Origin of the sequence: Ehrlichia muris AS145, from assembly GCF_000508225.1 — a bacterium.
GTDB classification, from domain to species: domain Bacteria; phylum Pseudomonadota; class Alphaproteobacteria; order Rickettsiales; family Anaplasmataceae; genus Ehrlichia; species Ehrlichia muris.
Map to the genome: position 1 here is coordinate 173,015 of NC_023063.1, position 57,671 is coordinate 230,685.

The following is a 57,671-nucleotide window of genomic DNA, read 5'->3' on the forward strand; positions in this document are numbered from 1 at the left end:
ATGTTTTGCCTATAACTCGAAACAAGCCTACTACTTACCACTAGCCAAGAATTTTAACATAATAGAAGCAATGTTAATACCAAACAGACATTGATTACTCATCAGATTGCAAAAGATGGACAAAAAGTAAGAAATATGCAATACAGATAAAAAGTATATTAATTAGCTTTTTGTTTTATTATTCATAGCTTCTAACATTGTTCTTCCTATGACTGCTGGAGTTTCAGCAATAATAATACCTGCATTTTTCATAGCTGCTATTTTACCCTCAGCACTGCCTGAAGTACCTGAGGAAATTGCTCCAGCATGACCCATGCGTTTCCCTGTAGGTGCAGTTTTTCCAGCAATGAATCCAACTATAGGTTTATTAGTTCCTGATAACTTTATAAATTCTGCAACCTCTTCCTCTTCTGACCCTCCAATCTCTCCAATCATGATAATACCATGTGTGTCTGGATCGTTTATGAATAGTTTCATGCAATCTGTGAAAGACATCCCATGGATAGGATCTCCACCTATGCCAATACATGTTGATTGTCCTAATCCAACTTCTGTGGTTTGTGCTACTGCTTCATATGTAAGTGTGCCAGAACGTGAAATGACACCTATATGACCGCGTTTATGTATGTATCCAGGCATAATACCAATTTTACATTCTTCTGGAGTGATGATACCAGGGCAGTTAGGGCCTATTAATATACTCGCGGAGTTAACTAAAGCACGTTTTACTTGTACCATATCTAAAATAGGTATGCCCTCTGTAATACAAACAATAATCTCTATTTCAGCTTCAATTGCTTCTAATATTGCATCAGCTGCGTAAGGGGCCGGAACGTAAATAACAGTAGCATTAGCTCCTACCTCTAGCTTGGCTTGCTTTACAGTATTGAAAACTGGTAAGTTCAAATGATATGTCCCACCTTTTCCAGGAGTTACTCCACCTACCATGTTTGTTCCATAAGCAATAGCTTGTTCTGAATGGAATGTACCATGAGCACCAGTAAAACCCTGGCATATAACTTTTGTATTACTATCTACTAAAATGGACATATTGTGCCTCTATTTCTTTACTATATTAACTATATTGTATGCTGCTTCGCTTAAATCATTTGCTGTAATAATATTTAGCTTTGAATCATCTAATAGTTTTCTTCCTAATTCAAAATTTGTTCCGGATAATCTTACAACTAATGGAACCTTTATTCCAATTTCTTGTATAGCAGCAATAATACCACTAGCAATTATATCACAGCGCATTATACCACCAAATATATTAACCAATATCCCCTCAACCTTACTATCTGATAGAATGATCTTGAATGCTTCAGTAACAGTTTGTTGATTTGCTCCTCCACCTACATCTAAGAAATTTGCCGGTTCAGCACCATAGTATTTTATAATATCCATAGTTGCCATAGCAAGCCCTGCACCATTTACCATGCATCCAATATTACCATCCATCTTTACATAGTTTAAGCCATACTTTGAAGCTTCTATCTCTTCTTTGATTTCTTCGTCATAGTCACGTAGCTCCTGTATATCAGGATGACGATATAATGCATTATCATCAAAATTCATTTTTGCATCGAGAGCAATAAAATCTCCTGATGATGTTTCTACCAAAGGATTAATTTCTATTTGGTTTGCATCAGTGCTTAACATGGCTTTGTATATTTTTCCAGCTATATCAGAAATTTTTCTTGTTTGATCTAAACTTAGATTACTGTCAAAGCATAAATTACGTCCGTGAAAGCTCTGGAATTCAAATATCGGGTCGATATCACATACAATAACTTTTTCTGGAGAAGTTGAAGCTACTTCTTCTATGTCAACACCACCTTCAGTTGAAAATATTATGCTTACTTGACCTTGCTTACGATTTACAATAGCACTTATGTAGTACTCTTTTTTAATATCACAGCCTGCCTCTAAGTAAACTTTTCTTACTTTTTGTCCATCTTTTGAAGTCTGATGAGTAACCAAAGTTGATCCTAACATATTTTTTACAGACATCTTAGTTTCATCTAATGTACGAGATACTACAACCCCACCGGCTTTACCTCTACCACCAGCATGAATCTGAGCTTTTACAACAACTACCTTTGAATTTAGCTGACTGACAGCATCATCAACTTCACTTAATGAATGTACTACAACCCCTTTTGGAATGTTAACACCAAACTTACTTAGTATATGCTTTGCCTGATACTCATGAATATTCATATTAATATACCTTACTTGTACTATGACTATAATTTATATATAGAGAGTATAAGAGCTATAATTAGAACTCTATACTCATTTATTAGTGCTGTCATCAGCTTGAGAAGGCCTCTTTACTTGAAAATGTCTTGCACTAACTTGAAACTTAGTAAACTGTGGCTCATAAGGTATCTTGTGCAATTTCTTTCTTCTCCTTTCACAATCATCCTTTTTCCTTGCACGTTTTTCTGATGGTTTTTCATGATGAGTAATTTTCATCTGTCTAGGCTTTCCCTCACGTTGTAATTTCTTTTTGAGGGTGCGTATACCTTGTTCTATATCTCCATGGTAAACTATAACTTCAACCAAAGAAAGTCCTCCTATATAGATAAATCGAGCAGTAATGATACCAATAACAGATTAATTATGTCAAATTGTTTTTAAGAAGTTATGATTGTAAAAACATTATATATATACTTAGATAGCAAATGAACCATGTATTTATGGAATGTGCTATTGTTTTTCCAATGTGCTGATAATGCGATTTTTATTATCTTCTAAATCTTTGTCTGATAAAGGTATAAAACCTAATCCAATCAGGTATCCATTCTTGCCAATAGAATCTTCTCTTAAGATTATCTTAATAAATTCTTTTAAGCCAGGAGAAAGGTTAATGTGCTCTTGTTTTATATATAGATATATAGGTCGTGATAGAACATATTCCCCTGAGGAAATTGTCTCATAATTAGGTTCTATTCCGGCTATTTTGTTTGCGTGAATTTTATCTTGATTTTTAACTAAAAAACTAAAACTTAATATGCCAAAGGCATCAGGGTTTTTTGCTATTTTTTGTATGATAATATTTTCATTTGCAGCAACTTCAATGTACTTACCATCATTACGCATGACACCACATATGCGTTGTCTTTTTGTGAACTCAGGGTACACATCGATAAAATTTTGGTTAGTTATGCAAGCATCTTGCATTATTTCTTCTATTAGTATGTTGTAAGTTCCAGTGTTTTTGTATGGGCCATAAACTTCAATATCAATATTAGGGAACCTATTGTTGACTTCAGACCAATATCTGAAATTGTTTAATGCTATTGTTTCAGTATATTCATTTGATGTAGAATATTTACTTAAAGCTTTAAATAGATCTTTTTTAGTGAAATCAAGCTTGTCCCTGTCCTTAGAACTTGCGATTACTATGCCATCATACCCTATAATGAGTTCTGTAATATTGTTGATATTATTACTTTCACATAATTTAAGTTCTGCATCCTTGATTTTTCTGGATGACATTACTATATCTGGTGTATTTTTTCCTGCACCTTGACAAAACATACTGAATCCCATGCCACTACCGACTGACTCTATTATAGGGGTTTCATAATCTGAAAACCTTCCAAATTCTTCCGCTATGGCAGAGATAAATGGAAATGCTGTGGATGATCCAACAACACGTATTTGTTGTGCATTAGAATTAAATGCTAATATTATTAGCAATAAAAACAGCAAAAGAAATCTACCCATAATGTATATCCATAAATTCATATTAGAGTGTGTACTATTCTCTTTAATTAATTATTAAATTAGAGGTATTGTTTAATTATAGATAATAACTCATCTGCTTGACTTTTTTCTGCTTGTAAGTCGGGATAAAAGTATGTAAGATATTTCCCTTTTGTGTCGAGAATGTACATTATAGTAGAGTGAGAAATTTGATTATCTTTATCCCGTTGCCCAACATATATGTTATAATTTTGTATTATTTGCTTAATATCTTCAGTATTGCCTGTTAGCATTTGAATTCTTGAATCAAAATGGTCATGAAATTTTTTTAACTTTTCTACAGTATCATTTATTGGATCAATTGTGATAAAAATGACTTGTAATTTATTTGCATCATTACCAAGTTGTGACAGAACTTCAGATGCTAAGCCTAATTCTGCAGGGCATATACTTTCACATGAAGAAAATCCAAATAAAACTAACATGTATTTTCCTTGAAAGTCGTGGCTATTTACCGTATGCCCATCTTGATTTGTTAAAGTAAAACTAGTGTCAGTATAAGATTCACCTGGTATGATGTTAGTAGAATCATGGTGCCTTACTTGAAAGATACCTTGTTTTGTTATATAAGAGTATCCTAAGAAAATTGCTGCAACTAATAAACAGACATTAAGTATAAATTTTATAACTTTCATTATATGCTCCAATACATAATAAGTTTTATTATAGAGTATTGAATTATATGCTATACCAAGGTGATATTATGTCAAGTTACTAAAAATCTTTTATAGTGTATTACTAACTTTACTTTGCTAATATTCTAGCTTCAATGGAGTACATAGATTGTTGTATTTCACGATGTAATTTGTAAATAATCTTTTTCTATTCCTTTATATAAAAGATAAAAAAATAAAGATTTGTTGATATATAACATAAATAAGATTTGCAAAAAGCCTTTTATATTAGGCTTAAGTTTACGTATTTCTTAATTTATTAGGATTAATATAATATAGCAGTACTGCTATATCATATAAGCTAATGGGTATATATGATGGGTAGATTTTCTTGCTGTTTTTGTTGCTAATAATATTAGCATTTAATTTTAATGCGCAACAAATACGTGTTGTGTTGGATCATCCATAGCATTTCCATTCATCTTCGCCATAGAGAAGAATTTGGAGGATTTTCAGATTATGAGACCTCTATAATAGAGTCAGTCGGTAGTGACATGGAGTTCAGGATGTTTTTTGTCAAGGTGCAGGAAAAAGTACACCAGATATAGTAATGTCATCCAGAAAGATCAAAGATGCAGAACTTAACTTATAGTTGTTCAATAGGTAGTTAATTTTTGTACTGAGGTTATATAGTTACACGCTTGTAATATAAGCCCTTGAATTACTTGTTCAGTGGTTTGTATTTCACGTACCATTCCTACACTTTGTCCAGCCATAAGAGACCCATTGGTAATATCCCCATCTATTACTGCTTTTCGTAACGCTCCTGCCCAGAATTTTTCTATGGTAAGTTGTCCATCTTCTTTTGAAATTTTTCCTTGATTATATAAATTAATGACATCTTTTTGTAATTCTAAAAATTTTATGCTAGCATCATTTGCTATAGCTCGTACTGGTATAACTGAAAAATCTTTACTTAATTGTGAAGATGATATTGCATCCCTAGAAGAAGATTTAATAAATACTTCCTTGAAGTTTTTATGTACACGTGATTCATGTGTGCACACAAAAAGTGTTCCAATCTGGCATCCACTTGCTCCCATTATTAAATAATGGGCTATCATTTCGCCTCTTCCAATCCCTCCGGCAATAAAAATAGGTACTTTTTTAAGGTGTTCTTCTTGTCTAAAATAGGGTAATATTTCTTGTGTAAGTACAGAAGTACTGACAGGACCTATGTGTCCACCTGCTTCCATCCCCTCTACTATTAATGCGTCTACTCCTGCTCTTACTAACCTTTTTGCAATTGATAAAGATGATGCAAAACACATTATTTTGATATTTGCATCTTTAATACGATTTATAATTTTACTATTGGGTATACCACCTGCTAATACTATATGTGTGATGTTTTTTTCAATACATACTTCAATTAATTCATTTAAAGTGGGATGCATTATAATTAAATTTACACCAAAAGTATTATTTGTTAACTGTTGAGTGAGTTCTATTTCTTTCCTTAGTTCTTCAGAATTAATAGAACCACATGCTAAAACACCGAATCCTCCAGCATTTGATATTGCAGATACTAGGTAAGGATCTGAGACCCAACTCATTGCTCCACCCATAATAGCAAATTTACTTCCTAGAAACTCTATACCTACTTTCCATAATTCTGATAGCATGACAACTCTTATATTATACGATTAAAAATATTATCCTTATCTATAAACTTATGCTTTAGTGCTGCTAGTATATGTACAATTATTAAAGTAGACAACATATATGCGCATATGTTATGGCTCTGTTGTGCAGCATTAGCTATGTCTGTGTTGGAGTCAATTAATAATGGCACGTTAAATAAAAAAAAATCTATTGCTTTTCCTGAAGCTGAGGACATAACATAACCAGATATAGCCATTCCTATGACAGTAATATATAAACTTGTATGTGTAATTTTAGAGATTAAAGCCAAAAAATGTGAAAAGTTTTTAGGATATGGAGGGATATTTGAATTAAGCCTACATATTAGGCGTAATATTAATAGAAATAACAGTATTATCCCTGTTGATTTGTGTAGGGAATAAAATTTTCCTATAGGAAAATTGTCGGGGAATACTTCCATTTTTAAGCAAAACCCCATAATCAGCATTAATATGATTGGTATACCAGTTAACCAATGCATTATCCTGAGAGAAATATGATATTGAGATTTTTCTGCCATTTTTTTTATAAAAACGTTTAACGTCCCTATATATCACATACAGAGAAATTTTATCAATAAAATATTTTATAAGGTTTTAAGTGACTGATAGAGGTTGTTTATGTATAATAAATACATAACTGAGTAATATAATTAACCTCAAAATAGTGTCGTTTACGAATCTTTTAAAAAACGTTTTTTTGTGTGTATTAGTTGGGATGTTTATAGCCCCAATAGTTTCATTGATTTCTATTATATTTACTGAAGATAAAACAATAGATTTATTAACGTCTGTTTTACCTGAATATGCTTTTAATACTATTATTTTGATGGTGGGAGTGGGAATAATAGCGCTTGTTATTGGTATATCGGCAGCTTGGTTTGTAACTTATTACTCATTCTTTGGACGTAGATTTTTTGAAATAGCTCTTTTTTTACCACTTTCGATACCAGGGTATATAGTTGCGTATGTTTATGTAAATATTTTTGAATTTTCGGGTCCTGTACAAATCTTTTTGCGAGAAACTTTTCATTGGAGCAAAGGAGATTATTATTTCCCTAATGTCAAATCCTTGGAATGGGGGATTATTATTATAGGATTTAATCTATATCCCTATGTATATATGTTAGTTAGAACAAGTTTAATAGCTATTCGTAGTACTGTTGCAGTTGCTACCACGCTATGTCCTTTTAGGAGTAAAATTTTAACTTCCATTGCTTTGCCCGTAGTTCGCCCAGCTATTGCTGCTGGTGTGTCATTTGTATTGATGGAAGTAATATCTGATTTTGGCACACCACAATTTCTTGCAATAGATACTTTTACTAGAGGAATATATAGGAGTTGGTTTTTATTACATGATAAATATTCTGCTTGTTTATTTGCTTTTGGTGCATTGTTTTTTATATTTTTGCTTATCATATTAGAAAAGTTATTTCGTGGTAAAGGAATATCTTATTCAACAATAAAGATGAATACAGAATATTATCATACTTGGAAAGTTGAAAAAAAATTGGAACTTGTATTAATATATTCTGTTTGTTTAGTGCCAGTGTTAATAGGTTTTGTAATACCTATTGTGCCTTTATTATATTGGACTATTGAAAAAATTGGAACATTAGTGGCTAATGGTCGATTTTATATATCTATCTTCAATAGTGTTAGTATAGCATTTGTAACAGCTATTATTACTGTTGTGATATCAGTTATTATGTCATACATAATCAGAAAAAGGGAATCGTTATCTTATATAATAAAATTTATTGTGATGGGTTATGCTGTACCTAATACTATTGTTGCTGTAAGTGTTATGGTATTACTAGGAAGTCTATCACATTTTGTTACTTCATATTTTTCATTTGTTCTGATTGGAACAACATTCGGGTTAATGTATTCCTATGTATTTAGGTTTCTTGCTATATCTTTAGGTCCTATAGAATCTGGGTTAAATAAGATTCCAAAAGAAATAGATTGGTCATCTTTGTTAATGGGACATAGTGTAATTTCTACGTGCTTTAATATTCATATTCCAATGATTAGGAAGAGTATATTAGTTGGGTTTTTATTAGTGTTTGTTGATGTTATAAAGGAACTAGCAGCAACACTAATTATTAGGCCTTTTAACTTTGACACTATGGCTACTAGAATGTATGAACTTATCAGTGATGAGAGATACACTGATGCGGCTCCATATGCTCTAGTTATAGTACTTATTGGACTGATATCAGTAGTTATATTATGTAAAATGTTTCAATATGATAGATCTAAATATAATAGAGTTATGTAATCAATAATATTTGTACAAGTATGTGACATATATAGGTTCTGTTTTTCTATTGTGTTGTAAAATCTAGAAGATTTATCTATTACAATAGAAATATTAAGTTATTTTTAGATAACTGCTGCATGCTTATAAGTTTGCATTTTGTACTATAAAATTTTATATTGCAAATGAATGTAGCTTAATATTTTCTATTATTTTTCAATACTTATCTTTTTTCTTTAATTACACTTAAGTATGTTCTATAGGTTGATATAATAATATTCTATATAGATATGTTTGTATAATCAAACTATAAGGGCCTTAGGTTTATAACATTGTTACCTTTCATTAAAAGCTTTTTCAAAAGTGCTAGTTATTGGAGTGAATAAGTAGTTCAACAAAGTACGGGATTGGGTAATTATAAAAACTTCTGCTGGCATTCCAGGATACAACTTTAAATTTTTTAGCTTTGTAGATTGTTCTTTTGGTATTATTACTTGTATCTTATAGTAACGCATTCCATTGGCTTCACTTAAGGCATCAGCTGATACTTGTACTACTATTCCATTAGCTAATCCAATTTTACGTATGTTATAAGCACTAAGGCGTACTTTTGCTTTTAGTCCACGATAATGTTCATATGATATCATATTTTTATCTTTCATCTGTGCTGATAAAATCTGTTCAATATGTTTTGTTTGTATTTTTGCATCTATAACTAGATCATCATTTAATGGAACAACGTTTGTAATGGGTGCCCCAGGAGGTATGACACCACCTTCTGTGTGATATTTTAATCCTGTTATCATGCCTGTTTGAGGAGATCTTATTATAGTTCTGTCTAATATATCTTGTGCAGTTTTCATCTTTTCTTTTAAGTCTGTGACGGCGGATGTTACATCTTTGAGTTCAAGATTAATTTTATTTTGTACGTTGTTAGTGATGTTGATTATTTCTAATTTATTTTCTCCGATTTTTTGATTTACTGATGCAATAGTAGATTTAATTTGACCAATTTTTCCTTTAGATTCGGCATATTGACGTTCAAGTGCAATAATATATGGTTTACTAATGTACCCATCCTCTAAAAGATTTTTTTTTGTTTCTAGTTCTTCTTTGATCAATTTATGTTGAGTTATTGCTGCAGTTAATTGAGCAGATAATCCTGATAATTCTTGATGTAACTGTTTTATGCGTTGTTGTAGAATATCTATTTGTCCGGATACGTTTTTTTTATGTGATTCAAATAATTGTTGCTGATTTTCTATTATTTGCATTCTTGTTTTTTCATCTGATAGATCCTTTATAGTATCTGGAAAGGTTAGAGATTGATTATTATATTTTATGGCGATTAACCTAGCTTCTGTTGCCAGTAAATCAAGCATCCGCTCTTTTATGATATCTAGATTAGCCTTAGCTGTAGTGTTGTGTAAATATATTATAGGCTGATTTTTTTGAACTAGTTCCCCTTCTTTTACTAGGATTTTATTAATGATACCACCTTCTAAGTGCTGTACAATCTGTTTTTCTGATGAAGGGACTACTTCTCCTTGTGCAATTACTGAGCCATCGAGTGGTGCGACTGCAGACCATATTCCAAATATACCAAAGAATAGTAAGATAATGATAAAGCCAGTTAATAGCGGCCCCCACGATATTTTTAGTACTTCATTTATTGAATCTTTCTTACTGTACTTGAAAAAAAAGCTTACTATGTTGTCTATGATAAGTAGTGATTTGGTTAATATATTTGATGTTTGTTCTTTTGTGTTGTTCTCTAGATGTAGTCTGTGATGACCTAAAAGCTGTGGTAATGATAACCCCGCTTTTATGAAATTTCTGAATTTTTGATACATAATATATAATACGATAAGTGTAACATTTAGTTTATAACATATTTGGTGAATATTATAATGCACTATTTATCAGATAAATATCTTAAAATATCTTTACTCTTGTTCCAATATTTTACGTTGCGTGTATGAGGTTATTTATAATATTATCTGTTGTACAGTATTTCTAAGTTAATATATTTTCTTTTAATATTTTCCTCTATTACAGTCTGTTAGTATTAATTATTGATAAGTTTAATATAAAATATTATTGGTTCTGTCAAAATATAATGTAATACTGTGATATAGTAAAAAACTGATGGCAGTTTTTTGGTAATGAGTACTCTAGAAACACATTTTATCAATTAATAATAAGTATGTTTTTTGAGATTTTTGTTGTAAGTAAAGTTTTTATGCTTTGCAGATTGTATAATGTGGCTATTCCTTCAATAATATTAACATTATTTGTTGAAAAGATGTGATACGATAGCTAATATGATTCGTTATCAAATTTGATTTTAAATATATTAAATTTTTCAGTCTTATTGGATACATAGGATTTTAATTTATGTATCTGTATTACATTATTAATTCGTCTTTCTAAGAAAAGAATGGTATCAGCGTGATTATTAGAGGAATCATTGATGAAATACATAATAGTGCTTGTGTATACAACAGCCAATGTGATTCTTTTAGTGTAATAGTTAAAGTTGGTTGATTTATCACCAATTAAATACCAAATGTGGTCTACTAGTTTATATAAAGATTTAGAAAAAAAACACATGTTATATGATGCTTCAGATAATATGTGTTTTAATAACTCTCTATAATTTGGTAATGAAGTATAATATATTAAGCACAGATGAACTGTATATTGTATTTTTTCACGTATTTTCAAATTATTAACGTTTTTTGTTTCATGGAATTTTCTGCTGATAAAGTTTATCAAATTCTCATTTATGCTATTTAATACGTCATATATTCCATTATTGAATTTACAAAATTCTTCGCTTAAATTAAGATCAATACAAGCTTTTAATAATGTATCATCGGATATCCCATGAAATGGTATTAACGCTATTGTTGTTTTTATTATTGATGATTGATTATCCATTATATTTTATTGAAGAAAACCCACATCATACATATACAATGTTAAAATTGTTGTGACAAGCTTAGAGTTTATATTGTTGTAATATTAGAAAAAACTTATTAAAGTAAGTACTTATTATTGGTAGTGTTATTACTGATAAGTAGTAAATTGTCCAATGTATGTTTTATAATTAGAAATGGTTTGGGGTTATAGGAACTTAATTATTAGTGAAATAGATAAGCTTTAATGTATGTGTTTTTCTGTTTTGATTATGGTATTGAAGTTATTTCTAACAAAGACTTGATAGTTATGGAATATATAAGACATAGCTTATATACTCTAGTTGTACTTTATTATATTTAGAGCATTGAATTCTATATTATCTATGCATTATTGAATTACAGTGGGATTGTATAAATTGTTGCTAAGTAAATGTTTATGCTAGTATCAGGGTACTAGTTTATATGTTCTAGTTGTACTTCAATGAATGGTTTGTTTTTAATATCGTGTTTTAAAGCATTAGAAACTATATTTTCTACATGTTGTCGTATATTGTTTATTTTTTTAGAATAAAGTTCACTGCTTATTTTGGATGAGATTCTTTTGATAATTGCTCCACTATCAAAATGGTCTAACACTCCTGGAGCGAAAATTCTTGGCTCTTTTAATAGTTCTTTTTTATTATTTAAAACTAGTGTTACTACAATTATTCCTGAATCTTTCATCCTTTTCCGCATGTATATGACATTACTTTGAGGGTGGTGTAAGAAATTTCCATCAACCCCAAAATAACCAGCTTTTACAGAATTAATTTTTGTTTTTTTGTGATGCTTACTACATCTCCCGGGTGAACTATTATTACTTTATCTACGTTACACTGCTTTGCAACGTTAGCATGTTCGTACATATGTATATATTCCCCGTGTACAGGAATAGATAGTTTGGGTCTTACTAATGAATACATAGTAGCCACTTCATTTCTGGAAGGATGTCCTGATACATGTACATGTTCCATAAATTCTGTAATAACATTAATTCCCATATTGACGAATTTATTGAATACATTATATATACGCTTTTCATTTCCTGGAATTATTTTGGAAGAAAAAATGATTGTATCTCCATCCTCTAATGTGGTTAATGTGTGAGAATTGTTAGCAAGTTTGGTAGTTGCTGCTAATGCTTCACCTTGACAACCAGTACAAAGGAATAAAACTTGATCCCTTGGAAGTTTATTTGCTTGGTTGATGTTAATGAACTCTGGTATGTCTTGTAGATACCCGCTGTCTTGTGCAGCCTGTATAATCCTTATAAGAGATTTTCCTAGTATTGTTACTTTCCTACCTAATCTTTCTGCAATGTGTGTTATAGTATGAATTCGTGCAATGTTGGAAGCAAATAAAGATACGGCAACTTTTTGATTGCAGTTTTTTATTATATTAAACAAACTTTCTTCTAAGTCACCTTCGGATCCTGATTTGTTTTTAGTAAATATGTTAGTTGAATCACATACAAGTGCTAAAACTCCTTCATCTCCTAATTCTTTTAACCTTTGTGTGTTCGATACAGGACCAATTATTGGGTTATCATCTAACTTCCAATCTCCTGTGTGTACTACTACTCCTTTGTCAGTATGTAATGCAATTGCATTCATTTCTGGTATCGAGTGTGTCAAATTTATAAATTCAAGATTAAAAGGACCAAGATTTAATCTTTTTGTAATATCAATTTCTGTTATGTTGATTCCAAATGAATATTCTTTCAATTTTGCTTGTAGTAAAGCAGCAGTAAATTTCGTTGCATATATTGGACATTGTAAATCATTCCAGAGATACTGTATACCTCCTATATGGTCTTCATGAGCATGTGTTAATACTATACCAAGTAGATTCTTCCTATTTTTTTTTATAAAGCTGATATCAGCAACAATCATGTCTATTCCTGGCATATTGTCATCAGCAAAACCTGCTCCGAAATCAATGATTATCCATTTACCATTCAAATGATATAAATTGACATTCATGCCTATCTGTCCGACTCCACCTAAGGGTACGAACAACAAATCATCAGTATTCATTTATCAAGTACGTTGTAAAAATTCAACTAACAGCATATCTTATTTATTGGTTAAAGGAAAGCATTAGAATAATTAATATTATTAAATGATAAATTATTGTATATTTTATGTCATTAATCACATCTAGAAAGGGATATTTAAGTTAATAAAATAATAAAAGTAAATTTTAGGAAATGTCTTTGCAAATTAAAAATAAGAAACTTACTAATACATTAGAGCAGATACGTATGGTTTGCTTGTTAATATATATTATAGGAGCAGTATTGTTTTTATTAAAACATTATAATGTGATAGATAGCAATTTAAATAAAATATCTAATTGGTTAGTTGGTTTATCAGTAATCATGTTTTTGGTATTATCTTGCATTAAATTTATTAATTGTGTTAAAAAACCCGAAAGTAATGAAGTGCAATTATTAAAAAATGATCATAACTCTTGTTTTGTACAAGATACAAAAAATTGTAAGAGAATTAATGGTATAACAATATTTAGGTACATGAGTAATGTAATATTTGCTGGTGTTTGTGTTGTTACTTGTAGTTTTTTACTGCTATCTAGTCTGTATGTTCAAGAAACATTGTTTTTAACTGTATACAGTGTAGTGTTAATGACTGGTTCATCTTTGGCAGGGTTATATTTTATTGCTAGGTTTTTAGGTGCAGGTTTGGGTGTATGTAGTCACGCTATTGATAATATGAATACTCGACGTACTAAATGTGAAGCTACTAATTTTATTGTTGGTGAAGTTTATAGTCAATTATCTGTATCATAATCTAAAAGTTATGTAAATGAAATTGTTCTCAGTTAGAGGGAATATATTTTCTTGTCATGTTAACTTGATTATCTCTAATGCTGATTCATTATTTACTTAGTCTGAATTCTTTGATTGTGTGTTAGCTTTTTGTTTAGAAGATGTGCATGCTTTATAGTATATCATCAAAATTTGGAATAGGGTATTTCTACAGTAAGGGGAGTCTTTGATGATAAGTTTATTATTATTGGTGTATCATACAATTGATCTAATGTCCTTGGTATATGTAGATGTTTCTTTTATAGCAAGATAGAGAAATACTAATTTGGGATGTACACTGAATATATAATATAGTACGTTTTGGAATCGGAAATTGAAGCAACAACGTTCTAGATATTTAGAATGGTGTTTGTTAAAATGTTATCTAATGTTGCAACATGATCCTGATTTAGTGGTACATCTTGATAATTACTTGCACTTAAGACAATTCAATGTGTTGACATTGAAAGATGTGGCAATGTTTATGGAGATAATAAGATACATTTTGATTTATTTAAGGCAATTATGTAAATTGCGATAAGGCACTATAGTGTAGATTGTCAATATCTACCTTTCAGATGTGTGTAAAAACTGATTTATCGAGATTTAAGCCAGAAAATTAAGTAGCAAGGTGTAGATTTTTATATTTTTGGGTCATTTTTATAAAAATAAGAAGATGTGCTTGATACATAAATTGGGTATTTAAAAGTTATTCTATATGATTTTAACACATAATCTTTGTGGTCATATCCTATAAAAGGAGAAGAAATTTTTGGTAATTTTTTCCTGATAACTTTTTTATCGTTTTGTCAGAGCATGTGAATCTGTGCAAATGTTAGGAAGGTCTGAGAAAGGAGAAAGTATGTTCCTATGCAAATAATATTGCTAATAGTTATGCTTGTACTTCATTCTGTGCCTAAAAGATTATTCAAAAAATACTAAATAAGAATTGTAAGTATAGTGAAGAGTAAATTCAATTTTGATATTGTAGGAGTTTAAAGATATTAAAATGCCATAATTATATCCTGTCATCATATAGTGAAAAAAGTCAAATAATTTTGTATTTATCATGAGGTAATAATAAAACTGGATGTAAGCAAGCATTACTGTATTTGTTGATGTTATTTAAAATATAGAACGGAATTGAATATAATGATTGCAAATAATTTTTAATAGTATATCTATAAAGAGTACTTGAGTTGTTGATGATATTTTGTATTATTAAGTTTATTAGTTTTTGGAAAATCGTTAAATTTCTATTGACTAAGGTTCATGATTCTTTTATAAGTAACCCATGCTTCTATTAAAATTAAGATATATGGTGTTACTTGTATCTATTTATTATAATAAACTGTAAGGTTGTTACATTATGCCAACAATAAATCAATTAGTTCGCAAGCCGCGGAAATCTCGTTCTTCATTAAATAAGGCACCTGCGCTTCAGCATAATCCGCAAAAAAGAGCAGTATGTGTAAAGGTATATACTACTACTCCTAAAAAGCCAAACTCAGCTTTACGTAAGGTTGCTCGTGTAAAAATTGCTGGTTATGGTAGTGAGGTTATAGCTTATATACCTGGTGAAGGGCATAATTTGCAAGAACATTCAGTTATCTTGATTAGAGGTGGGCGTGTAAAAGATTTGCCTGGGGTTCGATATCATATTATACGTGGAGCATTGGATTCTCGAGGTGTGCAAAATAGGAAGAAAGCACGTTCAAAATATGGTGTGAAGAAAAGTTAATTAATGTGGTAATATATGTCTCGTCGTCGTAGGGCAAGTAAAAGAGTTATTTCTCCTGATTCAAAGTATAATAGTGTGTTATTAGCACGTTTCATTAATGTTATTATGCGTTCTGGCGAAAGATCTATAGCTGAGAAGATAGTATACGGGGCTTTGAGTAAAGCGGAATCTCATCTTGGTGAGAGTGCACTGTCGATTTTTAGTGCTGCTCTAAATAATGTAATGCCGCAGATGGAAGTTCGCTCTCGTAGGATAGGTGGTGTAACGTATCAAGTGCCTGTAGAAGTAAAGGAAGACAGGGCAGTTTCATTAGCCTTACGTTGGATTTTTAAAGCAGCAACAACAGCGAGGAAACGTAGTAATAAGATGTATATGGATTGTTTGTGTAATGAGTTATTAGAAGCTTATAATAAACGTGGTGGTGCGTATAAAATGAGAGAAGAAAAATATAAGATGGCAGAAGCAAACAAGGCGTTTTCTCATTTTCGCTTTAATTAATATGTAATTTTTGGAGATAAGTTGTGAGCATAGATAACGAGTTATCTAAGTGTAGGAATATAGGGATTATGGCACATATAGATGCCGGGAAGACTACTACTACCGAGCGTATACTTTTTTATACTGGAAAACAAAATAGGATTGGTGAAGTTCATGAAGGTGCTGCGTCTATGGATTGGATGGAGCAAGAAAAAGAAAGAGGAATTACGATAACTTCTGCAGCCACTACATGTTTTTGGAATGATCACAGGATTAACATTATTGATACTCCTGGTCACGTTGATTTTACTATAGAAGTAGAGAGGTCTTTGCGTGTTTTAGATGGTGCTGTTGCTGTCTTTGATGGAGTTGCGGGTGTTGAACCTCAATCAGAAACGGTATGGCGTCAAGCTGATAAATATAATGTACCCAGAATTTGTTTTATGAATAAAATGGATAGAATGGGGGCAGATTTTTATCGATGTGTTGATATGGTTGTTGAGCGTCTTGGTGCTACTCCGTTAGTATTGCAACTGCCGATAGGGACTGAAAAGGATTTTGTTGGGGTTATTGATCTATTAGAGATGAGATCAATTATATGGGATGAAGATTCTTTAGGGGCGAATTTCCACTATGGAGAAATTCCTAAAGATATGCTTGACAAAGCTAAGGAGTATAGAAACAAACTCTTGGAGAGTGCCGTTGAGCTTAATGATGAGGCGATGAACTTGTATTTTGAAGGCAAAGAAATATCTGTCTCTTTGCTAAAAAGTTGTATTCGTGCAGGAGTAATTCAGTCAAAATTTGTACCTATTTTGTGTGGTTCTGCTTTTAAAAATAGGGGTGTACAGCCTTTATTAGATGCTGTTGTTGATTTTTTACCTGCACCTAATGATATTCCTATGATGGAAGCTCTTGATGTAAAAACCTCTAATACTATAAATATAAAATCTTCTATTAGTGGTAAGTTTGTTGCATTGGCTTTCAAAGTAATGACTGATAAATTTGTTGGTAGTTTAACCTTTATAAGAATTTATTCAGGTAAGTTGTCAAGTAAGACTACAGTGCTAAATGCAGTTAAAAATTCTACAGAATCTATAGGTAGAATTTTGCTAATGCATGCTAATAATAGAGAAGATATAACTGAAGCAAGAGCTGGTGATATTGTTGCTTTAGCAGGGCTCAAGAAAACAGTAACTGGCGATACATTGTGTTCATTAGATCAGCCTGTTATTTTAGAACGTATGGAATTCCCTGAACCGGTTATGGAAATTGCAGTAGAACCAAAATCTACAGCAGATCAAGAAAAAATGGGTATAGCTTTAAGTAGATTAGTTGCAGAAGATCCATCACTTGGTATGTGTGTGAATCCTGAAAGTGGACAAACTATTTTGAAAGGAATGGGTGAGTTGCATCTTGAAGTTATTGTAGATAGGATGCGTCGTGAATTTAATGTTGAGGCTAATATAGGTGCTCCACAAGTTGCTTATAGGGAAACTATTACTAAATCTGTTGAAATTGAATATATCCATAAGAAGCAAACAGGCGGTGCCGGGCAATTTGCAAAGGTCAATATATTATTTGAACCATTGCCTCCTGGATCTGGGTTTCAATTTGAAAGTAAAATTACTGGTGGTGCAGTACCCAAAGAATATATACCTGGTGTTCAAAATGGATTAGAGAATATTAGTGGGAGTGGTATGTTAGCAGGGTTTCCTGTTATTGATTTTAAAGCAACTTTAATTGATGGTGCATTTCATGAAGTGGATTCTAGTCCTTTAGCATTTGAACTAGCTGCGAAAGGTGCTTTTAGGGATATGGTAAATAAAGCTGGGGCAATATTACTTGAACCTATTATGAAAGTTGAAATAATCACTCCTGATGAGTATATGGGGGATGTTATAGGTGATATTAATAGTAGAAGAGGTAGAGTTGCTGAAATGCAAGATCGTCACAATACTAAGGTAATATTGGCATTTATTCCTTTAGCAAAAATGTTTGGATATGTTAAGGATTTACGCTCTATGTCTCAGGGTAGAGCGCAGTATAGCATGTATTTTTCTTGTTATGAGCAAGTACCTGATAATATAGTAGCGAATGAAATAAAAACTAAATAATGGGTATAATGTTATGGTAGAGGAAAGGAAACCACATATAAATGTAGGGACAATAGGGCATGTTGATCACGGCAAGACAACATTGACAGCCGCGTTAACAACAGTGTTAGCGAAGAGATTGAGTGGAGAAGGTAATAAGAGTGTAAAATATGATGAAATAGATAAAGCACCAGAAGAGAAGGCAAGAGGTATAACCATTTCAACGGCACATGTAGAATATGAAACAGAAAATAGACATTATGCGCATGTAGATTGTCCAGGACATGCTGATTATATAAAAAATATGATAACAGGTGCTGCGCAAATGGATGCAGCAATATTAGTAGTATCTGCAACTGATGGAGCAATGCCTCAGACAAGAGAACATATACTATTAGCAAAACAAGTTGGAGTAAAAGACATAGTAGTATGGATGAATAAATGTGATGTTGTAGATGATGAAGAGATGTTGTCATTAGTTGAAATGGAGATAAGAGAATTATTATCAAAATATGGATATCCAGGGGATGATATAGATGTTGTGAGGGGATCTGCAGTTAAGGCATTAGAAGAAGAAACAGGCTCAGGTGTGTGGAGTGAAAAGATTATGGAATTGATGAGTGCCTTAGAGAAAATAAATTTACCAACAAGAGAAAAAGACAAGCCATTTTTAATGTCAATAGAAGATGTATTTTCAATACCTGGAAGGGGTACAGTAGTAACAGGAAGGATAGAAAGAGGAGTAATCAAAGTAGGAGATAAAATAGAAATAGTAGGGTTACGTGATGTGCAAAGCACAGTATGTACTGGAGTTGAAATGTTCCATAAGGCATTAGATGCAGGTGAAGCAGGGGATAATGCTGGTATATTATTAAGAGGAATAAAGAAGGAAGATGTAGAAAGGGGGCAAGTATTAAGTGCGCCTGGTCAGATACATTCATATAAGAAATTCAAGGCAGAGGTATATATATTAAAGAAAGAAGAAGGTGGGAGACATACGCCATTTTTCTCAAATTATCAGCCACAATTTTATGTTAGAACGACTGATGTAACAGGGAGTATAAAATTACCTGATGGAGTTGAGATGGTAATGCCTGGAGATAATATAAATATCGAAGTAAGTTTAGATAAGCCTGTTGCTATTGATAAGGGATTGAGATTTGCAATTCGTGAAGGTGGTAGAACTGTAGGCTCTGGTATTATTACTGAAATTTTGGAGTAGTAATGTATATAGGAGTGTAGCTCAATTGGCTAGAGCGTCAGTCTCCAAAACTGAAGGTTATGGGTTCAATTCCTATCACTCCTGCCGTTTAGTTTAAGTGATATGACATGTAGGTAATTTTATAATGAGTAATATTGCTAAATTTTTACTTGGGGTAAAGCAAGAGGCTTTGCAAGTTTCTTGGGCTTCTAAAAATGAAATTGTGGGATTTTTATTTATAGTAATATTAATAATTACTTTTATGTCTATTTTATTTTGTTGTGTAGATTTTTTATTTTTGAAATTGATCAAGATAGTACTTGGGGTAATTTATGAAATATGAGTGGTATATTATTCAGGTATCATCTGGTAGCGAAGAGAAAGTTTGTCAAACTATTTTAGAGAATTCTCGAGTGTTAGGTCTCGAAGAAAGTTTTCGTGAAGTATTTATTCCGTATGAAGAAGTTGCTCGAGTAAAACACAATAAAAAGGTATTGGTAAAAAGGAAATTGTCACCGGGATATGTGTTTTTGTATATGAATTTGCATGAAAATTCAATTAATTTTGTTAGGAATATACCTAGGGTGTTGAATTTTCTAAACAATGATTTTGGTGTTCCTAAAGTTATTCCAGAAAGTGAAATGGAGTCTATGCGTAAGAAAATGTGTCAAACTGTAGTAGATGATATTAGCATTGTTAATTTTGAAATTGGTGATGAAGTTGTGATTAATGATGGGTTGTTTCAAGATTTCAATGGTAAAGTTGAATACATTAATGATGATAAAAAAATAGCAGGGGTCAGTGTAATGATATTTGGTAGACTGACTAAGATAGAATTTAAGTTAGAACATATACAAAAAGTGGAGGGGTAATTGTGAGTGCTGTTTTAGTATCTAAGATAAATTTGATGATAGAGGCTGGGAAAGCTAATCCTGGGCCTAAAATTGCTTCTGTTTTAGGGCCTCGTGGTATACCAATGCCTAAATTTTGTAAAGAGTTCAATGACATTACAAGTGCTCAGGGTAAACAATATAAAATTGGTGATCTGGTTACTGCTAGAATATCTATTTATAATGACAAGTCTTACAGTTTTACAATAAGCGATTCTCCTGTATCTTATTTATTAAAGAAAGCTGCTGCAATTGAGAAAGGTTCAGTGAATCCTGGAAAAGATAATATTGGAAAAGTTAAGATGTCAGATGTTTATGAGATAGCTAAGCGTAAAATGTCTGATATGAATGCTGATACTGTAGAAGCTGCAGCTAAAATGGTTATTGGTACAGCATCTTCTATGGGTATTGTTGTAGTAGAAGAGTAAATGATAGTGGATATAGTGTAGAGGAATTATATGAATTCATTGATTAGTAATGAAGTTTATGATGTTGAATCAGGTTTAAAGAAGGTTATAGAGTCTGCTAAAGCTAATTTTTGTGAATCTGTGGATGTTGCAATAAATCTTAATATTAATAGTTCGAAATCTGATGAGCAAGTTAGGGGGTGTGTTGTATTACCTAAAGGATTAGGAAGAGAAATAAGAGTTGCAGTGTTTGCTAAAGGTGGATATTTAGAAATGGCTAAAGAAGCCATGGCTGATATTGTAGGTGACGAGGAATTGATTGAAGAAATAAAGAAAAAACAATGTAGATTAGATGTAGATTGGTGCCTTGCTACTCCAGATTTTATGGCGTCGGTTTCTTCTATTGCTAAAATTTTAGGTCCTAAGGGGTTAATGCCGAACCCTAAATTTAATACTGTAACTTTTGAGCTTGCTAAGGCTATTAAAATAATAAAATCTGGTCAAATTAAATTTAAATCTGATAAGACTGGTATTGTTCATGCAAAGATTGGAAATATTAAATTTTCTACAGAAGATTTGTTGGAAAATTTTAATGCAGTAATTAGTGCAGTAAAGCAATGTAAGCCTGCGTCTATTAAGGGTTTATACTTTAAAGATGTGTTTGTTGTTTCAACTATGGGGAAATCTGTTAAAGTGGAAAGTTTAAATAATTAGTATTGGAGTGGAGACAGTGAAGCGTAGCGATAAAGAATTGCATTTAAATAAAGTAGAAGGCTTATTTGGTAAATTTAAATATTTTATAGTTGCTAATTTCCAAGGTATGGTGGCTGATGATTTCTTTTCTCTGAGGAAAGAATTAAAAATGGCTAATAGTGGTTTGATGGTAGTAAAAAATAGTTTATCTCGTATTGCTTTAAAAAAAATGGGTAGAGAAGAGTTAGCTGCTAAATTTTTAGGCCCTGTATTTATTGTTTATTCGGATGATATAATAGTGATTTCAAAAATTCTTGCAAAATTTATGAAAAACAATAAAAGCAAGATAAGTTTATCATGTGGATACGATAGCAATGAAGTATTAGATAGCGAGAAGATCTTATACTTTGCTAGTTTACCATCTCTAAGGGAATTACATGCACAAATAATGAGTATGATATCTTATAATATTCCGGTAAGATTGGCTTTGTGTTTAAAAGCTCTTGGCGATAAAGAGTGATACTATATTTTAAATTTTATACTTTTTATTTTTATAATTGGGGTTAATTATTATGAGTAGTGTTGATATAGATAGTTTAGTAGAGCAAATTTGTAGTTTAGATTTGTGTAAGGCAGCAGAATTAGTAGATAAGATGGAACAAAAATTAGGATTTCCTAAAGGTGGTTTGTTAACAGCTGTTCCAGCTGCAGGTGGTAGTCAAGCTGAAAGTGGTGCTGCAGCAGAAGAAAAGACAGATTTTTCTATAATTTTTGATAGCTATGCTGCAGATAAGAAGATTGCTGTTATAAAAGCAGTAAGAGAATGTACTAATTTGGGATTAAAAGAAGCAAAAGAATTTGTTGAAAAAGAAGGTTCAAAAGAATTGGTAGAAGGTAAGAAATATAAGAAAGAAGAAGCTGAAGAAATCAAAAAGAAGCTTGAGGATGCTGGAGCAAAAATTAGTATTAAATAGTTTTTCACATAGCTTTTATTTGTAATTTATTAATCTTGAGGGATTTAATGTCTTCTTCTGTAATTTCTACTAAATATGTATTAAATTCTTTTAATTCAGTACCTAGATTGTCTTATGCAAAGTCAATAGATATAAAAGATTCTTTAACTGATTTAATAAAAATACAGAGGGATTCATACAATGCATTTATTGGGGTAGATCAAAGTACTGAAAGTGGAATAAAGAATATTTTTCAGTCTATGTTTCCTATACAAGATTTGTTAGGTAGGGCTGTTCTTGAATTTGTAAGTTATAGTATTGGTGAACCACAGTATGACGAGTATGAGTGTATAAAAAGAGGTATTACCTTTTCTGTTCCTATACGTATAGTTTTGCGTTTTATAGTATGGAAGGTGCAGGAGGTATCTTTTAAAGAAGTAAAATATGTAGTAGATGAAGAGACTTCAGAAAAAAGTATAAAGTACATAAAAGAGCAGGAAGTTTCCATAGGGGATCTTCCTACTATGACTTCTCATGGAACATTTATTATAAATGGGATAGAGAGAGTAATAGTATCGCAAATGCATCGTTCTCCAGGTGTATTTTTTGATAGTGATAAAGGAAAAACTTATAGTTCTGGGAAATTAATTTATTCAGCTAGAATTATTCCCTATAGGGGTTCATGGTTAGATTTTGAATTTGATATAAAAGATATACTTTACTTTCGTATTGATAGAAAGAGGAAATTACCAGTTTCTTTGCTTTTGAGAGCTTTAGGTTTATCTAATAATGATATTCTAGATACTTTCTATGACAAGGTACGTTACGTAAGATGTGAAAAAGGATGGATAGTTCCATTTGTTGCTGATAGGTTCAGGGGTGTTAGGTTGTCTCATGATCTTATGGATTCAGATGGAAATGTATTAGTAAAGGCCAATACGAGAATTACTTTGAGAATAGCTAAAAAATTGGCTAATGATGGGCTTACAGAATATTTAGTTCCATTTGATGAAATTCAAGGATTATTTATTGCTAATGACTTGTTAGATCCAAGCGGTAATGCTTTGATTATATCTGCGGGAGAGAATATTACTAGTGAGCATATAAATAAGTTAGAATTATTTAATATAGATGAGATCTTCGTTCTAAATATAGATTTTTTAACGGTTGGTCCATATGTTTTAAATACGTTATTTTTAGATAAGAATGTATCTTATGAAGAGGCGCTTTTTGAAATATATAAAGTTTTGCGTTCTGGTGAGTCGCCTAGTTTAGATGTTATAAAAGCTTTTTTTGATGGATTGTTTTTTGAAAAGGAAAGATATGATCTATCTACGGTTGGAAGAATAAAATTAAATGATCATCTTGGATTGAGTGTTAGTGAAGATATTACAGTCTTAACTAAAGATGATATAATTCATGTTATAAAGAAGCTGGTATTGTTAAGGGATGGTGAAGGTTCTGTTGATGATATAGATCATCTTGGTAATCGTAGGGTAAGGTCTGTTGGTGAGTTTATTGAAAATCAATTTAGAATTGGGATATTGAGACTTGAAAGAATGATTATGGATTACATGTCTTCGGTAAATTTTGATAATGCAATGCCATGTGATTTTGTAAATCCTAAGATTTTAGCTACAGTTTTAAAAGACTTCTTTAGTTCTTCTCAGCTTTCTCAGTTTATGGATCAAACTAATCCATTGTCTGAGGTTACTCATAAACGTAGGTTATCTGCTTTAGGCCCAGGTGGTTTAACTAGAGAAAGGGCAGGATTTGAGGTGAGAGATGTACACCCGACACATTATGGAAGAATTTGTCCAATTGAAACTCCAGAAGGTCAAAATATTGGGTTGATCAGTAGTTTAGCTATCTACGCTCGTATTAATAAGCATGGATTTATTGAAAGTCCTTATCGAAAGGTAGATAAAGGAGTTGTTACTGATAAGGTGGAGTATCTGTTGGCTATGCAGGAAAGTAATTATTATATAGCTGATGCTAGTGCTACTCTTGATGAAAACAACCAATTCGTTGATGATATGCTTTATTGCAGACATGATGGAAATTTTGTTATGGTTAAGAGGGAGGAAGTTGATTATATAGATGTTTCTCCAAAACAAATTGTTTCAGTTGCTGCATCTTTGATACCTTTCTTGGAAAATAATGATGCGAACCGTGCTTTGATGGGTTCTAATATGCAACGTCAGGCAGTGCCACTATTAAAAGCAGATGCTCCTTTGATTGGTACTGGTATGGAATTAATAGTTGCTGCTGGATCAGGAACAGTTGTTTTAGCTAAACGTGGGGGTATTGTCCATAGAGTAGATGGGTTATATATAGTTATTCGTGCGTTTGATCAGGAAAAAAATGAATATCTAGGTGTTGATATTTATAATTTAAGAAAATTCCAGCGTTCTAATCATAATACTTGTATTAATCAACGACCTTTAGTTAAACCTGGAGATTATGTAAAAGCAAATGATGTTATAGCTGATGGATCAGCTATCGATCAAGGTGAGCTTGCTTTAGGTAAGAATGTGTTAGTTGCTTTCATGTCTTGGCAAGGGTATAACTTTGAAGATTCAATAGTTATTTCAAGTGAAGTTGTAAAAAAAGATGTATTTACTTCAATACATATAGAGGAATTTGAATGTGTAGTTAGAGATACAACACTTGGTCCAGAAAAGATTATGAGGTCTGTTCCTGATATCAATGAAGATAGTTTGTCTCATTTGGATGATGTAGGAATTGTTAATGTTGGTGCTGAAGTTTCTGCCGGGGATATTTTAGTTGGTAAAGTTACTCCTAGACCTCCAATTTCTCTACCTCCGGAGACAAAATTATTAGTTACTATTTTTGGGGAAAAAGTATTTGATTGTGTAGATTCTTCACTGTATTTGCCACTTGATGTTGAAGGTACGGTAGTTGATGTGCATGTTTTTGTACGTCGTGGGGTTGAAGAAAATGATAGATCTCTCCTAATCAAGCAAAATGAGATTAATGGATTCATAAAAGAAAGGGATTATGAAATTGATGTAGTTAGTGAATATTTTTATGATGAATTGAAGAGAGTTTTAGTAAATTCTGAGATGCAGTATAATAATCAGGATATGAATGATTATTTGGCATCTACTCCAAAAAAGGATTGGTGGGATATTAATTTGTCTAATGAGTATGTATTATCTCAAGTTAAAGACTTAAAGGAAAAATTTGATTCGATGATTCAAAATGCTCATAGTAAATTCGATCAAAAGATAGACAAGTTAAATTATGGGTATGATTTACCACAGGGTGTTTTATGTATAGTTAAAGTTTTTGTTGCAGTGAAACATAATCTGCAACCGGGAGATAAAATGGCTGGTAGACATGGTAATAAAGGGGTAATTTCCCGGATCGTGCCTGTTGAAGATATGCCATACTTAGAAGATGGAACTCCTGTTGATATTATACTTAATTCTTTGGGGGTCCCTTCTCGTATGAATGTTGGACAGATCTTAGAAACACATTTAGGATGGGCTTCTGTTAATTTAGGAAAAAAGATAGGGCATATATTGGATAATATTGATGAGTTGACAATATCTCATTTGAGAAACTTTTTAGATCAGGTGTATGATGGACAAGATTTAAAATATAATATTCAATCTATGAGCGATGATGATCTTTTGGCGTTTGCAGAAAGGTTACGTGATGGTGTACCAATGGCTGCTCCAGTGTTTGAAGGGCCAAAAGATAGTCAAATTTCTAACTTATTAAAGTTAGCTGATTTAGATGTTTCAGGGCAGGTAGATCTTTATGATGGAAGGATTGGTGAAAAATTTGATCGTAAGGTTACTGTGGGATATATATACATGTTAAAATTGCATCACTTGGTGGATGATAAGATACATGCAAGATCTGTTGGTCCATATGGATTAGTAACTCAGCAACCATTAGGTGGAAAATCTCATTTTGGTGGTCAGCGTTTTGGGGAAATGGAATGTTGGGCATTACAGGCTTACGGAGCTGCTTATACTTTACAAGAAATGCTTACAGTAAAGTCTGATGATATTGTTGGAAGAGTTAAGATCTATGAATCTATAATTAAGGGTGATAGTAATTTTGAGTGCGGAATACCAGAGTCCTTTAATGTCATGGTGAAAGAGTTAAGATCATTGTGTTTAGATGTTGCTTTAAAGCAAGATAAGGATTTCTTAAATAATGAAGTGAAAGATTAATAATTAAAAGGGTAGTAGTATATGAAGATGTTGGATTTGTATGGCTATACTAGTATTGCACAGTCGTTTGATAAGATTTGCATATCTATAGCTAGCCCTGAAAGCATTAGAGCAATGTCGTATGGTGAAATTAAAGATATTTCTACTACTAATTATCGTACTTTTAAAGTGGAAAAAGGGGGACTTTTTTGTCCTAAGATTTTTGGGCCAGTGAATGATGATGAATGCTTGTGCGGTAAATATCGAAAAAAACGTTATAGAGGCGTCATTTGTGAGAAATGTGGAGTTGAAGTTACTTCATCAAAGGTACGTAGAGAAAGGATGGGACACATAGAACTTGTATCTCCTGTAGCACATGTTTGGTTCCTAAAGTCTCTGCCTTCTCGTATAGGAGCGTTACTTGATATGCCGCTTAAGTTGATAGAAAATATTTTATATAGCGGTGATTTTGTAGTTATTGATCCAATTGCAACCCCATTATCTAAAGGTGAAGTTATTAGTGAAAGTGCTTACAATCAAGCAAAGGATAATTACGGAGAAGATAGTTTTCTTGCGTTAACTGGAGCTGAGGCTATTAGGGAATTATTAGTCCGGTTAGATTTGCATGCAATTAATGCAAGTCTTAGAGTAGAATTGGAATCTACAACTTCAGAGATGAAGCGAAAGAAAATAGTAAAAAGATTGCGCATTGTTGAAAATTTTATAAATTCTGGGAATAAACCTGAATGGATGATATTAACAGTTATACCAATTTTACCACCTGATTTAAGGCCGCTTGTTTCTTTGGAAAATGGAAGGCCAGCAGTTTCTGATTTAAATCATCACTATCGAACAATCATTAATCGTAATAATAGATTGGGTAAATTGTTAAAATTGAATCCACCTGCAATTATGATCCGTAATGAGAAAAGAATGCTGCAAGAAGCAGTAGATGCTCTTTTTGATAGTACACGTCGTAGCTATATTTCTAATAAAGCAGGAAGTGTAGGGTATAAGAAATCATTAAGTGATATGTTGAAAGGTAAGCAAGGGCGTTTTAGACAGAACTTGCTGGGAAAAAGGGTAGATTATTCTGGTAGGTCAGTAATAGTTGTTGGTCCTAACTTAAAATTACACCAATGTGGATTACCTAAAAAAATGGCTCTAGAATTATTTAAGCCGTTTATTTGTTCAAAGTTAAAAATGTATGGTATTGTGCCAACAGTAAAGTTAGCAAATAAGATGATACAAAATGAAAAGCCAGAAGTTTGGGATATTTTGGATGAAGTAATACATGAGCATCCAATATTATTAAATAGAGCACCTACTTTACATAGATTAGGCATACAGGCGTTTGATCCAGTTCTAATAGAAGGTAAGGCAATACAGTTACACCCTTTAGTATGTAGTGCTTTTAATGCTGATTTTGATGGAGATCAAATGGCGGTGCATATTCCATTATCACTAGAAGCTCAGCTTGAGGCTAGAATATTGATGATGTCTACTAATAATATTTTGAGTCCTTCTAATGGTAAGCCGATAATTGTTCCTTCAAAAGATATAGTACTTGGAATATATTACTTAACGTTACAGGATCAGGTTCAACCTGAAGATGAAGTTTTATTCTTTGGTGATTTTAGTCATGTAGAATACGCTTTACATAATAAGGATGTACATATATGTACTAAAATTAAGTATAGAATGACTTATTGTAATTATGATGCATCAGATGGAGAGCCTTCATATTATTCTAAAGTAATTGAAACAACTCCTGGTAGATTGATATTGTGGCAGATATTTCCGCAACATAAAAATTTAACTTTTGATCTAGTAAATCAGGTTTTAACTGTAAAGGAAATTACAGCTATAGTTGATTTAGTGTATCGGAGTTGTGGTCAAAGTGAGACTGTTGAGTTTTCAGATAAATTCATGTCTCTTGGATTCAAATATGCTTCACAGTCTGGTATTTCATTTGGATGCAAAGATATGATTATTCCAGATACAAAGACAATGCATGTAGATAATGCTAGTGAAAAAATTAAGGAATTTGCTGTGCAATATCAGGATGGCTTGATTACAAGAAGTGAAAGATATAATAAAGTAATAGATGAATGGTCTAAGTGTACTGATTTGATAGCTAAGGATATGATGAAAGCTATTTCTGTGTATGATGTAGAAAGTAAGTTAAATTCTATTTATATGATGGCTCATTCTGGTGCTAGGGGATCTGCATCACAGATGAAACAATTAGCAGGAATGAGAGGGTTAATGGCTAAACCTTCAGGTGAAATTATTGAAACTCCTATAATATCTAACTTCCGTGAAGGATTGAATGTATTTGAATATTTTAATTCAACTCATGGGGCAAGAAAAGGTTTAGCAGATACCGCTTTGAAAACTGCGAATTCTGGATATTTAACTCGTAGGCTTGTTGATGTTGCTCAAGATTGTATAGTTGTTGAATATGATTGTAAAACACACAATGGATTTGCCATAAGATCTGTTGTTGAAGGTGGAACTGTAGTTGAGACGTTAGATAATATTATACTTGGAAGAGTTGCTGCTGTTGATGTTTATAATCCTATTACTGAAGAATTGCTTGTTAAAGCTGGAGAGTTAATAGATGAAGCTAAAGTTGAGAAAATAAAGATAGCTGGATTAGATGCTGTAAAAGTAAGATCTCCTCTTACTTGTGAAGCTAAAAAGGGTATTTGTGCTTTATGTTATGGTAGAGATCTTGCTATTGGTGATGTTGTATCAATAGGTGAAGCTGTTGGTGTAATAGCAGCTCAATCTGTTGGTGAACCTGGTACTCAATTGACTATGCGTACTTTCCATGTAGGTGGTACTGCGATGAGAGGTGTTGAAACTTCAAACTTAATAGCATTATTGGATGCTAAGGTAAAATTAGTAAACAGTAATGTTGTTGAAGATAAATATGGTAATAAGATTATTATGAGTAGGTCTTGTGAAGTAGTATTGCTTGATAGTGTGGGTAACGAAAAGATGCGTAATAGTATACCTTACGGTGCAAGACTTTATGTTAATGATGGTCAATTAGTAAAAATTACAGAAAAAATTGCTGAATGGGATCCTTATACAATGCCTATTATTACAGAAAAAACAGGTATCATTAAGTATATGGATTTAATAGATGGTGTTTCTATCAATGAAGTATTAGATGAATCTACTGGTATTTCTAATAGGGTAGTAGTTGATTGGAAATTACATTTACAAGGTGCTAACCTCAGGCCTAGATTAGTTTTAATTGATGACAATGATAATGTAATAACACTATCTAATGGATTGGAAGCAAATTATTTGATACCGATAGGGGCAGTACTAAATGTTCAAGATGGGCAAAAAGTTCATGCTGGGGATGTAATAACAAGAATTCCGAGAGAATCTATAAAAACTAGAGATATTACAGGAGGGTTACCGAGGGTAATTGAGTTATTTGAAGCGCGTCGTCCAAAAGAACATGCTATAGTAAGTGATGTTGATGGTTATGTTGAATTTGGAAAAGATTATTATAGGTCTAAAAGGCGTATATTTATTAAGCCAGTAGATAGTAGTTTGACGCCTGTTGAATATTTAGTGCCTAAAGGTAAACATACTATTGTAAATGAAGGGGATTTTGTGCACAAAGGGGATTTGTTGATGGATGGTGATCCTGATCCTCATGATATATTACGTGTTTTAGGGATTGAGGCACTAGCAAATTATATGATCTCTGAAATTCAGCAAGTTTATAGGTTACAGGGTGTACGTATTGATAATAAACACATAGAGATAATTTTAAGACAGATGTTGCAAAAAGTTGAGATATTTGAACCAGGAGATACTATGTATTTAGTTGGAGAGAATGTAGATATGGAAGAAATCATAAAGACTAATAATAATATGATAAAAATGGGTAAATCTCCTGCTAAGTATGCTCCAATACTTCAAGGGATTACTAGAGCAAGTCTTGATACTAATTCATTTGTTTCTGCTGCATCATTCCAGGAGACTACCAAAGTATTAACAGAAGCAGCATTTTCTGGTAAGGAAGACTCTTTATATGGGTTAAAAGAGAATGTGATAGTAGGTCGACTGATACCTGCAGGTACAGGATTCTTAATGAATAAAATCAAGAAGCTATCTTTATTAAATAAAGAAGATTATTCTATGTATTATAATAATGAGTATCAGGATCCAGCATTACTCCAACGTGATGATAATGCTTTGAATCAGGGATTGCCTAAAGATACAAATAGTATTGTTGACTATTAAAGAATATGAAAGTACTTATGTTTTAGTAGATGGTTCTTCCTTTTAGATGGTGGGGGTTTTAAATCTCGTGTTTGTGGTTGCTTAATTGAATAGTGTTGAGTACGTTGATTTAATTCCTGCTATACTTTCTCTAGAATTTATGTTTTATACAACTTTACATTTAAGTGTAGCTTTATAAAAAGGCATAATAGGTATTTGTGTAAGTGTTAAATGTTAGATAAAATATTAAATCGAGAACTCATTAAGTTGAAGGTTGACAATCTATATAGAGAACCTTCTGCTATCACTAAATCTGAAGCAGGTAATGTAATTTATCAAAATGATAAAAAATTAGTTTCTTTTTCTTGTAATGATTATTTAGGTTTAATAGGACATCCGTTATTAAAAGAATCGGCTATAAATGCAATAAATAATTATGGTGTAGGAGCTGGTGCTTCACGTATGATTACAGGTGATAATGTCATTTATCAATGCTTAGAAAATAAATTGGCAAAATTGTATCATACAGAAATGGCTTTGGTATTTAGTAGTGGTTATCTGACAAATGTGGGAGTTATTTCTGCTTTGGTACATAGGCATGATATGATCATTGCTGACAAATTAGTACATTCTTCTATTATTGATGGTATTAAGCTTTCCTCTGCCAAGCATTATAGGTTTGAGCATAATGATTATAAGCATTGTGAGGATATGTTAAAGGAATATAGAGGCTTGCATAAGCACTGTTTTATTATAGTTGAGCAAGTGTATAGTATGAATGGTGATATTGCTCCAATTGATCAGCTAAGAAAATTAGCAGAGAAGTATAATGCATGGCTTATTACAGATTGTGCTCATGGGTTTGGATTAATACCTTGTGCTAGTTCAGATATATATATTGGTACTTTATCCAAGGCAGTTGGTGTCTTGGGTGGTTATGTCTGTGCATCAAAAGTTGTTATAAAGTATATACAAAATAAGGCTAGAACTTTTATATATACAACTGCTCTACCTCCAATGGTGATTGCAGCTGCAAGCTCTGCATTAGATATTATAGGCGAATCTATTAATGATACTCCTATTAAGCTGGCTAAATTTTTTTGTAAGAATCTAAATCTTACTGAGCCTAGTAGCCATATAGTGCCATTGATTATGAAAGATATAGATAGTGTTTTACATGCGCAACAAATTTTAAGAGAAGAGGGGTTTCTTGTTGTGGCGATACGCCCTCCTACGGTACCCACTCCAAGACTTAGGTTTGTATTTAGTGTGAATCACAGCTCATCAGATATAGAAAAATTATGTGAAGTTATAAGACGAAATAAATTAGTATAAACATTGTTTGATATGTAGTACTGAAATTAAATATCTTATTGTTTATATCTAGATTCTATTGTATAGCATATTGGTACTGTTATCTAATGTTAGAAACTTTAGCTAATCTTAACCATGAATTATAACATGGATGATAAGTGAAAGCAGGTTATAAAATGCCCATTATATAAAATATCTGCTATAGGCTTGGATTAGAGAGTTTTGTACAACATATTCTATTTGGTTAATGTCAAAGAATATTTGATTAATGTTATCTATAAAAGTTTTGTAGTATGGATGATAAGTGAAAGCAGGTTATAAAATGCCCATTATATAAAATATCTGCTATAGGCTTGGATTAGAGAGTTTTGTACAACATATTCTATTTGGTTAATGTCAAAGAATATTTGATTAATGTTATCTATAAAAGTTTTGTAATATGGATGATAAGTGAAAGCAGGTTATAAAATGCCCATTATATAAAATATCTGCTATAGGCTTGGATTAGAGAGTTTTGTATAACATATTCTATTTGGTTAATGTCAAAGAATATTTGATTAATGTTATCTATAAAAGTTTTGTAATATGGATGATAAGTGAAAGCAGGTTATAAAATGCCCATTATATAAAATATCTGCTATAGGCTTGGATTAGAGAGTTTTGTATAACATATTCTATTTGGTTAATGTCAAAGAATATTTGATTAATGTTATCTATGAATTTGTATTGTGACATAGATAATAGATAAAAAGAAATAAAAGTATCTATTATATTAAAATATTTTCTGCGAGCTAAGAATAGAGTGTTGAAAATTTGTTTACATTATATGGATAATCTATATGATTGAAAGTGTATTGGGGCCGTAGCTCAGTAGGATAGAGCATTAGATTCCTAATCTGGAGGTCGTGCGTTCAAATCGCACCGGTCCCATGAGGTATGTAATGGTATGTCTATAGATGATAGAAGTTTATAGTTTGTTATTTGTTGACAGTTTAGTAGCTGCTCTTATTTTACCCTTAAATAAAATATTTGTATTTAAAGTAATGGCTTATTTTGGGGGATATAGTTATGTTTTGATGATTTTAATATCGGCATTAGGAGCAGTTGTAGGAGGAATTATTAATTGGATATTAGGTAGAATGATAATTTTTGCACGTGTAGAATATCATAAGGTGCAGGATGATTATGGGAAATTAGGTGTTTATATAAGATTGATCTTGATGTTATTAACGTTGCTATGTTCTTGGATTCCAGTGTGGGGGGGCATAATTAATATATTGTCTGGATATTTTAGAATAAAAATATTAAACCTGGCAGTATTACTTTTTTTTTCTTATTTTGTATATCTTACTTATTGCATAATAGTATTATAGATAAACTAATGTATGAAATATAATCAAAATTGAAGGTTTTACTTAGTGGTACTAGGAAAAAAGGCTTATGTATTAGATTGAAATAATTAATATATTGTCTGGATATTTTAGAATAAAAATATTAAACCTGGCAGTATTACTTTTTGGTAAGGTTTGATATGACTCAAATTTTCTCTTACATGGTTTTTAGAAAATGTTCTATAGCATTACAATACTTCTGACTTAAAATTAAAACTCTGGCTAGTCTATGGTCAATATGTTATTCAGTTTTTTCAGATCCTTAAGCATACTATTATCTAACAATATTTTTGAATCATGTGCTTCTGTTTCTATAGCACTAAACTGTCCAAAAGGAAAAATCAATTTAATCAACCTAATCTATTACAAATTGGTCGAGCTGTAATTGCAGATTCTATCTGTTAACAATATATCATTATTTTAAATAATACTAAAATTACTATTTATGTTGGGTACTGTAAGATTTACTTTAATGAAAGTAGTGATCTTAGCTATATTTTTTATACCTTGTTTTGAAGAAACAGTTACATCTGGTTTATATTACCATTAGTATTCAGGTTCATACAAAGTCTTTTAATGATTTGCATAGTATTCATAACTGTACTATATTAAATATCTGTTTAATGAATGTGTTTAATATTCAATAAGAATCTTAAGTTATGTTGAAAGTGGAGCTTAAGTCATAAAAAAACTATCATACAAGAAGAATATAAAGTCTTTAATAAGAACTCTTTATTATCTTTCTCAAATAAATTGATTAATAGGATCACGTATTGCGGCATATATATGCTTCTGTAATTTAAATCTTTGACAATATCTTTATGGAAAAAAAGAAAATATCTTTTTATTATGTGTGATTTTTTGATTGTTATAACTTTTAAGAATATGACTTCTTTTCACAATTGAAACTCATATTACCATTAAATCTAACAAGATACTAATTTAACATTATGGATAAAACTACTAGTAAACAATTTATTCAGTAGGAATATTCAGTTGATCTGCATTTGTATTTTTTATCTCTGCTATATTGATACACATATTCTCAGTTGAGAACCATCTTTAGTGCTACTATCACTTGCGTAAATATTTTATTATTTAGTCCTCTTATAAGTTGACTCTTACGTTGCCATTATTATAGTCTTGTGATGAAATAAACTGTGTTATAAATTTTAGTCATCAAATCTGATTACTATGGTTACTTATGTTAGTACAGTTTTGATGAAACGACATGTATTTGAACCTAGGAAGGTTTAAAGATTTGTTTCACTAGTGTATTAATAATATTGTTTCTATATATTTATTATTCACTATAAAGTTTAGTAATCTCTGATACTGGAGCAAATGTGTTTCTATGGTGTATAGTTTTACCATATTTATATAAGGATTCTAAGTGATGTTTAGTTCCATATCCTTTATTTTTGTTCCAGTCATATTGTGGGTACTGTACATGCAACGTTTCCATTAATCTATCTCTTGTAACTTTTGCAATTATAGATGCTGCAGCAATTGATATACTAATATTATCTCCGTCTATAATAGCTTTTGTATTCCATGGTAGATCTGGTGGAATCTTATTTCCATCTACTATTACGTAGTCTATATTAGAATTTAAACCGCTAAGTGCTCTTTGCATTGCAATATGTGTGGCATTTAGTATGTTGTGCTGATCAATTTCATGTATGTCAGCAAGTCCTATACTCCATTTTATTATAGGGGTGATTATGTTGTAAATTTCTAGCCTTTTCTTTGGAGTAAGCTTTTTTGAGTCCTTGATATTATATGTGATACGATTGTCATGTTTCAGAAAAAAAACAGCAGCTGATACTACAGGACCGGCCAATGAGCCGTATCCTACTTCATCAACTCCTACTATAATACAATTCTTGTTGTTTATTGATTTTGATATTTCATTTTCTATAGAAAAATCTGGCATAGAGTTTATTTTATAATTTACCTAAGGATTAGTGATATTTTGAATTGAAATAATAAGTATATTTATACGTGAGATTTGTTGATAAAGAAAGTTTTTTAACATGAGGGAATTATATGAGTAGTGGGGGAGGGTATGTATTTTAGTGATAATTTTAATTCAGGAAGTTATATATTATAAAGGTTAGGAGCATTATTTATAGTTGTCAGAATAAATGATGATAGATCTTATCATTACAGCACAATTATAAATTACCTTATAAAATCAAAAATCTCTATAGATCTCTTTTGGCATAGGTAAACATTGATTGATTTAATGTTGATAAATTTATACCATAGTTTAATTGGAATATTAGGGAAGTCTGCGATTTCTAGTAAAGTGAACCCTGCAGTAAACAGGGATATAGCAGTAATCTTACTGTTGTTTGGGTAAGAGATTATATGTATATGTGCAAACACATCTAAGATTGCGATAGAGAAGTCATAGTTCTAGCCAATATGGTAGTTATATTAGATTAATTAAATTAATTTTCTTTTTAGACAATTTGGTGCTGTGTAGGTAAGAGTACATTATTGAAAAATATTTTTTGAATGGTGCTTTAGAAGCTTAAAAAGACTGAACAGTGTACATAGTATTATTGAAGAGAAAATGGAAGCTTTATTGTCAAATACAGAATCAAGCATTTGTTAAGATGTGACTGATCATGGATTAGCTAAAATTTGGATTGAAATTGCATGTTAAATCAGGGAAGACTTGAAGTTAAAATATCTAAAGCAAGTTCTCAAAATATTGTCTGAGATAAAAGGGAGGGATTTTTATGAATATGCGTTACAAGGAAAATGTTGAACATATAGTGTTAATAAAGTAATACTCAGTTTTCAGAAAATCAGTAATAGTAAGTATGAATATTTTGAAAAATTATAAACAACAAATAGTGTAAGCAGTAATTCAAATGTTAGATGTTCCTTTAAAGTCTTATGCCTATAGATGTTATTGACTAAGTAATATAAATGTTTTGTCACATAGTAAAAAGGTAATATGCAGTTTTCAAGAATCAGTTATAATAATAATTCAAGGTATAATACTTCTAAGAGTCCTGAACCTATAAATATTATTAGTCAAGTGATAAACTTAGTATAAGCATTCTATTTACTAAGTAGAGAGAAACTAGTATTAATCTGCAGTAGATTGATTCCTTCTATATTGAGAGTGCTGTTACTGCGTAGTAATTTATAATTATCTATGTTTGTAGATATTTTGTAGCTTTGTATTATTAAAATTTAGTCATTTCTGTATTATAAGTTTATTTCATAGGTTAATGCTTTGTGTTTGTGAAATTTTTATCTTGGATATAGCTATGGAATAAAGAACATATTGTATATTTGTTGTGCAATCGGGGGTTTTATTGTTATATGCTTGCAATCTTATTGTCAATATCTGTTGCACCAGACATTGAATCTTCATCTATAGCTAAAATTCTTATTTTATATGAGCTAGAGGATTCTATGACATTTATGCTTACTGTTCCAGGGGTAAATGTGATAGAATTTACGACTATTGATATGTTTAAATCAGTAGTTTGTTTGGTTTGTATGACTCTAAAAATTGCTGAATCTATTTTTGACCTAAAATTCCATACTTTTTTTGTTATATATATGTTAGATAGTATAACCTGTTGTATGATCCAAAAGAAGTAACGTAGGAAATGAAGCATACAAGGAAAAAATTGTTTTTTTGTGTAGTAAATATCATAGTCATTTAGCGGTATAACATTCTTCAACATTCTTGCCATAACTAATGTAGTTATACAACTTGCAATCCCTAGTGTTACAAAAAATAAATCAAAATACCCTGATAAGGCAAACCAAAATGTGAACAATGTAAAAAACGTCTTCACTGTTTCATATTATTAAAGTGTTTTATAAGCAATGTCAGTATAAAATACTATAATTATTTATTGCTAAATCATGATAGTGTTTTATTATAACATAACTTGATTTTAAGCCTCATTGTATAATAGTTTTTTTGATAGTATGCAAGTGATTTATGTTGTTAATATAATATTAATGTTCTGTATGACTGGAATTTTATTACATCATTTTTATAATATTAATGATGATAAAGTTGTAGAATTCGGTTTGTTAGACCATGTTGAATTTGTAAAAATTAGTAGTTATTTTCCTAGAAATGCAAAGCAAAAAATGAAATTATTTCCAATAGATGATGGATCTATATCTGTTGTAGATTTACAAGATTGGTATTACCGTTTATTAGAACAAGAAGACAGTTTAAAAAATAAAGAGATTTTGTTGAGAACTGTTGAGCAACACAATAATGAGCAGGTGTTGTATTTAGAAGAGATGAAAAGAAAGTTAGTATCATTAATTAATATTGATGATCAAAATTATGATGAAAAAGTATATAGCTTAGTGAAAATATATGAAAGTATGCCTGTAAAATTGGCTGCTGAAATATTTGGATTATTAGATACGAACTTACTCATGTTAATAACTAATTATATTGATAAGAGTACTTTGTCAGATATATTATTACATGTTGATCCAAATATGATTGAAAAGATTAAAGAATTATCTACAGACATATCTAAGCAATGTTATTGTAATAATAATATTATTAAGAGTAGAGTTTAATATTACTGCTATATGAATCAATATATGATTTATGATAACTAGTAAGTTGGTTATATAATGCTTATTAACTTAATACTAACTTGTGTCTTTAATTAAAATGTATCTACACATATCTAAGCAATGTGATTGTAATAATAATATTATTAAGAGTAGAGTTTAATATTACTGCTATATGAATCAACATATGATTTATGATAACTAGTAAGTTGGTTATATAATGCTTATTAACTTAATACTAACTTGTGTCTTTAATTAAAATGTATCTACACATATCTAAGCAATGTGATTGTAATGGTGATTATTACTAATAATGGATTTAGGTGTTGTAGTGGTATTAATTAACATGTGATTTGATAATTAGTAGCCGGTTTGTAGTACTAATTAGTTAATATTGCTTCTGGTATAAAGGGTATATAAGTAAAGGTTGCTTATATATATTCATTATTGAAAATCTAATTTTATTGTACTTCACAAAAGTTTTTTGTATTGTCAACTGGATATTAAACTTGGATAGTTTCATAAATAATGTTGTTTATAAGAAATGTAGTTGTGTGATATAGGATGTGTTGGGTTATAGAACTTTTTACATAGTTTGTTGTTGATATGTGTTACATATCTTAAGATATATTTATTATTTTGATAAGTGTTGTTTTCGTGTTTATGAGAGTAGTGGTGTCTATAGCTCTATTAGATTAATTTATGTGCTTTATAGATATATTAAGCTTTATGCTTGAATTTTATCATAGATAAGATATTTCACTTTACATAGTTTGTTGTTGATATGTGTTACATATCTTAAGATATATTTATTATTTTGATAAGTGTTGTTTTCGTGTTTATGAGAGTAGTGGTATCTATAGCTCTATTAGATTAATTTATGTGCTTTATAGATATATTAAGCTTTATGCTTGAATTTTATCATAGATAAGATATTTCACTTTAAGGATTGGAGTAATGTTAATACGTGTTTTTAATTCTTAAAGTACTAGTAGTAGTGTATAAAATTTATAAGAAAAGTTTATAGCGTATTGGTTAATCCTTAGTGTCAATAATATATTGATTTTGTGTAGGTTACGCAACTATATGTAATGAGTAAAACATGAAGAACATTGTAATTGTGTTCTACTATATCAGAGATTACTGTAGTAAAGTATTTATTGTTTGTTATCGAGTATATTATGCAATTGTATTAGACCTCTTGTGGTCAGGTCTACTTCAATATTGTTAATAGCAGTTTTATGTTCAAAAAATAAATGGGAGTTTCCTCCTGTTGCTACTACGTGTAATCCTTTTCCTTCTTCATCGGTTATTTTTTCAATCATTCCATTGATCATACTGATGTATCCCCAATATATTCCTGATTCCATTGCATGGTATATGTTGTTTTGTATTACTTTATCTTGTTTTGATACTAATACCTCTGGTAATAATGCGGTATATTGACGCATACTTTTTGCTAGAATATGTGCTCCAGGTGCTACGACTTGTCCGTATATACATTTGTCACTATTTAATAAATTAAATACTGTTGCAGTTCCCATACCTATTATTAGTAAGTCTTGATTGGGATACAAGTTACTCGCTGCGATTATATCTGCTAATCTGTCTGAGCCTAGTGCTTTGTTTTGTAGGTTTATCTTGATGTTAAAAAGGTCTGCATGATGATTATCCAAGATTATAGGATCTGTATTAAAGTAATTTTTACTTAATTCTATAATTGGTGTTGTTATACTTGGAACTACACTTGATATAATAATGTTATTGATATTCTGGGAATTAATATTTAGTTGATTTATTGTGGCATTTAAATAGATGAAATATTCATCAGCTGTTCTTCTTGGTTGAGAAGAGATAGTTATTGTTTTTACTATTCTATTGTTTACACAGATTGCGAATTTTATATTTGTATTACCTACATCTATTGTGATAAACATATTAAACCCTATTAGTAATTATGACCTATTGCATGACGTACTGTTGGAAATCCATCTGCAGCTAGAAGATCGGCTAATTCTAAACTTATCTTATTGGCGATATTGAGTCCGTTATAAACTATTGCAGTATATAACTGTATTAGTGATGCACCTGCTTTTATTTTTTCATATGCATGATACCCAGTACTTACCCCACCACAACCTATTAGTAGAAGCTTCTCTTGGGAAACTTTATATATTTCAGATAGTACTTGTGTTGATAGATCAAATAGTGGTTTTCCACTTAATCCGCCATGTATCTTTATATCTGTATTTAGTAGTTTATCGTGTTGTGATGAAGTGTTACTTATTATTAACCCACTGATTTTATATTTTATTGCTAGGTCTACAATATCCTGTTTTTTATTATCACTGATGTCTGGCGAAATTTTTAACATTATAGGAACAGATTCTGCATAATCTGCTAGCTTTCGAATCTCAGATATAGCTGTCAATAATTCTGATAAAAGTTCTTTTTTTTGAAATTCATGTAATCCTGGAGTATTAGGAGATGATATGTTGATTGTAATGTAATTGCTTAGACCATATACTTTCTTCACTAAGTCAAAATAGTCTTGAATGGGATCACTGGATTTTTTATTAAACCCTATATTAATACCAAATATGCAATGATTAAGCTTAATGTTGTTTACCTTATTAATTAGGAAATCTACTCCTTTATTATTAAAGCCTAAACTATTAATTATTGCTTTTTCACTTATTAATCTATGTATACGTGGTTTCTTATTCCCACGTTGAGGGTATTTTGTTACTGTTCCTACTTCGACAAATCCAAAACCAGCTGATAATAAGGGCTGTATTACTTCTGCATTTTTATCAAACCCAGCTGCAACTCCTATGGGAGTTCTTAGAAGCTTATTGAAGACTTGTATATTAAGAGATCTTGGAATTTCGATTTTTTTTACAGGAATAAAGTTATTCCTTAGTGCAAAAATTACTAATTTATGTGCAGTTTCTGGTGGTATACAGAATAGTGGATTGGTTAATATCTGTTGTAGTGACACAGTTATTTAATGATTAATTTATACGCATATACATTGATTATATCAGTTTTTTATAAAAATACTACTTGTATAACTAATAAATGTGTATAACAACTGTTAAGATAATGAAATATATAGAATTATACTATAAATTGCTTATACTAAAAGTTGAGAGGAATATAATATGAATATCTTATCTGTTGATAATGTTCAAGATTTACGAAATTTGCATGCTATATCTCATCCTATTGAAAAGGTAGATCAAGAAATTATAGCGCTAGCTAATGACATGATGAAAGTTATGGAACATAGTAAGACTGTAGGTTTATCTGCAGTTCAACTTGGGAATCATAGTAGAATGTTTATCATCAATATGTTTAGTGGATTGTTTGATGTTGCACAGGATATGAAAGTTTTGTCTGGGCATCATTCATTACATGGTAAAAATATGATATGTATAAATCCTGAAGTCCTCAGCTTTTCTGCTGAAACTGTTGATTTATTTGAGGGTTGTTCATCTGCTAAATCATATGGACTAATTAATATTACAAGACCAAAACATATGGATTTAAGATACACAGATTTATTGGGGAATGAATGTATAGTAAGAGTCTATGGTTGGCTTTCTAGATGCATGCAGCATGAACTTGATCATTTGAATGGGATATTATTAGCTAATGTTGTAGATAATATAAAAAATAACTGTGTACATAGTATTTCTCAGGAGGATCATAGTGTAGTACATATAGTGCTTGTAAATAAAAAATAACATTCTTCAATTCATAAAGGGTAGTATTTTTAACAGAAACAATGAGTTATTTAAAATACATTATGATTACAATGTTGAGATGTAATTAATAGAATATTGATGTGTGTACAGTCGAAGTAAGGTTAGTGGATATGATGAGCTTATAATAGGTGATTGATCTAATTAATTAGATTATCGTTTTATATTAATATAGAGTCTATGTTAATTATGATTTTTAATGTTGCATAGACTTCTATTTGAGATGGTATACTTGTTGATTATGATTTTCATTTTGTTATATATAAAAGGAAATACTTAATTAATTGTATAATATTGTTGTAACTGTGAGAATCACTGCCTGCTTTCTTAAGTGTTACAGCCTATTTGTTGTTTTTTGAGTATCTGTACTAAGTTCTACTAATAGCATAATCTTGGTAAAAAATGTGATTCTAGTGCATTAACTAAAGTTATTATTGATTTATAATAACTCTTTTGTTATATCGTGAGAAAGTGATTCTTATAAAGATAAATATTATTTGGTTGTTATGAAGTATTGGATGAATCTAGTAGCAGTATAATAATTCGTAGAATATTGCATCTACAAAAAATTGTTAATTTCGGAGCTTTAGTTAATGATACTATCTAGTAAGATTAATCAAGTTTCTACTAGTGAAATTTCAAGCTGATAAAAAACTAATACTTGAAGTGTATTATTATTTTTCTTGTTAACTGTTTATATTAAAAATTAGGTGGAAATATAATTGAACATCTTATCTGTGGATATTTTGTTTAATATTAACAGGGCTAAGAGATGATTAAAATTATTCTAAATGCGACTTAATTATTTATTACAATATGGTTATCTTACAAGATGTGGTAATTTCATATAAAAGTAAATTATGCATTACTTTTATTTTCTGAGTGTAAAGGAATAATATTGCTAAGGTATGATTTACCTTTTTTTATTGCTTCCATTACATTAGTAGGAGCAGTTCCTCCATAACTAGTTTTACTAGCTACTGAATTTTCTACTGATAATATTGAAAAGACATCTTCAGTTATGGAAGGAATGATTGTTTGTATTTGTTCTAGAGTTAATTCATCTAATTTACAGTGACTTTGTTCAGCTAATTTAACTATTTGTCCGGTAATTTGATGAGATTCTCTAAATGAAAGGTGAAGATTTTTTACTAGCCAATCTGCGAGATCTGTTGCTGTTGAATAGTCATGTTCTGCAGCTTTTAGCATATTGTTTTTATTAATAGTGATGTTATTTAACATGCTATTCATTGCTTCTATGCACAACATTAAATTGTGTGCTGCGTCAAATAAGGGTTCTTTGTCTTCTTGCATGTCTTTGCTATATGCTAGTGGGAGTCCTTTCATAACAACTAGTATTTGGTTTAGTGATGCGAAAATCCTTCCTGTCTTCCCTCTGATAAGCTCTGCTGCATCTGGATTTTTCTTTTGTGGCATTATTGAACTTCCAGTTGTGATGTTATCAGAAAGTATTATAAATTTAAAATTGTAACTGCACCAGAGTATAATCTCTTCCGCTAGTCTTGATAAATGCATTATGCATATTGAAGCATTTGATAAAAATTCAATGACATAATCTCTATCTGATACTGTGTCTATAGAATTTTCTGTTGGACTATCAAACCCTAATTCTTGTGAAATAAAATGTCTATCTATTGGAAAAGATGTTCCTGCTAGTGCTGCAGATCCAGCGGGACATTGGTTCATACGTTTATATAGATCTTGCCAGCGTGAGCGGTCTCTTTTTAACATTTCAAAATATGCCATTAAATGATGACCTAACGTTACAGGTTGAGCAATTTGTAAATGTGTAAATCCTGGCATAATAGTATTATAATGAGCTTCGGCTATATTAAGTATAGTTTGTTGTAATCCATGTAACTGAGTCTCTAATTTGACTATTGATTTCCGTATCCAAAGTTTAAAATCTGTTGCAACTTGGTCATTGCGGGATCTTGCAGTGTGCAATTTTCCTGCAATACTACCTATCATTTTTTTTAAGTTATGTTCTATATTCATGTGTATATCTTCTAGATCTGTACTAAACTCAAAAGTACCAGATGAGATTTGGTTGTATATTACCTCTAATCCATGAATAATAAGTTGTCCTTCATATTTGCTAATAATTTTTTGGTTAACTAGCATTTTGCAATGTGCTATTGATGCAGCTATATCTTCTTCATATAACGTTTTATCGAACGATATTGATTCGTTAATCTTTTTCATAATATCACTAGGAGATGTACTAAATCTTCCTCCCCATAAAGGATTCTTCATATGATTGCTTGTTATTATGACTTATTGTCATATTATCTTGAAAACAACTAGAAATTACAATGATATTTAGCTTTTTTATGTGATTAATGTGTGTTTTGTTGTAAAAACATTGTTATAAAAAGAATTTAGTAATGTATTTGATGTATATAATAATTAAATAATGATTTTAATACCCTTAATATTTAATATTTTTACATTGAGGAAAGTAATATTGTCCATAAATTCTGTTTATGCGTATGTAAGATGCTTGTATTATAAGATGAAGTATGGGGAATGGTTCTTTAAATGTTGTACATATTCAAGCTGATTGCTGGATTGAAAAATTTACGTATGATGGTTGAGTAAAAATGTTTTAATTGTATATGTGCTGTTATGACCGCAGTTTGATATAAGGGTTTTCTTATTGGTAATTCTATTACTATTGTTTATACATATTTAGTGTTTTTTGTTTGGTAAATAGTGATATACATTTACGGTTATTAATATGTAGGAGAGATGTTGTGAGTGTAATTATTAATGGACCTAGTTTTAGTTCTGGTAGTTCTGCTAATATTTTAGTTGTACTACTTCATGGGAGAGGAGCAACTGGTAATAGTATACTATCAGTAGGGCATTTAATGGGTAAACTCTTACCTGATGCTTACTTTATAGCTCCTAATGCTCATATAAAATATGGAGACGCAGGATATGCATGGTTCAGCGGACGTGATTTTTCGGAAGATGTAATATTTTCTGATATGGAAAAGACAGCCTTGATTGTAAATAATTTTATAGATCTACAATTAAAAAATATTGGGTTAAGTAACGATAAATTAGTTTTAGTTGGATTTTCCCAGGGGGCAATGTTAGCAGTACATATAGCATTATTAAGGAAGAAAAAATGTGCTTCTGTAATATCTTATTCAGGAGCTATAATATGTCCAAATTACTTAAAACATAGAATAAATGTGAAACCTGATATTTGTGTAATTCACGGGACAGAAGACGAAGTAGTACCATTCTCATTTTTTGATGGTGCTGTTGAGTTTTTATTGAATAATGATGTACCTTTGGAAAGTCATGCAATTTCTGGATTAGATCATAGTATCAATAGTACTGGTATAGAGATAGGTGCAAGATTTATAGCAAATAGGCTTTCTTCCTGATTAATTTTCAGATAAGTTTTTCAGATATGCAGATTCGTATACCTTAATTACTGTGTGAGATTTATGTTAATAGTGATTTTTCTTTGTAGTTCTATGTAGAACTATGCTATGTGTTGTTAGTTTTTCAATAAAAGCAATAAGTAAGTAATGCTAATATATTAAAAATATAAGAAAGATAGTTTATATTGTTGCTAATGAAAGCATATTATAAACTTATTTTATGTGTTAAGAGATATATTAATAATATGTAAAAAAGAATTATTATACTGATATGCTGAGAAAAGAGTTGTGGATATCAGATACATTGTTCTGTACTATTGTAAATCCAGTATAATATTAGTTTATGTTTTTAAATAGAGTTAAATAATAAAGTACGTGAGGTATGGTTATGACTAAATATATTTTATCAATAGATGGGGGTGGAGTTAGAGGTATAGTAGCAGCAACTATACTGCAGGAAATAGAGAAAAGAATAAATAAACCATTATGTAAGGTGTTTGACTTGGTATCAGGTAGTTCAGTTGGTAGTCTTATAGGTGGTGCACTGTGCCTTAAGAATGTTGATGGTACACCTAAGTACAATACAAGTGATTTGTTAGATTTGATGTTAAAATATTCTGGGAAGATTTTCTCTAACTCGAGTATTAGAAAGAATATTTTTTCGTTAATTGTTGGGCCTAAATATTCTGATAAAAATTTGAATTCAGTGCTAAAAGAAATATTTGGAAATGTTGTAATGAAAGACTTGGGAGCAAATTTTATTGTTCCAAGTTATGATTTGTATTCTAGTCAAACAGTAATGTTTAGAAGTTGGATAGATAAATATCGTAATATAAAAGTGTCTGATATTACAAGAGGTGCTGTAGCTGCTCCTACTTATTTTACTCCTAAAAAGATAGTTGTAGATGATAAAAAGAAATTGTTGATTGATAGTTCTATTGTATGTAATAATCCTATTATAGCAGCATATGCTGCAGCGCAAGTGTTGTATCCAAATGAAAAATTATGTTGTTTGTCTGTGGGATGTGGTACTGTAAATAAAGATTTTTCAGATTTGCAAAATTCATTATTGTATTGGGCTGATAGGATACTGTTTGTTATCATTGATGCTGGCTTGGATGCTATAGATTATCAAATGTCTAGAATTACAAAAGAAGAAGATACATATTGTAGAATCTCTGGTAATATAGCATATTCTAAATGTGATTTTAGTGATGCTTCTCCAGAAAATATACAAAATGTCAAGAGAGATGCTCAAAAGATTGTACAGGAGAATGAAAATAGTATAAATGATTTTTGTGATATGCTTTTAAGTGATGAGAGAATTAAAAATCTATAGTTTTATGTGTTAGAGACTAAGTTAAAGTGTGTGTTATATGCGTTTAATTTGTAGTGCATATATTATAATGAGTTTCAATAGGGTATACTAAAAATATTTCTCTAATTAAGAATTTGCTGTTTGTTAAATAGGTAGTATAGCTAATGATTGGTGAATGGAGGCATATTTTACTATGTGCTGACTTTCGCTTGTTCAGAATTTTTATTCCAAAGAAGTATTGTTAATTCTGCTATAAATCAGAAAATACAGGATTGAAAGATATATAGCAGATATGATTTAGTTGAATGTTCTTATTATATACTGTAAAGAACCAGTGTATTGTTTTTTTATGGATATTGCCGATTTGTGATAAGAATATTATACAAAATAATTTTGGTAATTTGATTAGATAAAGTAAGAAGCCTTATTATGTGGATGTAGTGATAATATGTTTATGTTAGTTAGTGTTAAAGGTAAAATATGATTAAGGAAGATCCTATTGAATTGTTTGATTTATGGTATAATGAGGTATTGGAAATTCCTTCTGAACATAAAAATCCTGCGGCAATGGTACTTGCTACATGTAGTGAAGCTTTAAAACCTTCAGCAAGGGTTGTGTTATTAAAAAAGTATAGCGATCAAGGTTTTGTGTTTTTTACAAATATGAATAGCCGTAAAGGGAAAGAAATGACAGCAAATCCTTTTGTTGCTCTTGTTTTTGATTGGAGTCATATTTCTAAGCAAGTTAGGATTGAAGGTGAAATAAAAATGCTATCTTGTCAAGATGCAGATGCATATTATGCATCTAGGCCTCGTGGTAGTCAAATAGGTGCTTTGTGTTCCAAGCAGTCAAGCATTTTAGAGGATAGGGAAGATTTTATTGCGTTAATGGAACGAATGAAGATAGAGTTCCATGAAAAACCAATACCTAGACCAGATTATTGGGTTGGGGTAGTAGTAGTTCCAGTATTAATGGAATTTTGGCAAGAAGGGTTAGATAGAATTCACATTAGGTATCAGTATACTAGGGATAATAGTATGTGTGAATGGAATGTTGTAGAGCTATATCCGTAGAAAAAACTAATATTTATATGATTTGTATTTGTAAGATAATAATGTGAGATAATAAGATTTATATATGATGATTAATTACTTTTTCTTTAGTGACACTTTGGATATAAATAGGATTCACACTAGATATCAGTGTATTGGGTGGGGTGTGTGTGAAAGTTATATAAGCTGGTGGCTATGATTATAGAATTGATGATAATGTGATCTCATATGATGTGATAATCTGTTAGTATTAATGTTGCTTTTGGTTTATTTCGGAAGACTTAAATAGTAGAGTTTTATGTTAATGTACAGAATAGTTTGTTGTACTTTATAGGATGTGGATTAAGTAATGATTTGTTAATATCTTTTCCAAAGTTTATTTATTAACATTGGTTATTTTAACTGTGTTATTGGTTATAGTAGTACTTAGCTACTTTCTTCTAAAAGAGTGTTGTACTCTGCTTTTGTATAAAGTGAAAACGAAATTGAGTGTATCAGTTTTATTTCTTCCTCTAAAATCTTATACAATAATTTGTGTCTGTTGATTATACTCATTTCTAAAAAATCGTTAGATACTATTTGTACTTTTAAATGTGAAGTACTATAAATAGATTGAAAAACATGATCTCTATGCTTGAAAGATTCATCTATTACTTCAATCTTGAATACATTTAACGCTGATGTAATTTTACTTTTTATTGTTTGAACGACATCCATTGACTTTTGTACTACTTATCATGTCATTGTAATGTTTTTACTTTACTTGACAATGCTTTTTTTTTCGTGGAAAAAATTCTAAAAAATAGTACAATCATCTTGGCGTTAAATAAGTTAATTTTTTTATCATTTGAGGGAATAATATTGTGAGATTTTATAAGTATATATATTTCTGCTTTTTTCTGTTGCCATTCAGTCTGATATTATCTGTAGCTGCGGTTGATATGTCTGATCAATGTGTTAATCATCCGTCTGGTATAAATCCTTTTTTTAGAACGGGGGAATATCATAAATGTGATGATTTGCTTGATCCTCCTGTGCTTAATGAATTTGATAAAGCTGTCTTGGATATTTGTGGTGATTGGGGTAATACTCCAAAAGTAAAAGACTTTAAAGATATGTTAAATAAAAAAGAGTATAAAAAGTATGTTGATGAGATATATCAAGGATTGAATCATCAAGTGGTTACTCCAAATGCAGATCTTGATAAGTTTAAAAATGAACTAGCAGAGTTATGGTTTAATAGGGATGGATTTACTCATATAATGTGTGGGCAACCTAGACGAAGTAGGTTAAGTGGTATGCATTTCTTTGGACGTTACATACAAGCTCAAGAAAATAAATGGGCTGGTAGACATTATGATAGTGTATCCGATGAAATTAGTGATAAAGTATTTACTATTGGAGTTGTATTTAAGAATCGTAGAGGAGAATTAGTAGTTGATCATAGAAAGGGTTATGATTTTTTACATGCTAATGAGATTATACTACATGCTACAAATGCTTATAAAGGATTTGCTAAGGGCCCAATATTAGAGCTAAGGAGAGCTAAACACTGTCTTTATGATAGTGAAGGTGTTACTTATGTATTTGTAGCTCGTAAAGGTTCTATTGTTACATTTTTTGCAGATTTAACACCAAATTGTGCAAAGGGTGAAACAGAGTGTAGCTGTATACAATAGGAATCAATTTGTGCTACTGTGCAGCTAATGTATCAATATGGTTACATGTAAATGTGTGGTAGCACATTATTATTAAATTTCTTATACGAATTGTTTTTGTATTGCTTAGAAAATGTGAATATTTTCAACTTTTAACTGTGCTAAAGTAGCTTGTTATAATTTTTTTGTATATGTCAAATATGCAACCTTAGGCATTTTGTTTATTGAGTTTTTGTTGTTTTTACTAAATGGTAATAGCTTTTGTATGATAATAGATTATATTCTGTTCCTTAATGTTAGTTTTGTTCTGTTATTTGAGATCTTGTATAATAGCCTTGTTATTAGAAATTGTTGATATGACTTGTATTATAAATAAACATTGTAGTTCCTTATGTTTTACGATTGAACGCATTGATAAATAAATATTTCTGTTGTACGGATTTTGTGAATATTATGTATTTTTAAGTTAAAAGGATGACTATCTCGCAATATAACGATATTGATTATTAATTTACATACTAAATTTTGTATTTTTGAAGTAATTTTGGAGATGATGTTATGAGAATTTATAAATATATATGGTTGTGGGTTATTTTTTTTCCAGTTAATTTAATTGCTTGTTCATGTCTTCATGTTTCTGATGAGGCTGTAAAAAAACAAGTAGATTCTACTGGATGTCTCAGAAATGAATCTATCATGAATCCTTTTTTTAAAGTTACTGACGATGATGACTGTGACTTGCCTGTTGCTCCTGAAATGAATAAATTTGATAGGGCTGTACTAAATGTTTGTGGAAATTGGGGTAATACTCCTAGGGCAGACTTTTTTAAACTTATTTTAGATAATATAGAATATAAAGAATATGTTGATAAGCTTTATGAAGGTTTAAATCATCAAGTATTTACTCCGAATGCAAGTTTGGCACAATTTAAAGATGAACTAACTGAGTTATGGTTTAATCAACAAGCTTTTGCTCATATTATGTGTGGGCAGCCTGAAATACTTAAATTAGGTGGTATGCATTTTTTTGGTCGTTATATTCAGGCTCAGGAAAATCATTGGGCTGGTAGGCACTATGATAGTGCTGTTGTTGATGAAGTAAGTGATAAAGTTTATACAATTGGAGTAATATTTAGAAATTCTAACAGTCAACTAACTATCGATCATAGAAAAGGTTGTGATTTTACACATGCTGATGAAATTATATTGAATGCAACAAAAGCATATAAAGAGTTTTCTAAGCATACAAAGTTAAGTGATGATGTTACAAAAAAATGTCTTTATAACAATAATGGTGTGACTTATACGTTTGTAGCGAAGAAAGGTGCTATCTTTACTTTTTATTCGACTTTGACACCAGAATGTGATCCTGGGGAAACAGAATGTAATTGTGTAAAATAAAGAAATTTTGCTGTTATATAGTAAAGTGTACTTATTATTACTAAAATAGTAAATCACATATGTAGAATGGTATGGTTAGGTAACGTTCTGAACTTTAACTGTATAATTTAGGTTATTGTTTTTTAATGTTTAGTAATTTTTAAAATAGTTATGTACTGAGTGTTTTGATATTAACAGGTTATATGTGAGTGCTGTGTTTTTTTATTCAGTAATTACTATAGAGTGTACATGAATTGCTTGATAATGGATAACGTGTATAACTTATTTAATTTTTACTCATTCAAATTGTGTCAGCATATTATTGCCAAATTTTAATATCCTGAGTTATTATTTTTATGGATATTTGTGATTTTGAAACGTAATAAATCTGAATATGCCTAATGAAAAATGCAGTAAGTGTGTAAATACTATTATTAATTTATGATTACAAGGCGTACATAAGTTGCTTAATGAATGATGGATAACGATAACTTATTTAATTTTTACTCATTCAAATTGTGTCAGCATATTATTGCCAAATTTTAATATCCTGAGTTATTATTTTTATGGATATTTGTGATTTTGAAATATAAATCTGAGTATGCTTAATGAAAAATGTAGTAAGTGTGTAAATACTATTATTAATTTATGATTACAAGGCGTACATAAGTTGCTTAATGAATGATGGATAACGATAACTTACTTAATTTTTACTCATTCAAATTGTGTCAGCATATTATTGCCAAATTTTAATATCCTGAGTTATTATTTTTATGGATATTTGTGATTTTGAAACGTAATAAATCTGAATATGCCTAATGAAAAATGCAGTAAGTGTGTAAATACTATTATTAATTTATGATTACAAGGCGTACATAAGTTGCTTAATGAATGATGGATAACGATAACTTACTTAATTTTTACTCATTCAAATTGTGTCAGCATATTATTGCCAAATTTTAATATCCTGAGTTATTATTTTTATGGATATTTGTGATTTTGAAACGTAATAAATCTGAATATGCCTAATGAAAAATGCAGTAAGTGTGTAAATACTATTATTAATTTATGATTACAAGGCGTACATAAGTTGCTTAATGAATGATGGATAACGTGTATAACTTATTTAATTTTTACTCATTCAAATTGTGTCAGCATATTATTGCCAAATTTTAATATCCTGAGTTATTATTTTTATGGATATTTGTGATTTTGAAACGTAATAAATCTGAATATGCCTAATGAAAAATGCAGTAAGTGTGTAAATACTATTATTAATTTATGATTACAAGGCGTACATAAGTTGCTTAATGAATGATGGATAACGATAACTTATTTAATTTTTACTCATTCAAATTGTGTTAGCATATTATTGCCAAATTTTAATATCCTGAGTTATTATTTGCAGGATATTTGTGATTTTGAAATATAAATCTGAGTATGCTTAATGAAAAATGCAGTAAGTGTGTAAATACTATTATTAATTTATGATTACAAGGCGTACATAAGTTGCTTAATGAATGATGGATAACGATAACTTATTTAATTTTTACTCATTCAAATTGTGTCAGCATATTATTGCCAAATTTTAATATCCTGAGTTATTATTTTTATGGATATTTGTGATTTTGAAATATAAATCTGAGTATGCTTAATGAAAAATGCAGTAAGTGTGTAAATACTATTATTAATTTATGATTACAAGGCGTACATAAGTTGCTTAATGAATGATGGATAACGATAACTTATTTAATTTTTACTCATTCAAATTGTGTCAGCATATTATTGCCAAATTTTAATATCCTGAGTTATTATTTGCAGGATATTTGTGATTTTGAAATATAAATCTGAGTATGCTTAATGAAAAATGTAGTAAGTGTGTAAATACTATTACTATACAATGTACTAGATCATTTACTATGTGATTAATTATATCTATTTGATTCCTTACTTATTTTAAATAATCATTTTGTAATGTTCTTATTACAATAATTTTTATTACTACAATTTTGCTTTTTGATTTGTTGTTATAAATTATTATTGTATATCTATTTATTAAATATAAATTAAGTATTGGGTAGGATACTCTAGTTTTAGAGATGGTTAAATGTTTGGTAACTCTTACTAAAAACGTATTTGTATTATTTGATAGATTAACGTGAAAATTGCTTATTAATTGGTAATTATGAGTCAAATATTTGTTCATCTTAGGTCTCATAGTGATTACTCCTTGCTTCATGGGATGGTAAAGATAGATTCTTTAGTGAACTTATGTGTTCAATATAATATGCCTGCGTTGGCATTGACAGATTCAGGGAATCTGTTTGGATCTTTAGAATTTTCTTATTGTGCATCTAGTTCAGGTGTGCAGCCTATTATAGGCTGCAACATAATGATAAGTTATGGTGATGATAATATTGGAGAACTGGTATTATTGGTTAAAGATCAAGTAGGATATAATAATATTGTTAATCTTGTTAGTAATTCATTTAAAGATAATCAATCTAACAAAATTAATAGAATAGATTTAGAAGAACTTATTGAGTTGAAAGATGGTATTATTGTTCTAACAGGAGGTCATGATGGATTTTTGGCTCAACTTTTGTTGGGGAATGTAATTGACTATGGCATTGTAGATAAATTGTTGCTTGCTTTTAAAGGAAATCTTTATGTTGAGCTCCAGCGTCATGGAGTAGAAGAAGAACAATTCATAGAGAGAACGCTTATTAATTTTGCTTATGAAAAAGATCTACCATTGGTTGCTACGAATGATGTGTTATTTGCAGAAAGAAATGATTTTTTAGCACATGATGTTTTATCTTGCATATCAGATGGTAATTATATTGCTCAAGAAGATAGAAAGATGTTTACGGAAGAGCATTATTTTAAGTCTTCTGACGAGATGTATGAATTGTTCAAGGATATTCCCGAAGCAGTTTCCAATACTGTGTTAATAGCACAGCGTTGTTCTTTTATGCTAGAAACTAGAAAGCCTATATTACCTCACTTTCCGTGTTCGAGTGGTAAAAATGAAAGTCAGGAATTAGTAAGTCAGGCTATTGATGGTTTGGATAATCGTTTGACAGGTAAAAATTTATCTGAAGAGCAAGTTTCTAAGTATTATGAAAGATTGCATTATGAATTGGATATTATTATTTCGATGGATTATGCTGGATATTTTTTAATAGTATCCGATTTTATATGTTGGAGTAAAAGAAATGATATAATGGTAGGTCCTGGTAGAGGATCTGGAGCTGGTTCTCTTGTTGCTTGGTCTTTGCAAATTACTGATCTTGACCCTATAGAATTTGGGTTGATTTTTGAAAGATTTTTGAACCCTGATCGTATTTCGATGCCGGATTTTGATATTGATTTTTGTCAAGAAAAGAGAGATTACGTTATAGAGTATGTAAGGAAAAAGTATGGTTATGTTGCTCACATCATAACTTTTGGTAAGTTACAGGCTAAAGCTGTACTTCGTGATGTAGGTAGAGTTATGCAGATGCCTTATTTTCAGGTAGATAGAATCTGTAAAATGATCCCTCATAATCCAGTTAGGCCTGTTACTTTATCCGAAGCAATAGAGATGGATAAAAACTTACAGAAAGAACGAGATGATGATGAAACAGTTGCTAAATTGTTAGAAATATCATTGAAGCTTGAAGGGCTCTATAGGCATGTTTCAATACATGCTGCAGGTATTGTAATTTGTGATAGAAAGTTAGAAGAGCTACTGCCTTTGTATTATGATAGCACATCTTTTCTTCCTATTACTCAGTATAATATGAAATATACTGAAAAAGCAGGATTGGTGAAGTTCGATTTTTTAGGGTTGCGGACGTTAACTGTAATAAATCAGATTTGTCATCTAGTTAATAGGAGAGGTAAGAGTATTGATATATCACGTATTCCGTTAAATGATAAAAAAACATATGAAATGTTGTCTACAGGTGATTCTGTTGGGGTATTCCAGCTCGAAAGTTCAGGCATGAGAGAAGTAATTAGCAAACTAAAACCAGATAGTATAAATGATATTATAGCATTAATTTCTCTGTATAGACCAGGTCCTATGGATAACATATCTACATACATAGCACGTAAGCATGGACTTGAGAGACCAGATTATATACACCCAATTTTAGAAGATGTTCTTAAAGAGACTTTTGGAGTTATAATTTACCAAGAGCAAGTAATGGAAATTGCTAAGATAATGGCAGGATATAGTTTAGGTGAAGCAGATTTGTTAAGACGTGCAATGGGAAAGAAGATCAAAGAGGAAATGGATAATCAACGTAGAACTTTTATAAATGGTGCTATTAGCAATGGGATAGAGGAAGAAAAAGCGAGTTATATTTTTGATTTAGTAGCGAAGTTTGCAGGTTATGGTTTTAATAAATCGCATGCTGCAGCTTATGCTTTAATTAGTTATCAAACAGCTTATTTAAAAGCTAATTATACACTAGAATTTTTTACTGCTTCTATGAATTTGGATATAGCGGATAAAGATAAGTTAGAAATGTTGTGTCATCAAGCAAAGTTGCATGGTATTGAAATATTGCCTCCAGATATTAACTCTTCTAAGGTATTCTTTACTGTTGAAGGAACATCATCTATTAGATATGCTCTTGGAGCTCTTAAAAATGTAGGACAGCACTCAGCAAAGGAAATAGTAGATGATGTTGCTTATAAAGATATATGGGATTTTATTGATAGAGTAAGTACCAAGTGTGTACATAAGAGAATATTGGAGAGTATTATTAAGGCAGGAGTTCTAGATAGTATTCATAGCAATAGAAAACAGCTTTTTGAATCAGTTTTTCTATTTTTGGATATTATTGAGTATAATAAATACAATTCTAATTTTAATCAGTTTAGTTTATTTAATGATAGAAATCATTATAAGTTATCAGAAACTGATGATTGGACTAAGGAGGAAAAATTAAATAATGAATTTTCTTCTATAGGCTTTTATCTTAATCATCATCCTATGGAGAATTATAAATATCTTTTAAAAAAATTAAATATAGGGTTTATTAATTATGATGATATATCTTTGTATAATAATAAAATTGCAGGCATAATTTCTAATGTTAAAGTTCGTTCTACGAATAGAGATAAATTTGCAGTTGTAACTCTTTCTGATCCTTATAATATTCATGAAATAGTTTTTTATAATGGAAGTATAATAGAAGATAACAAAGATTTATTTACTAGTGGTGCATCTGTAATTATTGAAATGGATAATGCTTTTTATAGTACTTCAGTAAGATTACTTGGTAAGAATATTTATAGTTTTGAAAGCAAAATTTCTTCTATTATAAGAAGTATGGTTATATATGCTAATGCTGAGGATAGTATTGTAATAAAAGAGCTATCCAGTTTATTAAAAGGGGGTCCCACTGTTGTATTAATTGATCTAGTACTTGCAAGTAATCATGTTACAATTCGGTTACCAAATAGCTTTTTAATTACTCCTTTAGTCTTTGTAGAAATTTTTAAGTTAAATTGGGTAAGAGATATTGAGATTAATAGTGTTTTAATTTAATGTTATCTCATATTTTATGGTAGTCATATATTAAGGAAAGGGTAGTATGTAATTGTTATTTTTTATTCTTAAGTGTGTTTATGGTTTTGCGAAGAAGCTACATTTTTAAAAGTAGTGTATTTTAACTAATAGAAGAGAAAGATATATTAGTTGATAATTGTGATGTTTAGCAATGTGTTATATTATCCAAATATATAGCTGATGGTACTTCTTGTTGATGATTGGATAAGTTGTAAAGTATAGAGTTGTATTTATATGTACTTTAGATTTTTAATAATGTTTAGATACTTTTATATGTAATGAATATCTGGTCATGTTGAAATATATCTAATACTAGTTTAAGCCTTTTTTGATAATGTGGTTTATAGAAATAGGGATTGATAAATTTGATGATAATTATGTTCTGCTAGCCTTGTGTTACTATAGTGGGAGTAGTGGTTATGGTGATCATATCCGAGAGAACATATCGTATATGTGGTCATGTAAATATAGTAAAGGATAGTTTACTTTCGCATGTAGCATTAATTTTAGCATCTCAGGTAGTAGGGGTGACTAAAATTTATGATATTGACTTTAATAGTGATATAATGCTAACTATCAAATCTTTGAATTTGCTTGGTGTTAAAGTTAGATATAATAAAAATAATAGAATTTGCACTATAGAAGGAATGGGTGTAGGAGGTTTCCTTTGTCCAAAAGATGTGTTGTATTTTAATGATCCATCTATTTATATGATGATGGGGTGTTTATCTAATTGTCCTTTTACATCTTTTTTATGTGGATATACTAATTTAAATATTGGCAATGTAATGAAGCCATTATTGTTAATGGGGGCTAGATTTGTTTCGAATTACAATAAATTACCAGCTGCTTTAGTAGGCTGTATAGACATGTTACCTATAAAATATGGGACTAAAGAGGATGAGGTAAAAACAGCAATAATGTTTGCTTCATTGAATACGTACGGTACTACAACTATAGTTAGTACTCCTAGTCAGGGTCAAGCTAGTATTATACATATGCTACGATATTTTAACGTTGAAGTAGAATGTTTTATAGATAAGGATTTGATAAACACAGTTAATATATCTGGTCAACGTGAATTATATTCCAAGGATGTATGTATCCCTAATGATTTTTTCTGTATGTTGTCGTTTATAATTGTAGCTTTAATTTTGAAGGGATCAGAAATC

Annotated in this window: 40 protein-coding genes, 2 tRNA genes and 1 pseudogene (1 of these 43 cut by a window edge); 27 read left to right on the top strand and 16 right to left on the bottom strand. The window is 30.4% G+C overall.

Going from position 1 to position 57,671, the window contains the following annotated elements:
- Positions 1-162: 162 nt before the first annotated feature.
- From sucD to MR76_RS00715, 7 genes are all read right to left on the bottom strand, one after another.
- Complete coding sequence (gene sucD, locus MR76_RS00685; protein ID WP_024071781.1) at positions 163-1,050, bottom strand: succinate--CoA ligase subunit alpha; 888 nt, start codon at positions 1,048-1,050, stop codon at positions 163-165.
- Between the two features lie 9 nt (positions 1,051-1,059).
- Positions 1,060-2,223, bottom strand: coding sequence for an ADP-forming succinate--CoA ligase subunit beta (gene sucC, locus MR76_RS00690; RefSeq protein ID WP_024071782.1), 1,164 nt, complete (start codon positions 2,221-2,223; stop codon positions 1,060-1,062).
- A gap of 75 nt (positions 2,224-2,298) precedes the next feature.
- Positions 2,299-2,571 (bottom strand): 30S ribosomal protein S21, encoded by a 273-nt coding sequence (gene rpsU / locus MR76_RS00695; RefSeq protein ID WP_024071783.1) that lies wholly within the window; start codon positions 2,569-2,571, stop codon positions 2,299-2,301.
- A 144-nt stretch (positions 2,572-2,715) separates the two neighbouring features.
- The gene (locus tag MR76_RS00700; RefSeq protein ID WP_024071784.1) at positions 2,716-3,738 is read right to left on the bottom strand and encodes a substrate-binding domain-containing protein; all 1,023 of its coding nucleotides are present in this window, start codon (positions 3,736-3,738) and stop codon (positions 2,716-2,718) included.
- 59 nt (positions 3,739-3,797) lie between these two features.
- Complete coding sequence (locus MR76_RS00705) at positions 3,798-4,412, bottom strand: SCO family protein (protein WP_024071785.1); 615 nt, start codon at positions 4,410-4,412, stop codon at positions 3,798-3,800.
- Between the two features lie 635 nt (positions 4,413-5,047).
- Positions 5,048-6,076, bottom strand: a complete 1,029-nt coding sequence (locus tag MR76_RS00710; protein WP_024071786.1) for an NAD(P)H-dependent flavin oxidoreductase — start codon at positions 6,074-6,076, stop codon at positions 5,048-5,050.
- An 8-nt stretch (positions 6,077-6,084) separates the two neighbouring features.
- A complete protein-coding gene (locus MR76_RS00715) occupies positions 6,085-6,615 on the bottom strand; it encodes a cytochrome b (protein WP_024071787.1) in 531 nt (176 codons plus the stop codon).
- A gap of 197 nt (positions 6,616-6,812) precedes the next feature.
- Between MR76_RS00715 and MR76_RS00720 the strand changes: the two genes are divergently transcribed.
- Complete coding sequence (locus tag MR76_RS00720) at positions 6,813-8,378, top strand: ABC transporter permease (protein WP_044171557.1); 1,566 nt, start codon at positions 6,813-6,815, stop codon at positions 8,376-8,378.
- A 314-nt stretch (positions 8,379-8,692) separates the two neighbouring features.
- Here MR76_RS00720 and MR76_RS00725 read toward each other — a convergent pair whose 3' ends face one another.
- The 3 genes and pseudogenes from MR76_RS00725 to MR76_RS00735 all read right to left on the bottom strand — a co-directional run bounded on the left by MR76_RS00725 (position 8,693) and on the right by MR76_RS00735 (position 13,356).
- A complete protein-coding gene (locus tag MR76_RS00725) occupies positions 8,693-10,210 on the bottom strand; it encodes an HlyD family type I secretion periplasmic adaptor subunit (RefSeq protein WP_024071789.1) in 1,518 nt (505 codons plus the stop codon).
- A gap of 466 nt (positions 10,211-10,676) precedes the next feature.
- A complete protein-coding gene (locus MR76_RS00730; protein ID WP_024071790.1) occupies positions 10,677-11,300 on the bottom strand; it encodes a COQ9 family protein in 624 nt (207 codons plus the stop codon).
- 434 nt (positions 11,301-11,734) lie between these two features.
- Positions 11,735-13,356 (bottom strand): annotated as a pseudogene (locus MR76_RS00735) (ribonuclease J).
- 173 nt (positions 13,357-13,529) lie between these two features.
- On the opposite strand from MR76_RS00735, the gene MR76_RS00740 reads away from it, so the two are divergent.
- From MR76_RS00740 to MR76_RS00820, 17 genes are all read left to right on the top strand, one after another.
- A complete protein-coding gene (locus tag MR76_RS00740; protein ID WP_024071791.1) occupies positions 13,530-14,129 on the top strand; it encodes a hypothetical protein in 600 nt (199 codons plus the stop codon).
- A 1,387-nt stretch (positions 14,130-15,516) separates the two neighbouring features.
- Positions 15,517-15,888 carry a 30S ribosomal protein S12 gene (gene rpsL, locus MR76_RS00745; protein ID WP_006010363.1) on the top strand — a complete coding sequence of 124 codons (372 nt, stop codon included), beginning with the start codon at positions 15,517-15,519 and terminating at the stop codon, positions 15,886-15,888.
- A gap of 15 nt (positions 15,889-15,903) precedes the next feature.
- On the top strand, positions 15,904-16,386 hold the full coding sequence (gene rpsG / locus MR76_RS00750) for a 30S ribosomal protein S7 (protein ID WP_024071792.1): 483 nt from the start codon (positions 15,904-15,906) through the stop codon (positions 16,384-16,386).
- A gap of 23 nt (positions 16,387-16,409) precedes the next feature.
- A complete protein-coding gene (gene fusA, locus MR76_RS00755) occupies positions 16,410-18,482 on the top strand; it encodes an elongation factor G (protein ID WP_024071793.1) in 2,073 nt (690 codons plus the stop codon).
- 13 nt (positions 18,483-18,495) lie between these two features.
- Positions 18,496-19,683 carry an elongation factor Tu gene (tuf, locus tag MR76_RS00760; protein ID WP_024071794.1) on the top strand — a complete coding sequence of 396 codons (1,188 nt, stop codon included), beginning with the start codon at positions 18,496-18,498 and terminating at the stop codon, positions 19,681-19,683.
- Between the two features lie 10 nt (positions 19,684-19,693).
- Positions 19,694-19,767, top strand: a tRNA-Trp gene (locus MR76_RS00765).
- A gap of 40 nt (positions 19,768-19,807) precedes the next feature.
- The gene (gene secE, locus MR76_RS00770; RefSeq protein WP_024071795.1) at positions 19,808-20,005 is read left to right on the top strand and encodes a preprotein translocase subunit SecE; all 198 of its coding nucleotides are present in this window, start codon (positions 19,808-19,810) and stop codon (positions 20,003-20,005) included.
- On the top strand, positions 19,995-20,534 hold the full coding sequence (gene nusG / locus MR76_RS00775; RefSeq protein WP_024071796.1) for a transcription termination/antitermination protein NusG: 540 nt from the start codon (positions 19,995-19,997) through the stop codon (positions 20,532-20,534). Before secE ends, nusG begins: the two co-directional genes overlap by 11 nt.
- A gap of 35 nt (positions 20,535-20,569) precedes the next feature.
- Positions 20,570-20,980 carry a 50S ribosomal protein L11 gene (rplK, locus tag MR76_RS00780; RefSeq protein WP_044171563.1) on the top strand — a complete coding sequence of 137 codons (411 nt, stop codon included), beginning with the start codon at positions 20,570-20,572 and terminating at the stop codon, positions 20,978-20,980.
- A 30-nt stretch (positions 20,981-21,010) separates the two neighbouring features.
- Positions 21,011-21,673, top strand: coding sequence for a 50S ribosomal protein L1 (gene rplA, locus MR76_RS00785; protein ID WP_044171422.1), 663 nt, complete (start codon positions 21,011-21,013; stop codon positions 21,671-21,673).
- Positions 21,674-21,689: 16 nt separating this feature from the next.
- Positions 21,690-22,172: a 50S ribosomal protein L10 gene (gene rplJ / locus MR76_RS00790; protein WP_024071798.1), complete on the top strand. Its 483-nt coding sequence runs from the start codon at positions 21,690-21,692 to the stop codon at positions 22,170-22,172.
- 52 nt (positions 22,173-22,224) lie between these two features.
- The gene (gene rplL / locus MR76_RS00795; RefSeq protein WP_024071799.1) at positions 22,225-22,626 is read left to right on the top strand and encodes a 50S ribosomal protein L7/L12; all 402 of its coding nucleotides are present in this window, start codon (positions 22,225-22,227) and stop codon (positions 22,624-22,626) included.
- Between the two features lie 47 nt (positions 22,627-22,673).
- On the top strand, positions 22,674-26,816 hold the full coding sequence (rpoB, locus tag MR76_RS00800; protein WP_024071800.1) for a DNA-directed RNA polymerase subunit beta: 4,143 nt from the start codon (positions 22,674-22,676) through the stop codon (positions 26,814-26,816).
- A 21-nt stretch (positions 26,817-26,837) separates the two neighbouring features.
- Positions 26,838-31,070 (top strand): DNA-directed RNA polymerase subunit beta', encoded by a 4,233-nt coding sequence (rpoC, locus tag MR76_RS00805; protein ID WP_024071801.1) that lies wholly within the window; start codon positions 26,838-26,840, stop codon positions 31,068-31,070.
- 210 nt (positions 31,071-31,280) lie between these two features.
- Positions 31,281-32,384 (top strand): aminotransferase class I/II-fold pyridoxal phosphate-dependent enzyme, encoded by a 1,104-nt coding sequence (locus MR76_RS00810; RefSeq protein ID WP_024071802.1) that lies wholly within the window; start codon positions 31,281-31,283, stop codon positions 32,382-32,384.
- Positions 32,385-33,219: 835 nt separating this feature from the next.
- Positions 33,220-33,293 (top strand) — tRNA-Arg (locus MR76_RS00815).
- A gap of 26 nt (positions 33,294-33,319) precedes the next feature.
- Complete coding sequence (locus tag MR76_RS00820; RefSeq protein ID WP_024071803.1) at positions 33,320-33,736, top strand: YqaA family protein; 417 nt, start codon at positions 33,320-33,322, stop codon at positions 33,734-33,736.
- 1,321 nt (positions 33,737-35,057) lie between these two features.
- On the opposite strand, the gene MR76_RS00825 is transcribed toward MR76_RS00820, so the two are convergent.
- Entirely contained in the window at positions 35,058-35,690 is a 633-nt protein-coding gene (locus tag MR76_RS00825) for a ribonuclease HII (RefSeq protein ID WP_024071804.1), read from the bottom strand.
- A 1,405-nt stretch (positions 35,691-37,095) separates the two neighbouring features.
- Positions 37,096-37,584, bottom strand: coding sequence for a Na+/H+ antiporter subunit E (locus MR76_RS00830; protein ID WP_024071806.1), 489 nt, complete (start codon positions 37,582-37,584; stop codon positions 37,096-37,098).
- A 178-nt stretch (positions 37,585-37,762) separates the two neighbouring features.
- Here MR76_RS00830 and MR76_RS00835 point away from each other — a divergent pair, with 178 nt between their 5' ends.
- Entirely contained in the window at positions 37,763-38,338 is a 576-nt protein-coding gene (locus tag MR76_RS00835) for a MotE family protein (RefSeq protein WP_235111289.1), read from the top strand.
- 1,154 nt (positions 38,339-39,492) lie between these two features.
- On the opposite strand, the gene MR76_RS00840 is transcribed toward MR76_RS00835, so the two are convergent.
- Complete coding sequence (locus MR76_RS00840) at positions 39,493-40,272, bottom strand: type III pantothenate kinase (protein ID WP_024071808.1); 780 nt, start codon at positions 40,270-40,272, stop codon at positions 39,493-39,495.
- An 11-nt stretch (positions 40,273-40,283) separates the two neighbouring features.
- Complete coding sequence (locus tag MR76_RS00845; protein WP_024071809.1) at positions 40,284-41,336, bottom strand: quinone-dependent dihydroorotate dehydrogenase; 1,053 nt, start codon at positions 41,334-41,336, stop codon at positions 40,284-40,286.
- A gap of 163 nt (positions 41,337-41,499) precedes the next feature.
- Here MR76_RS00845 and MR76_RS00850 point away from each other — a divergent pair, with 163 nt between their 5' ends.
- Entirely contained in the window at positions 41,500-42,084 is a 585-nt protein-coding gene (locus MR76_RS00850; RefSeq protein WP_024071810.1) for a peptide deformylase, read from the top strand.
- A gap of 876 nt (positions 42,085-42,960) precedes the next feature.
- Here the strand turns inward: MR76_RS00850 and argH are convergent.
- On the bottom strand, positions 42,961-44,379 hold the full coding sequence (gene argH, locus MR76_RS00855; protein WP_024071811.1) for an argininosuccinate lyase: 1,419 nt from the start codon (positions 44,377-44,379) through the stop codon (positions 42,961-42,963).
- Positions 44,380-44,879: 500 nt separating this feature from the next.
- Here argH and MR76_RS00860 point away from each other — a divergent pair, with 500 nt between their 5' ends.
- The 3 genes from MR76_RS00860 to pdxH all read left to right on the top strand — a co-directional run bounded on the left by MR76_RS00860 (position 44,880) and on the right by pdxH (position 47,916).
- A complete protein-coding gene (locus MR76_RS00860) occupies positions 44,880-45,524 on the top strand; it encodes an alpha/beta hydrolase (RefSeq protein ID WP_024071812.1) in 645 nt (214 codons plus the stop codon).
- Positions 45,525-45,912: 388 nt separating this feature from the next.
- The gene (locus MR76_RS00865; RefSeq protein ID WP_024071813.1) at positions 45,913-46,863 is read left to right on the top strand and encodes a patatin-like phospholipase family protein; all 951 of its coding nucleotides are present in this window, start codon (positions 45,913-45,915) and stop codon (positions 46,861-46,863) included.
- Positions 46,864-47,322: 459 nt separating this feature from the next.
- Positions 47,323-47,916 (top strand): pyridoxamine 5'-phosphate oxidase, encoded by a 594-nt coding sequence (gene pdxH / locus MR76_RS00870; protein WP_024071814.1) that lies wholly within the window; start codon positions 47,323-47,325, stop codon positions 47,914-47,916.
- Positions 47,917-48,321: 405 nt separating this feature from the next.
- Here the strand turns inward: pdxH and MR76_RS00875 are convergent, their stop codons facing one another.
- Positions 48,322-48,612 carry a BolA family protein gene (locus tag MR76_RS00875; protein ID WP_024071815.1) on the bottom strand — a complete coding sequence of 97 codons (291 nt, stop codon included), beginning with the start codon at positions 48,610-48,612 and terminating at the stop codon, positions 48,322-48,324.
- A 146-nt stretch (positions 48,613-48,758) separates the two neighbouring features.
- Between MR76_RS00875 and MR76_RS00880 the strand changes: the two genes are divergently transcribed.
- The 4 genes from MR76_RS00880 to MR76_RS00895 form a co-directional block, all read left to right on the top strand.
- On the top strand, positions 48,759-49,574 hold the full coding sequence (locus MR76_RS00880; protein ID WP_024071816.1) for an EndoU domain-containing protein: 816 nt from the start codon (positions 48,759-48,761) through the stop codon (positions 49,572-49,574).
- A gap of 537 nt (positions 49,575-50,111) precedes the next feature.
- Positions 50,112-50,954, top strand: a complete 843-nt coding sequence (locus MR76_RS00885; RefSeq protein ID WP_024071817.1) for an EndoU domain-containing protein — start codon at positions 50,112-50,114, stop codon at positions 50,952-50,954.
- A 2,164-nt stretch (positions 50,955-53,118) separates the two neighbouring features.
- Positions 53,119-56,478 carry a DNA polymerase III subunit alpha gene (gene dnaE / locus MR76_RS00890; protein WP_024071818.1) on the top strand — a complete coding sequence of 1,120 codons (3,360 nt, stop codon included), beginning with the start codon at positions 53,119-53,121 and terminating at the stop codon, positions 56,476-56,478.
- Positions 56,479-56,918: 440 nt separating this feature from the next.
- Positions 56,919-57,671, top strand: the 5' portion of a protein-coding gene (locus MR76_RS00895; protein WP_024071819.1) for a 3-phosphoshikimate 1-carboxyvinyltransferase. 534 nt of this gene lie beyond the right edge of the window; only the first 753 of its 1,287 coding nucleotides appear in the window; it begins with the start codon at positions 56,919-56,921; the stop codon falls past the right edge of the window.

Bases quoted from the DNA above. Each gene is read 5' to 3' on its own strand.
- sucD (WP_024071781.1), bottom strand. From the start codon at position 1,050: ATGTCCATTTTAGTAGATAGTAATACAAAAGTTATATGCCAGGGTTTT.
- sucC (WP_024071782.1), bottom strand. From the start codon at position 2,223: ATGAATATTCATGAGTATCAGGCAAAGCATATACTAAGTAAGTTTGGT.
- MR76_RS00700 (WP_024071784.1), bottom strand. From the start codon at position 3,738: ATGGGTAGATTTCTTTTGCTGTTTTTATTGCTAATAATATTAGCATTT.
- MR76_RS00705 (WP_024071785.1), bottom strand. From the start codon at position 4,412: ATGAAAGTTATAAAATTTATACTTAATGTCTGTTTATTAGTTGCAGCA.
- MR76_RS00710 (WP_024071786.1), bottom strand. From the start codon at position 6,076: ATGCTATCAGAATTATGGAAAGTAGGTATAGAGTTTCTAGGAAGTAAA.
- MR76_RS00715 (WP_024071787.1), bottom strand. From the start codon at position 6,615: ATGGCAGAAAAATCTCAATATCATATTTCTCTCAGGATAATGCATTGG.
- MR76_RS00720 (WP_044171557.1), top strand. From the start codon at position 6,813: ATGTTTATAGCCCCAATAGTTTCATTGATTTCTATTATATTTACTGAA.
- MR76_RS00725 (WP_024071789.1), bottom strand. From the start codon at position 10,210: ATGTATCAAAAATTCAGAAATTTCATAAAAGCGGGGTTATCATTACCA.
- MR76_RS00730 (WP_024071790.1), bottom strand. From the start codon at position 11,300: ATGGATAATCAATCATCAATAATAAAAACAACAATAGCGTTAATACCA.
- MR76_RS00740 (WP_024071791.1), top strand. From the start codon at position 13,530: ATGTCTTTGCAAATTAAAAATAAGAAACTTACTAATACATTAGAGCAG.
- rpsL (WP_006010363.1), top strand. From the start codon at position 15,517: ATGCCAACAATAAATCAATTAGTTCGCAAGCCGCGGAAATCTCGTTCT.
- rpsG (WP_024071792.1), top strand. From the start codon at position 15,904: ATGTCTCGTCGTCGTAGGGCAAGTAAAAGAGTTATTTCTCCTGATTCA.
- tuf (WP_024071794.1), top strand. From the start codon at position 18,496: ATGGTAGAGGAAAGGAAACCACATATAAATGTAGGGACAATAGGGCAT.
- secE (WP_024071795.1), top strand. From the start codon at position 19,808: ATGAGTAATATTGCTAAATTTTTACTTGGGGTAAAGCAAGAGGCTTTG.
- nusG (WP_024071796.1), top strand. From the start codon at position 19,995: ATGAAATATGAGTGGTATATTATTCAGGTATCATCTGGTAGCGAAGAG.
- rplK (WP_044171563.1), top strand. From the start codon at position 20,570: ATGATAGAGGCTGGGAAAGCTAATCCTGGGCCTAAAATTGCTTCTGTT.
- rplA (WP_044171422.1), top strand. From the start codon at position 21,011: ATGAATTCATTGATTAGTAATGAAGTTTATGATGTTGAATCAGGTTTA.
- rplL (WP_024071799.1), top strand. From the start codon at position 22,225: ATGAGTAGTGTTGATATAGATAGTTTAGTAGAGCAAATTTGTAGTTTA.
- rpoB (WP_024071800.1), top strand. From the start codon at position 22,674: ATGTCTTCTTCTGTAATTTCTACTAAATATGTATTAAATTCTTTTAAT.
- rpoC (WP_024071801.1), top strand. From the start codon at position 26,838: ATGAAGATGTTGGATTTGTATGGCTATACTAGTATTGCACAGTCGTTT.
- MR76_RS00810 (WP_024071802.1), top strand. From the start codon at position 31,281: ATGTTAGATAAAATATTAAATCGAGAACTCATTAAGTTGAAGGTTGAC.
- MR76_RS00820 (WP_024071803.1), top strand. From the start codon at position 33,320: ATGATAGAAGTTTATAGTTTGTTATTTGTTGACAGTTTAGTAGCTGCT.
- MR76_RS00825 (WP_024071804.1), bottom strand. From the start codon at position 35,690: ATGCCAGATTTTTCTATAGAAAATGAAATATCAAAATCAATAAACAAC.
- MR76_RS00835 (WP_235111289.1), top strand. From the start codon at position 37,763: ATGACTGGAATTTTATTACATCATTTTTATAATATTAATGATGATAAA.
- MR76_RS00840 (WP_024071808.1), bottom strand. From the start codon at position 40,272: ATGTTTATCACAATAGATGTAGGTAATACAAATATAAAATTCGCAATC.
- MR76_RS00850 (WP_024071810.1), top strand. From the start codon at position 41,500: ATGAATATCTTATCTGTTGATAATGTTCAAGATTTACGAAATTTGCAT.
- argH (WP_024071811.1), bottom strand. From the start codon at position 44,379: ATGAAGAATCCTTTATGGGGAGGAAGATTTAGTACATCTCCTAGTGAT.
- MR76_RS00865 (WP_024071813.1), top strand. From the start codon at position 45,913: ATGACTAAATATATTTTATCAATAGATGGGGGTGGAGTTAGAGGTATA.
- pdxH (WP_024071814.1), top strand. From the start codon at position 47,323: ATGATTAAGGAAGATCCTATTGAATTGTTTGATTTATGGTATAATGAG.
- MR76_RS00875 (WP_024071815.1), bottom strand. From the start codon at position 48,612: ATGGATGTCGTTCAAACAATAAAAAGTAAAATTACATCAGCGTTAAAT.
- MR76_RS00885 (WP_024071817.1), top strand. From the start codon at position 50,112: ATGAGAATTTATAAATATATATGGTTGTGGGTTATTTTTTTTCCAGTT.
- dnaE (WP_024071818.1), top strand. From the start codon at position 53,119: ATGAGTCAAATATTTGTTCATCTTAGGTCTCATAGTGATTACTCCTTG.